Here is a 57,142-nt window from a genome sequence, read left to right on the forward strand (position 1 = left end):
TATTGCAAGCTGTTGAAACAGCTCTTGATGCGCGGCCCCGCAAAGCATTAAAAGTGCTGGATATGGGCTGCGGCGACGGCATTATCAGTGCGTGGCTGGCAGCGCGTGGGCATCAGGTCACGGCTGTAGATGTCAGCGCTTTTGCGGTAGACGCCTGCCGCCGAACGCTAGCGGCGAATCAGCTTGATGGTCAGGTGTTGGAGAGTAATGTTTACACGGCGCTTGAAGGGCAGCATTTTGACCTGATTGTGAGCAACCCACCGTTTCACCAAGAGCGCGACGTTAGCTATGGCCCTAGTGCCCGATTAATCGAAGAGGCACCAAGCCATTTAACCGACAAAGGGCAGTTAATGTTAGTGGCCAATACGTTTTTACCTTACCCCGGCCTGCTTGAGCGCACCTTCGGTAGTTTCGAGACGCTAGCGGATAACCGACGTTTTCGAGTTTACCACGCCCAGTTAGAAGCTCAGCCACAAGAGAGTCGCAAACATGGCCGTCAGGCATCTAGTAAAAGACGTTAAACGGCCGCTACGCTTTTCCCGCGTAGCGAATGGCGGTAATGGTATAGAGCGTCTCTCCGTTGGGCGTCAGCACCGTGACGTCATCATCCACTTCTTTGCCTAGCAGCGCTTTGGCCATGGGGGCATCGATACTAATCCAGCGTTTTTGAGTATCGATTTCATCGTGGCCAACAATCCGAATAGAGAGCGCTTCGCCTTTCTCATCTTCCAGATCGACAAAGGCACCGAAAAAGACTTTATCGGTGTTGGCCGGTAACCTATCGACCACTTGCAGTTCGTCCAAGCGAAGCGTCAGGTAGCGGATGCGTGCAATAACGCGGTTTAGCTCTTTCTTGTTATAGGTGTAATCCGCGTTCTCGCTGCGATCACCTTGGGCTGCGGCTTCGCCAACTTTTGCCGAAATCTCCGGCCGCTTAACCCTAGTGAGGTGGTCCAAAATATTGCGCAGCCGGGCAGCGCCTTCGGCGGTAATCAGGTTGCTTTTGGGTGCTTGGCGCGGGTCTTTGGCTGGGTCGCGCCAGCGCGTCATATTGCGGCCTTTCATCGGTTTTTTTCGCCTTGAACAAAATAACAAGCTTACGCTAAGGGCGGCCACTATCACATAGCCGATGATTGACTGGCGAATCATTCAAACGTTCGTTACATTGTGAGAGGGCAATTCTAGTCAACCGCTGTATAAAAATAATCTAGGAGCATTTTCATGCATACACTCTCTTTTTCTCGCTTATTGTTAGCCGCTGCCCTGGGCAGTACCTTGGCGCTGGCACCCTTAACCGCGTTGGCTTATGAAGGTGATGTGTTTTCCCTGAAAAATCGTTGGGAAAATACCGTGACCGAGATGCCCCAAAATCAACGTGAAAACACCTTAAAAGCGTTGGCAAGCGAAGCCGAAGCGTTAGCTGAGCAGTATCCGAATGAAGCAGAAGTGCTTATTTGGCAAGGCATTGTGCTGGCCTCTTATGCCCGCGAGCGCGGTGGCCTTGGCGCATTAGGCATTGCGGGCGATGCCCGTGATGCGTTAGAGCGAGCCATCGAGATTGATCCTCAGGGTGGCAACGGCTCGGCGTATGTAACGCTTGGCGCCCTGTATGATCGTGCGCCAGGTCGTCCGCTGGGGTTTGGTAATAGTAGTACTGCTGAGCATATGTTTCAGCGGGCGTTGGAAATTCGCCCTGACGGTATTGACGTTAACTACTACTATGCGGCGTTCTTAAAAGAAGAAGGCAATACTCAAGCTGCCCGCGAGCATGCTGAACGCGCTGTCAATGGGGACGCCCGTGACAATCGCCAGGCGTCTGATGAAGCGCTGCGTCAAGATGCCCAGACTCTGCTACAAACGTTATAGTCGCCTCAATTCGGTCGCTTGAGACAATGGGTGGCTGAATTGGCATTCCCGGTGCCGAGCATTGATAATAGATCGATTGCTATCATCGGGAGTGTTTCATGGCGTCTAGCCCCAACCCTTCAGCAGCACCCAAGCTTGGTCGAAATGATGTTGAGCTTCTTAAGCGCGACACCTTGTACCAAGGTTTCTTCCGTCTGGAAGCGCTAGAGCTGCGCCATCGTCTGTTTGAAGGCGGCTGGAGCGGCACCATGCGCCGTGAAGTGCATAATCGCCATGATGCGGTAGGCGTTCTGCTGTACGATCCCGTTAAAGATGCCCTGGTGTTGGTAGAGCAGTTCCGTGCGGGCGCTATTGACGACCCGTACTCCCCCTGGAAGTTAGAGCTGGTGGCTGGGCTTGCGGATAAAGACGAGCCGCTTGACGAGGTCGCCCGTCGAGAAGCGCTGGAAGAAGCGGGGTGCCATGTTGGCCCGCTTACTCAGCTGCACACGTATTACCCTAGCCCTGGCGCCTGTAACGAGCGAGTGACGCTCTTTTGCGGGCTGGTCGATAGTCAAGGGCTGGGCGGTATTCACGGATTGGATGAAGAGCACGAAGATATTCGTGTTCATGTCGTTAATTATCCCGCTGTATGGGAACTCCTGGAGCAGGGAAGGCTCGACAACGCCATGTGTTTGATTGCGCTTTACTGGTTAGCGGGGCAGCGCGCGTCGCTGCGCGCGGCCTCTCATCGCGCTGTATTGTCAAACACAGATGCCAAGCGAACCTGATTAAGGAGTGAGCATGGCCAGAGCTGCCTATGTCACCGATTTAAAATCTCTGCAGGGTGAGTGTAGCGCTAACTACTTGCGCTTGATTCGCCTAGTGGGGGATATGGAGTGTGGCCAGCAACGCGATATTGCGCTGCACGGCGACGACCAGCACTTTGGCGATTTACATCTGACCATTGTGCAGCAGGCTCCTTACACCACCATGGTTGAGGTGTCTCAGAGTGGCCCTCTGGATGCGGTGATTGAAGGGCCACGAATGCGCGTTCACCTCTACCATGATGTACGCATGGCCGAGGTGACAGACTTTCAGCGCGAGCGTCATTTTAGCGGCCGCTACCGTTACCCCAATGCCAGAATGCACCAACCCGATGAAAAACTGCAGCTCAACCGTTTTTTGGGTGAGTGGTTAGCCCACGGTTTGGCCTATGGTCACGCCTATGATGTGCCGGAGACACCTTAAATGCGGTTGGTACAAATTACCGATGCTCACTTACATGCCGATAAAGAAGCTCGCTCTAGGGCCGGTGTGCCTTGGCGACAATTTCAGCAGGTGCTGGAGCGCGTCATCGCCGAACGGCCCGACATCGTCGTGTTCACCGGTGATGTCAGCCAGGATGAAACTTCTGCCTCTTACTCGCTAGCCTGCCAGGCACTGGCGACGCTGCCGTGCCCATGGTTCTGGATTCCGGGCAATCACGATCAGCCAGAGCTGATGCTGGCGGAACATCCGCTACTTGAAGAAGTGGATTTAGAGCAGTGGCGCCTACTGCTTCTGAATACTCAAGTTGAGGGGCAGCCCTACGGTAGGCTAGGCAGCGAGCAGCTCTCTACCCTTGCGGAACAGCTTGAAGCCGACGACCGGCCGACGCTGATTGCTATGCACCACCCGCCGGTCGCAGTGGGGGCCGCGTGGATGGATGCCATTGGCTTGCAAGACCGTGACGCCTTTTGGCAAGTGCTAAGTGCTTACCCCCAGGTGAAGATTGTGCTGTTTGGTCATGCCCATCAGGCCTATGCACAGAAGCATTGCGTGGCGGGAGCGGAAATCGGCGTGTATGGCTGCCCAGCTATGGCAGACCAGTTTATGCCTAATGCTGAAAGCTTCACGATTGATGAAGCCTCTCGGCCGGGTTATCGCGTTATCGACCTGCACGGCGCCGAGTGGCAGACCTGGATTGAGCGAGTGGCGGTATAGCGATTTCTGTACGCGCAGCAATCACCTTGATAAAACAAGCCTTAATAAATTTCGATAGTCGATAAAGATATAAAAAGATAGTTATTAATTCTTTTGGGTTATTATCGGCGCAGCGTTACCCTACTCATCATTCGCCACCTCTGGGTAATACCCGGTGTGACGGCAAACAGTGTTTGCACATGCAAGCTTCGTTTTGTGAGGGAGTAGGTAATGAACCAGTTTTCTACGCCGTCGGCGGCGCAGCAAGAGGTGCCCGGCGCGCCTGACGCTGCAAGGTTGACCCATTTAAAGCAGCTAGAAGCTGAATCGATCCACATTATCCGTGAAGTTGCCGCCGAGTTTAGCAATCCGGTGATGATGTACTCTATCGGTAAAGACTCCTCGGTGATGCTTCACTTAGCTCGCAAAGCGTTCTACCCCGGCACGCCGCCGTTTCCGCTGATGCATGTCGACACCACCTGGAAATTTCGGGAAATGATCGCGTTTCGCAACCGCATGGCAGAAGAGGCGGGGATGGAACTGATTGTGCATACCAACGAAGAGGGGCGGGCAGCCAATATCAACCCCTTCGATCATGGTAGCGCCAAGTACACCGACATTATGAAGACTCAGGCGCTGAAACAAGCCCTGGATAAGTACGGCTTTGATGCGGCCTTCGGCGGCGCCCGCCGCGATGAAGAGGCGTCTCGCGCCAAAGAGCGTGTTTACTCCTTCCGCGATAAATACCACCGCTGGGACCCCAAAAATCAGCGCCCTGAGCTCTGGAATGTGTACAACGCCAAGGTCAACAAAGGCGAGTCTATCCGCGTGTTCCCGCTCTCTAACTGGACCGAGCTGGATATCTGGCAGTACATCTACCTTGAGTCGATTCCTATCGTGCCACTCTACTACGCCGCCAAACGCCCGGTGGTGGAGCGTGACGGTATGCAAGTGATGGTCGATGATGACCGCCTGCCCCTAGCGCCAGATGAAGTGCCGGAAGAGAAGTTTGTTCGGTTCAGGACATTGGGTTGCTACCCGCTGACCGGTGCGGTGGAGTCTGAAGCAGCTACCTTGCCGGAAATTATTCAAGAGATGTTGTTGACCAAAACCAGCGAACGCAGCGGCCGGGCCATTGATCGTGATCAGGTAGGCTCGATGGAGAAGAAAAAACGTGAGGGGTACTTTTAATGGCTCACCAGTCCAATTTAATCGCGGATAATATCGAGCAGTACCTGCACGAGCATGAAAACAAAGACTTGCTGCGTTTTATTACCTGCGGCAGCGTTGATGATGGCAAGTCCACGTTGATTGGTCGATTGCTCCACGATTCGAAAATGATCTTTGAAGACCAGCTGGCGGCGATCACTCAAGCGTCTAAAACCAGCGGCACCACCGGCGATACGGTGGACTTGGCGCTATTGGTAGATGGCCTGCAGTCCGAGCGTGAGCAGGGCATTACCATTGATGTCGCCTACCGTTTTTTCTCGACGGATAAGCGTAAGTTCATTATTGCCGATACCCCAGGGCATGAGCAGTACACGCGCAATATGGCCACTGGGGCTTCTACCGCTAGCCTGGCGATTATTTTGATCGACGCCCGTTATGGCGTGCAGACCCAAACTCGCAGACATAGCTTTATTGCCGATTTGCTGGGTATTCAGCACCTAGTGATTGCGGTCAATAAGATGGATTTGGTGGGCTTTTCTGAAGAGCGCTTTAATGAAATTGTTGCCGAGTACCGCGAGTTCGCTACTAACTTAAGCGCGCCGGACATCCGCTTTGTGCCGATGTCGGCACTCAACGGCGATAACGTGGTAAATCAAAGCGAACAAACGCCTTGGTATTTTGATGCGAGTGCTGATGAACGCTACGAAGGCAAAACGCTCATCGAGATGCTGGAGAGCGTGGAAATCAGTCGTGATCAAAACCTCACCGACTTGCGCCTGCCGGTGCAGTACGTAAACCGCCCAAACCTGGATTTTCGCGGTTATTGCGGCACCTTGGCGGCGGGCGTCGTGCGCCCTGGGCAGTTAGTGAAGGTGCTGCCATCGGGTAAAACATCCCGGGTAGCCCGTGTGGTGACCTTTGATGGTGACCTAGAGGCTGCCTATCCAGGCCAGGCGATCACCGTCACCCTAGAGGATGAAATTGATATTTCCCGTGGGGATTGGATTGTCAGCGCTGACGCCGAGCTGCCGCTTTCCAATGCGTTCAACGCTGATATTGTCTGGATGCATGAAGAGGCGCTCACCCCTGGCAAGCTGTATGACTTTAAGCTAGCCACCCGTGATCTTTCGGGTCAGGTAAGCGCGATTGAGTACCAGATTGATGTTAATACGCTGGAAAAGCACACTACCGATGCGCTGGGCTTAAATGCCATTGCCCGCTGTGAGGTTGAGCTTACCGCTGCCATCCCGGTCGATAACTATCGCACCAGTCCTGGTACGGGTAGCTTCATTATCATTGATCGGCTGAGTAACGTGACCGTCGGCGCAGGCATGATTCGCGGCGCGGCCAATGCCCGTGAGCAAGCTAATGCTACCGATTGGGTCGCTTTTGAGAGGGATTTAAATGCCCTGGTGCGCAAGCACTTTCCCCATTGGGAAGCGAAGGATATCCGCGACCTACTTCGTTAGCGCGTTGCCGTAAAGCAATAAAAAGCAGCAACAAAAAGCCGCCTTGATCACTGCGATCAAGGCGGTTTTTGCGTAATGTAGGAAGCGTTACTCCGCGTTCGGGAAGAACAGCTGCTGACCACCAACGGTAAAGTCTGCGATGGCCTGTTGTCCTTCGTCAGACACCAACCATTCGTGCCACTGAGCGGTCAACTCATGCTTGAGGTGCGGATGTTGCTCCTCGGACAGCAGCAGGCTCCCGTACTGATTGAACAGCGCCTCGTCGCCTTCGAACAGCAGCGTGAGGTCTTGTGGGTTTTCAAACGCGACCCACGTGGCGCGGTCGGTGAAGGTATAGGCATTCATACCTGCTGCGGTGTTCAGCGTCGGCCCCATGCCGCTGCCTAGCTCCCGGTACCACTCGCCTTGGGGCGTCACGCCCGCCTCTTCCCATAGGCGCAGCTCAGCACGGTTTGTGCCGCTGTCATCACCGCGAGAAGCAAACGGTGACTCGCTCTCAGCAATGCGGGCAAACGCGTCGGCTACGCTCTCGCTCTCGCTGATGCCCGCCGGGTCGTCGCTCGGGCCTACGATAACGAAGTCGTTATACATGACGTCCAAACGCTCAGTGGCGTACCCATCTGCCACGAACTGCTCTTCACCCGCCGTGTCATGAACCAGCAGGCTGTCGGCATCGCCACGACGGGCAATTTCAAACGCCTGCCCGGTGCCGACGGCTACGACCCTCACGTCGATGCCGGTGGCCTCGGTGAACGTGGGAATGATGGCGTCGAACAGGCCTGAATTCTCGGTAGAGGTCGTAGAGGCGAGCGTAATGAAGTCGTCATCCGCGAGTAGCGAAGCGCTCCAGGCCAAGACGGTCGTGCATAGGCTGGCGGTAATAAGCGTCGTCGTTTTATCCACTGTCTGCTCCTTTGGTTATTGTTTAGCGCTGGGTGGGGCTTACCAAACCAGTTCACCCCGGATAAACGCCCTGGCCTGAGAAGAGGCTGGGGCGTTGAAAAAACGTTCGGCAGGGGTGTGCTCGAGTACCTGCCCGCTGTACATAAACAGCACGTCATCCGCCAAGCGCTTGGCTTGATGCAGGTCGTGGGTCGTCATCACAATGCGCGTACCGTTTTGGTGGAACTCATTCACTGCGTCTTCCACGGCTTTGATAGCCGCCGGATCGAGAGCCGAGGTAGGTTCATCTAAAAACAGTACGGCGGGTTTTAAAAGCCATGCTCGGGCCAGCGTTAGGCGCTGCTGCTCGCCGCCGGAAAGTACTCGCGCAGGGCGTCTGGCCAGAGCGGCTAAACCGAACTTCTCCAGCGCCTGCATTGCGAGTGGTTTGCGTTGGCGCCTGGACACACCTTGTACCGCCAGGGCGTAGGTGAGGTTGTCGATGGCCGAGCGGCGTAGTAACACCGGCCGCTGAAATACCATCGCCTGAACCGGGGCTGCGCCTCCCCAGCTTATCTGGCCGCCGCTGGGGCACAAAAGCCCGTGGGCCAAACGCATGAACAGGCTTTTGCCCGCCCCGTTAGGCCCCATAATGAGGGTGCGATAGCAGCCGGATAGCGTAAGCGTTGTGGGGGCTAACAAACGGTGGCCGCGATGCTCAAAATGAGCCTGCTGAAAGTGCAAAGCGGGCACTACAGACGAAGGCATGTGACTTACTTGTGAGGGCGTTAGCAGCGGTGCGTTCATCCTAGCCGCCTTTTTGCTGCTTCACTGACGCTGTGAGCCAACGCATTAATCAGTGTTACCAGGGTCAGCAGTACAATGCCTAATCCCAGCGCTAGGGGCAGGTTGCCCTTGCTGGTTTCCAGTACGATGCTGGTGGTCATCACGCGCGTCACGCCGTCGATATTGCCGCCGACAATCATGACCGCGCCCACTTCGGCGCTGGCGCGACCAAAGCCCGCCAGTACCACCGTAAGCAGGCCAAAGCGAGCATCCCACAGCAGGGTGGGCATCATACGCAGTTGGGTAAGCCCCAAGGAGCGTAACTGTTCGGCATACTCGTGATGCAGTGCTTCAACCTGCTGACGGGTTAGCGCGGCGATGATGGGAAAGACCAAAATGACCTGCGCAATCACCATGGCGGTGGGGGTAAACAACAGTCCGAACTGGCCCAGCGGCCCCGCCCGAGAGAGCAGCAGATAAACACATAGCCCGGCGACCACTGGTGGCAATCCCATTAATGCATTGAGCAGCACGATTAGCGTGTTGCGGCCAGGAAAACGCCATAACGCCAGCGCTGCGCCTACTGGTAGGGCTAATGCGCTGGCGATTAACACGGCAATCAGCGACACCTGCAATGAGAGCGTCACAATGTTGATCAAGGCTGAATCCATGCCCAGAATTAGCGCGAGCGCCGTATAGAATGGGTTATCACTTGCTGACATAAGTACCTGATGTGGGAGCGTCTGGTCGCGGAAAAGCCAGTGCGATGGCCGCAGGGCAACGGGTTAGCTAAACGTATTTACTATGCTGCATAGTGTACGTTTACTTGATGTTATGCATCAGCTACTGAAATATATGCAGCTTTATACAGTAATTTGCAGGTTGAGCGATGTCCAACAGCTATTTAACCACTGCTGAAGTGGCCGATTATTTGCGCTTAAAAGAGCGCAAGGTGTATGACTTGGTGCGCCAAGGCCATCTTCCCTGCAGCCGCGCTACTGGAAAGCTGCTATTTCCTCGTCAGCACATTGACATCTGGGTGCTTAGTCACTTGGAAGGCGACCAAGCGCAGCGACAGGCGCCTCCGGCGGTATTAGCCGGCAGCCAAGACCCGCTGTTGGAGTGGGCCGTGCGCGAGAGCGGCAGTGATCTGGCCTCGTTGTGTCATGGCAGCGGCGACGGCGTGCGTCGCTTGCTAGAGGGCAAGGCAATGCTGGCGGGCATTCATCTGCTCGATGCCTCTTCCGGGCGCTATAACGAACCCGCTGCGCTGGGGTTAGGCGGGGTGCGCGATCTGATTGTGCTGCACTGGGCATCGCGTCGCCAGGGGCTGCTACTGGCGCCGGGTAATCCGCTGAACCTTCGGTCGGTAGGCGACATTGCTAAACAAGGAGCGATGCTTGCTCATCGTCAGCCGGGAGCGGGGGCCGCTCAGCTATTGAACTGCTTGTTGCAACAGGCGGACGTCGCGCCCGAAGCGCTGAGATGGACAGCGCACCCCGCGCTTAGCGAAGATGATCTGGCGTTGGTCATTGCCCAAGGTGACGCCGATGTGGGATTAGGCATGGAGGCTGCTGCACAGCGTCAGCAGCTAGATTTCATCCCGTTGGTGAAGGAGTCTTTCGATGTGGTGATGCATCGGAGAAGCTACTTTGAACCAGCCGTTCAGGCACTTTTTGCGTTTGCCCGCACGTCCCGATTTGCCCAACGGGCCAATACAATCAACGGTTACGATGTGAGCCAACTGGGCCGCGTATTGTACAACGCTTAAGCGCGCCCCACCTGGACGGATTCGCTATCTACGCTTGACGATTGTACAAGATGCACCACACTGGAGAGGCGTTGTAGACATAACCTCATCACGAAAAGGAGAGCATGATGAATCAAGCATTGAATGGTAAACGTGCTGCTATTTTAGCGTCTGACGGTTTTGAAGAGTCCGAGCTTAGCGTGCCCCGTGCAGCGCTCCAAAAAGAAGGAGTTGAGGTGCATGTCGTCTCGCCGGAGGGCAAAAACATCCGCGCTTGGGCCGAAACCGACTGGGGGGATACGTACGACGCTGACAAGGCGTTGGCAGATGCTAAAGAATCAGATTACCACGCCCTGGTGCTGCCCGGTGGCCTGTTCAATCCGGACGAGCTGCGTTTGAACGACGACGCACTGAGCTTCGTCAAAGCGTTCTTTCAAGCGGGTAAGCCCGTTGCCGCCATCTGCCACGCGCCGTGGATTCTGATTAATGCCGGCGTAGTAGAAGGGCGCACAATGACCTCCGTGCCGAGCGTAGCCCAAGACCTGCGTAACGCCGGTGTGAACTGGGTGGATGAGCCGGTTGTCGTAGATAGTGGCTTGGTCACCAGTCGCACCCCTAAAGACTTAGACGCCTTTAACGCCAAACTGTTGGAAGAGTTGCAGGAAGGTCGCCACTCAGGTCAGCACGCTTAATGGCGTGGTACCACCAGTGGGCAAGCTTTGCCAAAAGACTTGCCCACGTTGTTGCAAAACCGATGAAGCGGGACAGTGGTCGCAGTGGGATGATGGTGCATCCCTACCGCGGTTATGGTTCCCAGCGGGAAATATTTGTTATGGGCCGAGTGTTTCGTCAGGCGGCCCTGGGTCGTGCGATACCTCGCCGAGGAATGCTGCGGGACACCGCCGATGTGGCCCGGCGTATCTTTCGGCGTGGTTTACCTGATGCCCAGATCGAGATCCAGGTTGGCGACAATCAGCTATGCATGACCACTGACCGCGACGGCTACTTTGATGCCCACTTGCCGATCAGTACACCGCTACCGGTTGACGTCTCTTGGCACCGTGCCGATATATTGGTGCACGCTGAGGGGCACCCGCCTATCCGTACCAGTGTTGAAGTCTATGTGCCCCCTCCTGAGGCGGATCTGCTGGTGATTAGCGATATTGACGATACGGTCATGTTTACCGGGGTAGCGGAAAAGCTCAAAATGCTTTATCGGCTTTTTGTGCGCAAACCTCACCGCCGTACAGCGTTTCCAGGGGTCGCGTCGCTCTATCAAGCGCTTTATCGTGGGCAGACCGAAAAGGCTGAGCGGCCGATTCTTTATGTTTCCCGTGGCCCTTGGGCCATTTATGAAATGTTGGAAGCCTTCTTCCAAATAAACCGGATTCCAGTAGGCCCGATTCTATTTTTGCGAGAGTGGGGAATCTCCTGGCGCAAGCCTTGGCCGCGTCGAGCGGAAGCCCACAAACGAGATCTCATTGATCGCATGCTAGCGCTGTACGCTGACATGCCCTGCATTTTGATTGGCGACAGCGGCCAACATGATCCTGAGGTGTATACCGAGGTCGTCAAAGCCTATCCTGGTCGGATTAAAGCAATCTATATTCGTCGGGTGGATAAAGACCCAAAACGTGAAGCGGCCATACAGCGACTGCGGGATGAATTAGCCCATGCAGAGTGTGAGTTGGTGCTGGCGGCAGACAGTGTTTTGATTGCTGAGCACGCCCACGCCCAAGGCGATATTTCTGCCAGGGGGCTGCAGGCAGTGCAGCGGGATGTTGAAGCACATCGGAACGCCCCTGATTAAATTGCGGATTAGCCCTGGCGTATGCACCACTGCCGCGAACGTGATAAAACTAAATGCCTATAAACGGGTCATTTAGTTAGACCTTTCATCAGGGGTGAATATCATGTTCGCGGCGTTTTTAGGCTCGGTGCTTTTATGTACATCGTATTAATTGTGCTGGCGCTGGCTATCTTTGTGCTGCCCAATCTCTGGGCGAAATGGGTGCTAAAGCGCCATACCCGTGGGCGTGATGATTACCCTGGCACCGGGGCGGAGCTAGCCGACCATCTATTACGCCGTTTAGGGGTAGAAGGCGTCAAAGTTGAGCGCACGGAGTATGGCGACCACTATGACCCCGAAGCGAGGTGCGTGCGCCTTTCTCCCGACCATTACGATGGCCGCTCACTTACCGCCGTCACCGTGGCTGCCCATGAAGTGGGGCATGCCATCCAGCACCATGAAGGCTATACGCCTTTGCTAGCGCGCAGCCGTTTAGTACAAGTGGCTCAGAAAGCCGAAAAGCTGGGCGCTATTTTAATGATGGCGGCGCCTTTTCTGTTTGTACTTACCCGGCTGCCAGGCGGGTTAGCCGTGGTGATTGCTATGGCGGTGATTAGCTTTGGCACCGCCGCGCTCGTTCATCTGGTAACGCTACCGGTGGAGTTTGATGCCAGTTTTAACCGCGCACTGCCACTGCTCAAAGAGTACGTTCCTCCTTACGATATGCCGGGCGCCCGCCACGTACTCACCGCTTGCGCGTTTACCTACGTGGCCGCGTCACTGGCCAGCGTGATGAACTTAGGCCGCTGGCTGGTGATTTTGAGGCGCTAGGTTATGTTTCAGCGGATAGGCCCGGCTTATTCGCTAAAATCACCGCCCGTCGTGGGGCTGGGTAGCCTTCAATCGTGCGGGTGCGGTCATCGGGATCGAGAAAATCCGCCAGTGATTGATAGGTCATCCATTCGGTTGAGCGTTGCTCGTCAAGCGTTGTGACTGCTTCATCCACCACACGCACGTTGGTAAATCCACACCGTTCTAGCCAGTGGCAAAGCGCTTTGGAGGAGGGCAGAAAATAGACGTTGGGCATTGCAGCGTAGCGCTCGCCAGGCACAAACACCGTTTGTTCATCACCTTCCACCACCAGCGTCTCTAATACCAGTTCGCCGCCGGGGGCTAGCGCATCTTTCAGCTGCTGTAAGTGCTCAAGAGGTGAAGGGCGGTGGTAGAGCACGCCCATGGAAAAGACCGTATCAAAAAAGCCCAGCTTTTCCGGTACGTCTTCTATGCCCACCGGCAGAAACTGCGTACGGCCTTCATCAGCGTTGCCGACAAAGTGGCGCACCGCCTGAAACTGCCAGTAAAAGCGCGGCGAAGGGTCGATCACTAGCACAAACGCCGCGCCTTCACCGGCCATGCGCCAAGCGTGGTAGCCACTGCCGCCGCCCACATCCAGTACCTTGCGGTACTTTAACGGGGCGAGGTGCGGGGCGACGCGTTGCCACTTCCAGTCAGAGCGCCACTCGGTGTCGATATCAATACCACCAAGCCGAAAGGGGCCTTTGCGCCAGGGGGCGAGTTTACGCAGCAGGTTAAAGCACTGGCGCTGCTGGCTATCAGTCAAGGCCACGTCGACCTTCAGCGTATCGCTGGTTAGATCGACGTGGCGCTCTTCTGGCAGAGCGGGCAGTTTAGCAACGGCTTTTTCCCAGGCCGAAAGGTCGCCGTGGCGCTGGCGGTCCAGCCCATTGGCGAGCTGCTCTGGCAGCTTGGCTAGCCAAGGGGTTAACGTGGCGTCTTGCGTTGCCTGGTCTAAAAACGCTTGATAGAGCACGCGATGATCGTCGGGCAGTAGCGGCACGTCACCCCTCCTTAAAGGCGATTAGCGAGGTGAAGTTCAGGTACTGGAACCAGGTCAGTGAGCGAGGGAAACCCGCCTGGGCTAAGCGGCCATGCAGGGCGTCTAAGGTGTCAGGGATCAGTACGTTTTCCAGCGCGGTGCGCTTTTGGCTGATTTCCATATCGCTGTAGCCGTTGGCGCGTTTGAAGTCGTGGTAGCGCTCCACCCGCCAGGCGTTATCCCGCTCATCGGCATCGATGGTTTTTTCCGACAAAATAAGCACGCCGCCGGGTTCTAGTGCGTTGTAAAGCCGCTTCAGCAGCGCATCGCGATCAGCGGGGGGCAGAAACTGCAGCGTAAAGTTGAGAATGATCATGCCGGAAGGCGCATACTCAAGCGTACGTATATCGGCTTCTTCCACCTGCATGGCGTGATCAGGGCACTCGTCTTGAAACGTTTGCTTGGCTCTAGCCGCCATGGCAGGTGAAAGGTCTACCCCGGTGTAGCGAAATGCATCGGCAGGCAGCGCGCCCGCCAGCGCCAAGCCTGATGCCCCCAGCGAGCAGCCTAGGTCGTAAACATGCGCGCCGTGGCGCAGGTGGCGTTGGGCAATTAAGCTCAACATGCCAAGAATTTGCCCATAGCCGGGCACCGAACGGCGGATCATATCAGGGAAGCACGCGACCACCTGTTCGTCGAAGGAGAACCTTGCCACCTTATCAAGGGGTGTTGAAAAGATAGCGTCGCGGTAAGATGCATCACTCATGGGCTAGCCAGGTTTGTTAATGAGGCTGCGTAGTTTACGCGGCCTTGGTTAACCAGAACAGACCTGCCCATCACAGATTCCTGCCACATGGAATGACGCCACAGGAGAGGGCACATGGCATCAGCAACACGCGCAACCCCAGATACGCTACCCGCATGGCAAACGCTGACGCAGCATGCTCAGTCGCTGCAACGCGTTCATTTGAAAAACCTATTTGGTGACGATGCCAGTCGATGGACCAACTTTACGCGTCAAGTGGCGGGGCTCACCCTGGACCTTTCCAAGCAGCGTTGGGACGACGATACCTTAGAGCACCTGTTAGCACTTGCCCATGAAGCAGGCGTGCCAGGGGCGATTGACGCCCTGTTGAGCGGTAAGCGGGTAAATGTCAGCGAAAATCGTCCAGCGCTGCACACCGCTCTTCGGCTACCTGCCGATGCCGTGCTTAACGTGGAAGGCCACAACGTGGTCCGCGACGTGCATGAGAGTCTTGCCCAGATGGAGCGCCTAGTGCAGCGGCTGCACGCGGGGCAGTGGCGGGGGGCGACCGGCAAACCGATCCGTCATGTGGTGAACCTGGGGGTGGGCGGCTCGGACTTAGGGCCGCTAATGGTTACTCATGCGTTAGCGGATTATCGCCCAAAGGATATTCACCCGGTAGAGGTGCATTTTGCCTCCACCATGGATGGCTCCCAATTAGCGGATTATTTGAGCCGCTTTAATCCAGAAACGACTATTTTTGTGCTCTCGTCCAAGTCATTCACCACCATCGACACGCTTTCCAATGCCAACACAGCCCGAGACTGGCTGCTAGGGCGGCTTTCCAAGCATAGCGATGTGTTGGACAGCGGCCAGCAAACCCGTACCCATGCCAACCCCGTCAGCGCGGAGCTGGTCATTCGTCAGCACTTTATCGGCGTTTCCGCTAGCCCCGACAAAATGAGCGAGTGGGGGATTGCGCCAGATCACCAGCTGATGTTCTGGGAGTGGGTAGGCGGACGCTACTCGCTGTGGGGCACCATTGGCCTGCCCATTGCGCTGGTGGTTGGCATGGAAAACTTCCGCGAACTGCTGGCAGGCGCCCATGCGATGGATACCCATTTTCGCCATGCGCCGTGGGAGGATAATCTGCCGGTGCTGCTGGGCTTGGCAGGTATTTGGAATGTCAATTTTCTAGATATTCGCGCCCATTCGATTCTGCCTTACGATGGACGATTGGAGTACTTTGCCGCCTACCTTGAACAGCTGGAGATGGAGTCCAACGGCAAGTCAGTCACTAGTCAGGGTAAGGCGGTGAACTACTCAACCTGCCCGGTGCTATGGGGGCAGCTTGGCCCCAACGCGCAGCACGCGTTTTATCAGTTGCTTCACCAAGGCACTCAGCCGGTGGTGTGCGATTTTATTGCCCCGCTGAAGCGCTATGACGAAGTGGAAGACCCGGACACCCGTCGGCACTTGAAAGCCCAGCACCGGTTAGCATTGGCGAACTGCTTTGCTCAATCACGGGTGCTCATGCTGGGGGATGACGCCCTCGACGATGACGGTCCCCGCCCAGAGCATAAGCGCTACCGAGGCAATCAGCCCTCTTCTACAGTGCTGTTAGATAAGTTAACACCATCTACTCTGGGTGCCTTAATCGCTCTATACGAGCACAAAGTCTTTGTGCAAGCAGTGATCTGGGATATCAATCCGTTTGACCAGTGGGGTGTGGAGCTAGGCAAGCAAATTGCCACCGACACCCAATCGATCATCGACGGCGAAGGCGATATTTCCCGTATGGATGCTTCTAGCCGAGGGCTAATAGAAGCATTTTGGACTGCAGAGCAGGAGCACGGGAATCAGTAAGGGCGCTTAGTGGCATCCGCCGAAGGGCATCTTTTAGTCCGCTGCGGACAATAAGCATGGCTAGATATACAGCTTTTTGGTTTTCCGCTATCCTGTGCCCTTTTGTCAGCTGTCACGCGTGGCGGCTGGCAATGCTTTTTTCAGGAACCGTTATTTTTCAGGAACCGACGCTACATGACCCAGTTTGATGCCTCCCAGTATGGCGCGAGCTCTATTGAAGTCCTGTCCGGTCTCGAACCGGTGCGTAAGCGTCCCGGTATGTACACCGATACCTCGCGGCCCAATCACCTTGCTCAAGAAGTCATTGACAATAGTGTCGACGAGGCACTTGCCGGGCATGCAACGGCCATCAGCGTAATACTTCATCCGGATGGCGCCATTGAAGTTCAGGACAACGGTCGCGGTATGCCCATCGACCTGCACCCTGAACACGGCGTCTCAGGCGTTGAACTGATATTTACCAAGCTGCACTCTGGGGGCAAGTTTTCCTCTTCTAGCTACCGTTTTTCGGGGGGCTTACACGGGGTGGGCGTGTCGGTGGTTAACGCCCTGTCGCGCAGGCTAGACGTTGAAGTTACCCGTAATGGCGCACGCCATGCCATGGCATTTGAATTTGGTGAAAAAGTTGAAGAGCTGCACGAAATTGGCAAGGCAGCAAAAAAAGCGACGGGCACGCTCGTTCGATTCTGGCCGGACGAGAGCTACTTCGACAGCCCAAAACTTGCGCTCTCTAGGCTAAAGCACCTGCTGCGGGCAAAGGCTGTGTTATGCCCTGGGCTTGCTGTTACCTTGGTAGAGCCCGACGGCACTAAAACCGAGTGGGCCTATGCCGATGGTCTGCGCGACTACCTTGCCGAAGCCACGGATGGCTATGAAGTGCTTCCTAAAGAGCCCTTCGTGGGCCATTTTATGGATGATGAGAACGGTGTGGATTGGGCAATTCAATGGCTACCTGAAGGCGGCGAAGCGCTGCTGGAAAGCTACGTCAACCTGATCCCAACGCCCCAAGGTGGCACTCACGTTAACGGCTTTCGCTCTGGCCTTTTAGACGCCCTGCGGGAGTTCTGTGAATACCGCAGCCTGCTGCCCCGAGGCATCAAGCTTACCGCCGACGACCTGTGGGAGCGCGCCTCGTTCGTGCTCTCAGTGAAGATGCTCGACCCCCAGTTTGCTGGGCAAACCAAAGAGCGGCTCTCATCGCGCACCATTGCTGGCTTTGTTTCTGGCGTCGTAAAAGACGCCTTCTCACTATGGCTTAACCATCACGTTGAGCAGGCTGAGCAGCTGGCCGACATGGTGATTAGTGCCGCCCAGCAGCGTCAGAAAAAGTCTAAAAAAGTAGCGCGGAAAAAGATCACGTCTGGCCCCGCATTGCCTGGCAAACTCGCCGACTGCTCTGGCCAAGACCCCGCCCAAAGCGAGCTTTTTTTAGTAGAGGGTGACTCCGCTGGCGGTAGTGCTAAGCAGGCGCGTAATCGCGAAACCCAAGCGATTCTCCCTCTGCGCGGAAAAATCCTGAATACCTGGGAAGTAGAGACCCACGATATTTACGGCTCTCAGGAAGTGCACGATATCGCCGTGGCGATTGGTGCCGACCCAGGCAGTGCGGATCTGGAGAAATTGCGCTACCACAAGGTGTGCATTCTCGCGGATGCCGACTCCGACGGCCTGCATATTGCAACGCTGCTATGCGCGCTCTTTGTTCGCCATTTCCCGAGTCTGGTCGATGCCGGCCACGTTTATGTAGCGATGCCACCGCTTTACCGCATCGATTTAGGTAAAGAGGTTCACTACGCCCTGGATGAGAGCGAAAAAGCCGCCATTCTCAAGCAGCTGGCTACAAAGCGAGGCACCCCCAATGTTCAGCGCTTTAAAGGCTTGGGTGAAATGAGCCCGCTTCAGCTACGCGAAACCACTATGGCCGTGGAAACCCGCCGTTTAGTCCAGCTCACCCTAGAAGAGGGCGACGGTACCCTGGAAATGATGGATATGCTGCTGGCCAAAAAGCGCGCCAGCGACCGCAAGAAGTGGCTGGAAGATTACGGCAACCTCGCAGACATTGAGGTATAACCCCCGATGACCATGGATATTCAAGTAGCGGAGGGTGATGTCGAACGACTCTCCCTGCGCGACTACACCGAAAAAGCGTACCTCGACTACTCGATGTACGTCATTTTAGACCGCGCGCTGCCCAATATTGGCGATGGCATGAAGCCTGTGCAGCGGCGAATTATTTATGCCATGCGCGAGCTGGCGCTGCATGCCAACGCCAAGTACAAAAAATCGGCGCGTACTGTCGGTGACGTATTGGGTAAATTTCACCCCCACGGTGACAGCGCTTGTTACGAAGCCATGGTGCTGATGGCGCAGTCGTTCAGCTACCGCTACCCGCTGGTGGATGGCCAAGGTAACTGGGGTAGCCCGGATGACCCGAAATCCTTTGCGGCCATGCGCTACACCGAGGCTAAGCTTTCCAAGTTTGCCGAGGTGCTACTTAGCGAACTAGGCCAGGGCACCGTGGAGTGGGCGCCTAACTTCGACGGCACTATGCAAGAGCCTGTCGTATTGCCAGCCCGATTACCCCATGTGTTATTGAACGGGGGCACTGGCATCGCGGTGGGTATGGCGACGGATATACCGCCCCATAACGTGACGGAAGTTGTCGAAGCGACCTGCCATCTGCTGCGCAATCCCAACGCCACGACTGCTGATTTAATGGAGTTCGTCCCTGCGCCAGATTTCCCAACGGATGCAGAAATCATCACGCCGCAAGCGGACCTGCGTAAGCTTTATGAGACTGGCCGAGGCTCAGTCAAATTACGCGCCCGCTATATTCGCGAAGAAGCCAACATTGTTATCACGTCGGTGCCGTATCAAGTGAGCGGTGCCAAAGTGTTAGAGCAAATCGCCGCGCAAATGCAGGCCAAAAAGCTGCCTATGGTGGCTGATCTGCGTGATGAATCGACCCACGAAGAGCCGACCCGTCTGGTGATTGAGCCACGCTCGAGCCGAGTCGATGTCGAATCGCTGATGGCCCACCTGTTTGCCACCACGGATCTAGAGAAGAACGTGCGGGTGAACATGAATGTCATCGGCCTGGATGGCCGTCCCCGCGTCATGCCGCTTCCCGATATGCTGGGTGAGTGGCTGCGCTTTCGCCGTGCAACGGTGCGTCGCCGGTTAGAGCACCGCCTAGGCAAGGTCGAAGATCGGCTGCATATTCTGGAAGGCCTGCTGATCGCCTATCTAGACCTTGACGAAGTGATCCGTATTATTCGTGAAGAGGACGACCCCAAAGCCTCGCTGATGGCTGCTTTTAGTCTCTCTGAGCGTCAGGCTGAAGCCATTTTAGAGCTGCGCTTGCGTCATCTTGCCAAGCTGGAAGAGATGAAAATTCGCGGCGAGCAGGATGAGCTAGAGAAGGAGCGCAAGACCCTGCAAGGGCTGCTAGGCAGTGAAGCCAAGCTAACTACGCTGATCGAAAAAGAGATCCGCGCCGCCGGTAAAGAGCACGGCGACGAACGCCGTTCTCCGTTGGTTGAACGCGCTGAATCAAAAGCGCTTTCTGAGGTCGAGCTTTTAGGCGCCGACCCAATAACCGTGGTGCTGTCGGATAAAGGTTGGATTCGCGCCGCGAAAGGCCACGATATTGACCCTGGAGGACTCTCCTATAAAGCGGGTGACAGTTTCCGTCTCGCAGCCCGGGGTAAAACTAACCAGCCGCTGGTGTTGCTGGACGAGACAGGGCGCGCTTATACGCTGGCGGCGCACAATTTGCCCAGTGCACGCGGGCAGGGTGAACCGGTGACAGGCCGCGTAAATGTGGCGGCAGGGGCGCAAATGGCCGGTCTAATGCTGGCACCGCCCACCCAGCGTTATCTTCTGGCCAGCGATGGCGGCTATGGTTTCGTGGCTCAGCTTGAGGCGCTCACTGGCAAAAACAAAGCAGGTAAGGCCGTGCTGAGCGTGCCGAAAGGCTGCAGCGTGATGCCCCCGATTGAAGTCCCAGCAGGCGAGGCGCTTTGGGTAGCCTCGGTCTCTAATGAAGGCCGCCTGCTGCTGTTCCCACTGGATCAATTGCCCGAGATGTCTAAAGGCAAGGGTAATAAAATGCTCGATATTCCTGGCCCACGGGCAGCACGGCGCGAGGAATTTGTACGCGATATTACCGTTGTGGCGGATGATAAAGAGCTGATTATCCATGCGGGTAAGCGCAAGCTGACGCTAAAAGCCGACGATCTCGCGTATTATCGCGGTGAACGCGGCAGGCGGGGCAGCAAGCTGCCGCGTGGTTTCCAAAAAGTTGATCGTTTAGAAGCTGGGGAGTAACGGATGGCACGCGGGAATATTCTGGTCACACTGTTAGCGCCGCGCCTGACGGCCACGATAGAGTCAGCGGTGGCGGCGTTCATAGCGCAGTTTGGCCTGCAGGAAGAGCGTCGCCAAACGTTGGCAGAGACGGCTCACGGCAGCGCTATGGATTGCCTAGCGCTTCATTTATACGGTGCGCCCGAGGGGTTAACGTCATTACGTCAGGCAGCGCTAGAGCTGAGTGCCGCGCACGGTGTGGATCTAGTGTTGCAGCCCTCCCGAAACCAGGCCACGCCGCGGTTGGTCTGCTTCGATATGGACTCCACGCTGATTAAAGCGGAAGTGATCGATGAACTGGCACGCCGTCATGGCGTGGGTCAAGAAGTGGCGGAAGTTACTGAGCGTGCCATGCGCGGCGAACTGGATTTTAAAGCTAGCTTTCGCGAGCGTATGAGCAAACTGGAAGGCTTGGAAGAGTCAGTGCTGGCCAGCATTGCCGCTGAGCTGCCGCTGATGGATGGCGTTGAGCGCTTGATGGTGAACTTGAAGCGCTTGGGCTATCGAACAGTGATTCTATCAGGCGGCTTTACCTACTTTGCCCGCTACCTGCAGGAGCGGCTTGGATTTGACGAAATTCATGCCAATGAGCTGGTTATTGAGGATGGTAAAGTCACCGGTGCGGTACAGGAGCCGATCGTCGATGCTGAGCGTAAAGCGGCACTGTTAACGCACATTGCCGAACGGGAAGGGGTGCCATTGGCGCAAACCGTCGCCGTCGGCGATGGCGCGAACGACCTAAAAATGCTGGCGGCTGCAGGCTTAGGCGTAGCATTTCGCGCCAAACCAGTGGTGCGTGCCGAAGCGCGTCAAGCGATCTCGGTGGCGGGGCTAGACGGCGTGCTTTACTTGCTGGGCTACAGCGACGCGGATCTACTCTAAGACGACGCGCTTCCAGCCTAAAACGGCGGTGCTGATAAGCGCCGCCGTTTAGTTAGATGAGCGATTCGTCCCTCAGCTGTCCGTGGTCTGGGTGCTCATGCCATACTCGGTGCGAAGCGTCTCAAGCCGTGCGGACTCGCTCTCGGTCAGCGGTGGTGAATTCCACATCGGCTTGCCGTCAGCGTCGTTAACCCCACTTAGCGTCAGTGACAGCTCGACCCCGGTAGGAATTTGCTCGTTGCCCCAAGGGCCAAACCGATTGGGGGCTAGGCTCCACGTGTTGGTTTCTCCAGGCGCTAAGCCGCCGGCAATCACGTAGTAGAAGGTTTCATCTACCCAGGTGATGTCGCGCTCCGGGCTTTCCAATAGACCGTGCAGCATTAGTTCTGAAACAGCTTGCTCAGAGCGGTTTGTCACCGTTAGCTCGATTACCGGTTCCAGCGCACCATAAGGGCTTGTGCTGAGATAGTAACGGGCGCTATCAATGCTGACTTGCGCGAGGTTTTCCCGCGCGCGCTGGGCGCTGGCTTGTTTGGCTTCTAGGCGGTTAAGCGTTTGTAGCGCCTGCTCCCGCTCCCGAGCACGCCGTTGGCGCAGCATTTCATCGGCGCGCTCGATGATTTCGTCACCGGTGAGCCCATGCATATAGGCATTGGCTGATTCGGCAATTTCCGCTGCATTCATGCGCTGGGGATTAAAGAGGTCGATGTCGCTAAACGAAGACATGGCAATAATTTTTAGTGCGGTATCAAACTCATCGCGCTTGTAAGTCGGCAGCGAATCGCGCACTTTTTCAACGGAGACAACCGCTGCGGGCATTGAACTCGTGTCTATTTTGGGGTCTGAACAACCCGCTACCACTAGCAGTGTTAGCGATAGGGCAGGCAGCCTAAGCAGGCTCCACATATACTCACCTCAAACTAGGCCGTTAAACCGGGAGGAGCTTACCGTAAAGTCATATCGACCACTAGCAGATACGCTCAAATCAAAGCGCATCGGCCCCTGTGGATCGGTGGATAGTTTGGTATAAAGTGTGCCGATTACACCCTTAGAGACGTCTTGTTCCATGAGTGAACCCTTCAATACCTGGCAAGCCCGCTTCGAAAAGCTGCGCAGTAACAAGCTTTTTGAGGGGCTGGTAATCTCCATTATCGTTATCTCCGCGCTAGTCATTGGCGCGAAAACTTACGAAGAAACCTCCCGTGTAGAGCAGTGGTTGCTCTATCTTGATGTAGCGGTCACGGTATTCTTCCTGGTCGAAATTTTGATCAGAATGGCGGCCGAGCGCAACTTAGTCAGCTTCTTTAAGAAGGGCTGGAACGTTTTCGATTTCTTGATCGTCACCGCCAGCCTAATTCCTATGGATGATTCAGAGATGGTACTGCTGGCGCGGCTGCTGCGGATTTTCCGCGTGCTGCGTCTGGTTTCGATGATTCCAGAACTACAGATGCTGCTTAGTGCCTTAGTGAAGTCGATTCCACGGATGGGCTATGTCGTACTATTGATGTTTATCATCTTCTACATCTACGGCGCCATCGGCAGTTTTCTGTTCCACAATGTAGACGAAGGCCTTTGGGGGAATATTTCCCTGGCGATGCTAACGCTTTTTCAAGTGGCGACGTTTGAGAGTTGGGCCACCGCCGTGCTGTATCCGACGATGGAGGTTTACCCCTACGCTTGGATCTATTTCCTAACCTTCATCTTTTTGAATGCTTTCATCTTTCTCAATATGATGATTGGCATTGTGCTGGATGTTATGCAGAAAGAGAGCGCGATACTCGATTTAGATAACGAAGACGGCGATGTGGCTCAGATGCAGGGGCTACGCAATGATGTGCGCGATTTGCGTGCCCAGCTTGATCGCATGGAAACGGCGTTAGCGGAGCGGAGTGCGTCTTCTTCCCACCGTCCTTCGGATTCCCCTACAACAGATTAACGACTGGAGCGCCGCTATGATGCTGTCCGACCCTTCTAAAAAGTATCACCCCTTCGTGGCCGTAGATCTGCCTGATCGTCAGTGGCCGAGCCAGCGTATTGAAACGCCGCCTATCTGGTGCAGTGTCGACCTGCGGGACGGCAACCAGTCGCTGATTGATCCCATGGATCATGAGCGCAAGCAGCGCCTGTTCGACATGCTGTTGAAAATCGGCTTTAAAGAGATCGAGGTGGGTTTTCCCTCTGCCTCTCAAACTGATTTTGACTTTGTTCGCTCGTTGATCGAGCAAGATAAAATCCCGGAGGACGTGACTATTCAAGTGTTGACGCAGGCGCGTCCGCACCTGATTGAGCGCACCTTTGAAGCATTGAAAGGCGCCAAAAACGCCATTGTTCACGTCTATAATGCCACCGACCCGATGTTTCGCCGGGTGGTGTTTAATGTGGATAAAACTGAGTGCATCCAAATCGCCGTGGATGCCACCGCGCAAATTCGCGATTTGATGGCGTCCAACCCGGAAACCAACTGGACGTTCCAATACTCGCCGGAGCTATTTACCACCACGGAGATGGATTTTGCGGTGGAGATTGTGGAAGCGGTGATGGACACCTTTGGCCCCAGTGTTGATAACAGAATGATTGTTAATCTGCCCGCCACGGTCGAAGTGGCCACGCCCAATAACTACGCTGATCAGATTGAGTGGTTCTGCCGCCATGTGAAAAAGCGCGATACCCTGATTGTGAGCGTACATCCTCATAATGATCGCGGTACCGGCGTGGCCGCTGCCGAGCTGACGCTAATGGCGGGCGCGGATCGCGTGGAAGGGACGCTGTTTGGTAACGGTGAGCGCACTGGTAACGTGGATATCGTCACCTTGGCGATGAATATGTACACCCAAGGGGTGAATCCCCTGCTCGATTTCTCCAATATCACCCCGATCATGCGCGAGGTGGAGTATTGTAATCAGCTGCCTGTTCATCCGCGCCACCCCTATGTTGGCGATTTAGTCTTTACCGCGTTCTCAGGCTCCCACCAAGATGCTATTAAAAAGGGCATGACCGACCGTCGCGCGCACCCAGAAGCGCCGTGGGATGTTCCCTATTTGCCCATTGATCCGCTGGATGTTGGTCGCAGCTACGAGGCGGTCATCCGCGTGAATAGTCAGTCTGGGAAGGGCGGTATCTCCTACCTGCTGGAGCAGGAGCACGGTATTGAGCTGCCGCGCAGGCTCTCCATCGAGTTCAGCCAAGTCGTCCAGGAAGTGGCGGACCGCACGGGTAAAGAGATCACCTCCCAAATGATCTACCAAGCCTTTGCCGATGAGTATTTAGAGCAGCGCTCACCGCTGTGGTTGGTAAACCACCGCCTCTCTTCTGAACCGGATAGCCCCAAAGTGGTGCTAGAAACCATGATGGAGAACAGCGGTCAGCGGCAAACGCTGACCGGTGAAGGCAATGGCCCGCTGGCGGCCTTTATCAAAGCGCTGGCAGCGAGCGGTCAGGATGTCGAAATTATCGACTACCACGAGCACTCTCGTGGCCAAGGGGCGGATGCTGAGGCCATTGCTTATGTGGAAGTGCGCATTGATGGCAAGGCGGTGTTCGGCGTGGGTACCGATGAAAGCATCACCAGTGCCTCTATGAAAGGCGTACTTAGCGCCATCAATCGCCATCACTCGACTCAGCCTGCGGCGGCGAATGTCACGGCGGAGTCGTTGGGGTAGAGCACTTTTTCACGCTTATGTACAGGAGGCGCTTGGGCCTCCTAGTGCGTGCTAAAGGGGCGTCTTACTAGCCTTGCCAGGGACTTCTCTGACGAGCCTCGGCATTAGGAAACCGGGTAAGTGCTCCAACAGCTGTGTTACCAGTGCTTTTGCCTCCTGATCAGGCACATCAAAATGGGCAGCCCCTTGTACAGGATCAAATACATGCAGGTAGTATGGCAGTATGCCCGCTTCAAATAGCCGTTCCGAGAGAGCTGCGAGGGCGGGCACGCTGTCATTAATGCCCCGCAATAGAACGCTCTGGTTCAACAGCGTGACGCCTGCCTGTTTTAATCGCGTGCAGGCATCCACCACGGCCTGGTCAATTTCATTGGCGTGATTGATATGTAGGACAACGACTTTTTGTAAGCGGGTGCTGCTCAGCCAACCAAGCAGGGCCTCGTTCACACGGTCAGGAATAACCACGGGCAAGCGGGTATGTATACGCAGCCGTTTCAAGTGGGAGATGCTTTCCAACTGTTCGACCAGCCAGGCAAGCTGTCGGTCGCTTGCGGCGAGTGGGTCGCCACCGGAGAGTATCGCCTCGTGAATTGAGGTGTCGGCACGCAGGTAATCCAGCGCTTCTTGCCATTGGACACGAGAAGGCGAGTTTTCGCTGTAGGGGAAGTGGCGGCGAAAGCAGTAGCGGCAGTTAATGGCACAGGTAGGGCTGGCGATCAGCAGCACCCGATTAGCGTACTTATGGATCAGCCCTTTTGCAGGGCGGTGGTCGGCCTCTTCTAACGGATCCGTCACATACCCAGGCGTTGCGTCTGCTTCATCTCCGGTAGGGAGTACTTGAAGGAGCAGAGGGTCGTTAGGCTCGTTAGGCACAATACGCGCTAAATACGCCTCAGGGACGCAGATCTCAAACAGCTGATGCCCGGCGTGGGCATCAGCCAGCCACGCTTGGCTCAAACCTAGGCGCTCACACAGGGTAGCGGGGTCGCGAATGGCGTGTGAAAGCTGCCGCTGCCAAGCGCTGGGAGACTGGGCAGCGGCCTGATTAGCAGTGATAATGATGTTCTCCTGCAAAAAGCCCTCCTTCGGGTTATCATGCGCGCACTGATGAAGACCGATATAGCGAAGCGAGGCTTCGCGCATTACGCGACTGAAATAAATATTGAGAGGCATTATGGCGAACTATTCTACCAATGAATTCAAAGGCGGTTTGAAAGTAATGGTCGACGGCGACCCTTGTTCAATTGTTGAGAATGAGCTGGTAAAGCCGGGTAAGGGCCAGGCGTTTAACCGCGTGAAGCTGCGTAACCTGATGACTGGCCGTGTAGGTGAGAAGACTTTCAAATCAGGTGATTCGTTGGAAGGCGCTGACGTCATGGATTTGGAAATGGAGTACCTCTACACCGACGGTGATATGTGGCACTTCATGAAGACCGATGGCTCCTTTGAGCAGTACGCCGTAGAAAAGAAAGCGTTGGGCGATACGGTAAAGTGGCTTAAAGAGCAGGTGCCTTACACCATTACGCTGTGGAATGATAAAGCGATTTCCGTCACGCCGCCCAATTTTATCGAGTTGGAAGTGGTGGAAACGGATCCTGGCCTGAAAGGTGATACGGCGCAGGGCGGGTCTAAGCCGGCTACGCTCTCCTCTGGCGCTGTGGTTCGCGTGCCTCTGTTTATCAATCAGGGTGAAGTATTGAAGGTCGATACGCGCTCTGGTGATTACGTGTCTCGGGCGTAAACCGCTTGGGGGCACGGTGGTCAGTTAGCCGTGAAGACATCTGTTTTATAAAGCCACGCGATGAACATGCGTGGCTTTATTATGTAGGGGGGATAGTAAGATGAGGGCTAATTGGCAGCCTACAGCGGCAATTGAAACACTGCGTGAGCGGGCTCGCTTAATAGCTGATGTGCGCGTTTTTTTTGCACAGCGAGGCGTTCTAGAAGTAGAAACGCCCGTGCTAGGGCAGGGGGGTAGCACCGATGTGCACTTAGCTTCGCTTTCCACGTTAGCGCGCACCGATAAGGGCCAGCGCAAGTTGTGGTTGCAAACCTCGCCTGAGTTTCACATGAAGCGTCTTCTGGCCGCGGGAAGTGGACCAATTTTTCAGTTTGCCAAGAGCTTCCGTAATGGGGAAGTGGGCGCACGGCATAATATCGAATTCACTATGCTGGAGTGGTATCGACCTGCATTTACGCTGGCGCAGCTGATTGATGAAACGACCACGCTGATTGCCAATGTGCTGCCACGTTTTACAGGCCCCGTGGTGCATTATCGCTATCGGGAGCTGTTTCATACTTACTTAGCAGTAGACCCGTTCACTACCTCGCTGGAGACATTGCGGGCGTTGGCTGCGGAGCGTGGTCACATGTCCACTCAAACGTTAGCTGAAGAGGGGCGCGACACCTGCCTGGATCTGTTAATGAGCATGGTGATTGAGCCGCATCTTGGACAAAACGAGCTAAGCGTTGTGGTGGATTACCCGGCTAGCCAAGCGGCGCTGGCGCGCCGCCATCAGGATGTCGACGGCGAGTGGGTAGCCTCACGTTTTGAGCTGTACCTAAACGGTATTGAATTGGCCAACGGTTACGATGAGTTGACCGATGCCGATGAGCAGCGCGCCCGCTTTGCTGAAGATAACGCGGGGCGACGCCGTTTAGGTTTGCCGGAAGTGGACGTGGATGAGCACCTGCTGGCCGCACTGAAGCACGGCATGCCAGAAAGCGCGGGGGTGGCACTGGGGATTGACCGTTTGATTCAGTTAGCGCTAGGCAAAGCACGCCTGGAAGACGTGCTCGCGTTTTCAACGCCTAACTGTTAGTGGTCAAGGTGTGCCCAGGCTTTGCCCCATTTCCACCGTGGAGCCTAGCGGGTTATCGTCAAAGGTGACCGGTTTAGCAAAGCACATGACCACCGTGGAACCGAGCTTGAAACGGCCCATCTCGGCGCCTTTTTCCAGCACGATGGGTTCCCCAAACTTCATGCGTTGAGGGTGACCCGAAAGCGGCGTGACCTGACCCGACCAAACGGTTTCAATAGCAGCAACGATCATCGCGCCTACCAACACCATGGCCATAGGGCCGTGTTCAGTGTCAAAAATACATACTAAGCGCTCGTTGCGGGCAAACAAGCCTGGCACGTAGTTGGCAGTGGCCTGATTGACTGAAAAGAGCCGCCCCGGCACATAAATCATTTCCCGCAGCGTACCGGACATCGGCATATGCACGCGGTGGTAGTCGCTAGGTGACAGGTAAACCGTCGCGAAGCTGCCGTTCAAAAACTCATCGGCCAACGCTTTATCGCCGCCCAACAGTGTCTGGGCAGAAAACGTGTGGCCCTTGGCTTGCACCAGTTTGCCCGCTGCGGTAAGGCGACCATACTGAGACAGCGTGCCATCGGCAGGGCTAATCAGGCCATCGCCCAGAGGGCGAGCGTCGGCTTTCAGTGCGCGGGTAAAGAAGTCGTTAAAGGTAGCGTAGGCGGTGGGGTCTGGCTCTAGCGCTTGGCGCATATCTACATTAAAGCGTTTGATAAACGCTTTAATCAGAGTGTTTTTCACCCAGGGGTTATCGCACTGGGCGACCTTACCCGTTAGCCGTGATAGTGCATGGTGCGGCAGTGGGTATTGGAGAAGCGAAAAGGCTTTTTGGGAAAGTGTCACAGTAGTATCTTCATTTCTCGATAGGTGTATCGTCGCGGTTGCCCCACTCGCCCCAGGAACCTGCATAGCCGCGCATGTTAAACCCTAGCGCTTTGCCGACTAACCAGGTAAAACTGCTGCGGTGGTGGCTCTGGCAGTGGGTGGCAACTTCCATCTCCGGGGTTAGGCCCATGGCCTGCAGCTCGGTGATCAGCTCGGCATAATCGCGAATTCGCAGCGCGCGCTTGGAATCCATAGCGTTGACCCAGTCCATGTTGACGGCGCCAGGTATATGGCCCAAGTGCTTATTATTGCCACGCTCGCCGTCGTACTCTGCTTTTGAGCGGGCGTCCCAGATGGCAAACTGTTTATCGTCTAGTTTCTGTTTAATTTCATCGCAGGTGATCAGCGCATGTGGATTCAGAATCTCGGCGTGGTAGTCGCTCGGCGTTGGTGCACTCTGCTCGGTGCTCTCTTCCAGGCCAGCATCGCGCCAGGCATGGATGCCGCCATTTAAGTAGGAGTAGCGGGTATGGCCGATCAGCTCCAGTGTCCAGAGCAATCGAGCTGCCCAACCGCCCCCTTCATCATCGTAAGCCACCACGTGTGTATCGCGGGTTAATCCCAGCGCGCTGAATAGCTTGGAAAGAAACTCCACCGGCGGCACGTCGTTAGGCACTGGGCCTTCGCCGCGCATGAGATAGCGAAAGTCGAGGAAAATAGCGCCAGGCACATGGCCTTGGCGATAGCTATCGCCGTTTGCCGGTACGTCGATAATCAATAGTTGATCGTCGCCCAGCTGCGCTTGCAGTGCCTCCGGCTCCACGATGAGTGGCAATACATTGTGTTCTGATGAGTGGCTGACGGTGCTCATGTGCGGCTCCCTGTCTTTCAACTGAAGGTATTAAAATCTTGGACAATCGTTCTAAACATCAGAGTTACGCGTTTAAACTATCCAGAATGCGGCGGTAGCTGGCAAAGCGCTCGGGATGAATCTTGCCTGCCTCAACGGCGTCAAGTAAAGCGCAGCCCGGCTCATTTCGGTGGCGGCAGTCGCGAAAACGGCAGTGGCCAAGGTAAGGGTGAAACTCGATGAATCCATCGGTCACTTCCTGCTCATTTAAATGAATCAGGCCAAATTCACGAATACCTGGGGAGTCAATCAGCTCGCCGTTACTCACCTCGTCGCTCCGCATGGCATAAAGCCGTGCCGTGGTCGTGGTGTGGGTGCCTTTGCGTGAATCTTCTGACAGTGCGCCAATGCGCAGGGTTTCATCAGGCAGCAGCAGGTCGATAAGCGATGATTTGCCCACGCCGCTTTGCCCGACGAAGACCGACGTGCGTCCCTCTAACTGCTGGCGCAGTGCATTTAACCCCTCGGGATTAGCCGTGGTTGTGCGCACTACTGGATAGCCAAGCGCGCGATAGCGCTCAAGCAGCTGACCCAGTTCGCCACCGTCGTCTGGCAATAAATCGGTTTTGTTGAGCACTAGCACGGGCGCAATACCCGTGGCTTCGGCCGCCACTAAATAGCGATCAATCAGGTTGGGGTGAGGGGCTGGCTCCACGGCAAACACAATCAGCAGCTGATCGATATTGGCCGCCACGGGCTTGAGCTGGCCGCGCGGGTCGGGGCGCTTTAGAATGCTATCGCGCTCTTCACGGGCAACGACCACGCCAGAGCCGTCTTGACCTGCTCGCCAAATAACACGGTCGCCGGTGACCAGGCCGTCAAGGTTGGCGCGCAGGTGACAGCGCACGGGGGTACCGTCGGCGTCGCGAACTTCCAGCGTGCGGCCAAAGTGAGCCATTACGCGGCCCGGCTGTTCAGGGCCGTATTCACCCGCAGAGAGCTTTTCGGCATCCTGCACATCGCGTTTTTCTGCGCGCTGAGCACGTTCGGCTTGGATCTTCTCGACGCGCCACTGCTGCTGGCGACTTAATTTACGTTTGCTCATGACCACCCGATGCTCGGTACAATAGTGGGCATTGTACCCATCTGGGCGGCTTACTGTCCTGTACGGGGTGCGGGTTAGCGCAATATAAGCGACACTTTTATTCAATTCGCCGTTTTTAAGGCGATACTGGTCAAGGAATACATGTAATGAGCGAGCAAAGCGGTGCACCGCGTAGCGATCTGTTGGTATGGATTGATTTAGAAATGACCGGTTTGGAGCCGGACAAAGAGCGCATTATTGAGGTGGCGACGCTCATCACCGATGCGCAGTTGAACGTGGTCGCAGAAGGGCCGGTTATCGCTGTCAAACAGCCTGACAGCCTCCTGGCGGGTATGGATGATTGGAACCAGAAGACTCATGGTGAGTCTGGGTTAGTAGCTCGGGTAAAAGCGAGTACCATCGAAACCCAAGAGGCTGAGCAGCAAACACTCGATTTTTTGCGTCAGTATGTGATAGCGGGCTCATCGCCGATGTGTGGCAACAGCATTCATCAAGACCGACGCTTTTTAGAGCGTGAAATGCCCGATCTGTGGGCCTTCTTCCACTACCGCAATTTAGATGTGTCGACACTGAAAGAGCTGGCCAAGCGCTGGAATCCTGGTGCGCTGGTGGGTTTCAAAAAGCAGAATGCTCACTTGGCGATGGACGATATCAAAGAGTCGATAGCCGAGCTTGCCCACTACCGCAGCACGTTTTTGCGGTTAGAGGACGGCAACGACGAAGAGGAGTAACCCTCAGGTTCGTGTTGCAATTCGGGCATTCCGCTTGTGGCGTTGCTCGTCGAGTGCCCAGGTAACGTGCTCGCGGACAAGCTCGCTTGGGTAGGCCCTGCGCGCCCACAACGCGGCTTCCACGGCTTCGCTCCAGGGCGCGTTGCCCAGTCCAATGGCAACATTACGCAGCCAGCGCTCATAGCCAATACGCCGTATGGGGCTGCCTGCGGTTTTGTCCAAAAACTCCTTTTCGCCCCAGGCAAAAAGGCTGAGTAGCTCGGCACGATCCAGATCGTGGCGTGGCGCAAAGTCAGCCTCCTGGGTGATGCGGGTAAAGCGAGTGAATGGGCAGACCAGCTGGCAATCATCGCAGCCATATATTCGGTTGCCCATGGCGCGGCGAAATTCAAGGGGGATCGCACCGTGCAGTTCAATGGTGAGGTAGGAAATACATTTGCGTGAGTCGACGACTTTATCGTCAACGATGGCACCCGTCGGGCAAGCTGTGCGGCAAGCGCTACAGCTTCCGCAGTGTTCGTGTTCAAACGGTGCATCCACCGGTAGCGGTAAGTCGGTGTAGAGTTCACCTAAAAAAAATAGCGAGCCCGCTTTTGGGTTGAGTAGCATGGCATTTTTGCCAAACCAGCCTAGCCCAGCTTTTTGTGCTAATGCGCGCTCCATCACCGGGGCTGAGTCCACAAAAGCGCGGTAGCCGAAGGTGCCTACCTCTTGCTCTATTTTTTTTGCCAGTTGGGCTAAGCGTTTACGCATTAATTTGTGATAATCGCGGCCCAAGGCGTAGCGGGAAACGTAGGCTCGCTGAGGCTGGCCGAGCACCTTGGCGCTTTCAACCTCGGCGGGTAGGTAGTCCATACGTACGCTGATAACGCGCTGGGTGCCTGGCTCTAGCTCTTCTGGGCGAGTGCGCTTAGTGCCATGTTTCTGCATAAAGCCCATCTCGCCATGATAGCCCTGTTCAAGCCAGCTATTAAGATGGGCTTCATGGTCGGCAAGTTGGGTATCGGTAATGCCGACCTGCTGAAAACCGAGCTCTCGGCCCCAGGTTTTGATCAGGTTGGCAAGACGAAGCAGCTCATCGCTGGATAGTGCAAAGGTGGTGGAGCTTGGCATGGGTAAGGCAACGTTGGCGCGTTAAGCGAGCTATGCTACCGCATTAGACGTCATCGCAAAATGTCGATAAGCATCTATACCATATCACCGTTAATGTGCCGTAAATCGGCTAGTGCCGTTATTAGATTAAGGAGAGATCGTGCCCACGTTAAGTACTTCTTCGCTACGCCCCCTCTATAAAGCGGCTCAAGTGCGTGAGCTCGATCGACGGACGATTGCCGGGGGAATTGAAAGTTTTGCCCTAATGCAGCGCGCGGCTTCAAGTGCGTGGCATAGCTTTCGCTCTCGCTGGCCCCAGGCGCGCAGCGTCACTGTGCTGTGCGGTAGTGGTAATAATGGAGGCGATGGCCACGTGCTGGCGGCTTTAGCCATGCAGGCGGGGTTAAAAGTACAGCGCATCACCCTTAAGCCTCTGCATGAATTAAAAAATGATGCCGCACGGGCGGCAGCGCTTGCGACTGCCGCAGGCGTAGGCTGCGAGGCGTGGCAGGCGGGTACCGCGCTGGTTGGCGATGTGATTGTGGATGCGCTACTGGGGACGGGGCTGACGGGGGATGTAGAAGGTGAGATACGCCGAGCCATTGAGGCAATTAATGCTGCCCAACAGCCAGTGCTGGCGCTGGATATACCGTCGGGGATCGCGGCTGATAGCGGTGCCGTACTGGGCGTGGCGGTTGAAGCGTTCTGCACGGTGACATTTATTGGCGACAAAATTGGTTTGCATACCGGTGACGCGCCTGCCTATGCCGGCGAGATAGACTTTCGCCCGTTAGGGGTGAAGGCTCAGGTGTTTTTTGACATTCCACCAACGGCTTGGCGGTTAGACGACGCACTGCTGCAGTCAGCCTTTACGCCGCGCTCTCGAACCAGTCATAAAGGCAACCTGGGGCATGTGTTGGTGATGGGGGGCGCGCCGGGGTTTGGGGGAGCGGCGTTGCTTGCTTCCCAGGCGGCGGCACGGTTAGGCGCTGGTAAAGTCAGTTTAGCCACTTCGCCGGATCATATAACGGCGAGCTTAGTGCGCTGTCCTGAAGTGATGGCTCATGCCGTGCGTGGCGCTGCTGAGGCAAGTGAACTGCCCTGTCGGGCTGATGTCGTGGTAGTGGGTCCGGGGTTGGGGCAGGGGGCGTGGGGGCAGGCAATGTTACAATGCGCTCTGCAGTCAAAGACACCCCTGGTGGTGGATGCCGACGGGCTTAATCTATTAGTCAGCCATTGGCCGGATCTGCGGCGCGACGATTGGGTGTTAACACCTCATCCCGGCGAAGCTGCACGGCTGTTGGGATGTACGGTGGCTGAGATTCAGTCAGATCGCCCCGCAGCGGCACAGGCGCTGCAGCGCGCACGGGGTGGCGTTGTGTTATTAAAAGGCGCGGGTAGCTTAGTGGCTGGGCCAACCGGCTTAGTGGTATGTCCATACGGTAACCCCGGCATGGCCAGCGGTGGTATGGGGGATGTACTGAGTGGCATGTTGGGCACACTGATGGCCCAGTGTCAAAGTAGTGAGCAAGCTGCCTGGTTAGGCGTGATGGCCCACGCGCTAGCCGGGGACGAAGCGGCAAAAGCAGAGGGCGAGCGTGGTCTGCTGGCAAGTGATCTGGCATCCTATGCACGAGCATTAATTAATCCGTGAAGGCGTCTGACATGCAAGTGCAATTAAAAGATGAAAGGTCTCATGTTGCCTTCGGAGAGGCATTAGGGCTAGCGCTAAGAGGCTCTGGGCGTGTTTATTTAGAGGGCGACTTGGGGGCTGGAAAAACAACGCTAACGCGCGGCGTGTTAAGGGCCTACGGCTACCAAGGGGCGGTGAAAAGCCCAACGTACACGCTAATTGAGCCTTACGAGCTCGTCGAGCAGCGTATTTACCACTTGGATTTGTATCGACTCTCTGACCCTGAAGAGCTTGAATTTATCGGAGGTCGAGATGTGCTGGCTGACGATGCACTCTGTCTTATCGAGTGGCCAAGCCGTGGTGAAGGCTGGCTGCCTGCTCCAGACCTGCGCATCGTACTTAGCGTGGCTGACCAAGGGCGATTGGCGCTGTTGGTAGCAGGCAGTGCCATTGGTGAGCGCGTGCTTAATACCCTTGCCAAGCAAGCTGATGAGATGCAACAGGAGCACGGTGTGACTCAATGGATATGAACAACACGCTCAAGCACCTCACGCGTATGCTAGTGGCGGGGTGCTTAGCCCTTGTAGCGAATATTTCAGCGTTGCAAGCGGCAACGGTTGAAAGTATGCGCTTATGGGCTGCACCTGATCACGCGCGGTTGGTGTTTGATCTTTCGGCAGCGGCGCCGGCCAATGTCTTTTCGCTGGATAACCCGGCGCGTTTGGTTATTGACCTTGAAGAGAGCCGCCTGGATACCGATGTCTCGACGCTACCCCTAGAGGGCAGCGCCATTGATGCTGTCCGTACAGGCAACCGAGACGGCGGTGGCCTGCGGGTTGTTTTAGAACTTAACCGGAATATATCGCCGCGCCATTTTACGCTGCCTCCTAACGATCAGTACGGCCATCGTTTGGTGGTCGACCTTGAATACCCGGGTGAGAGTGCGGTAGAAAACCCCATCGACCCTATTGAGGCGATGATCCGCGATCAAGAGATCATGGCGCAGCGGGCGGGTGTACAGGCAACTGCGCAACTGCCAGAGAGCCAGACAGCTCGACCTGCTGAGCAGCGTCCGGCGGAAGTTCAGCCTGCACAGCCCCATCCGCAGCGCGATATCATTATCGCGGTTGATGCGGGCCACGGGGGAGAAGACCCCGGTGCGATTGGCCCTGCTGGTACAAGAGAAAAAGACGTTGTACTGGAAATATCGCGGCGCTTGGCAGCTGAGATAAATAGTGCCCAAGGGTTTAAGGCGGTGCTAATCCGCGATGGTGATTACTACCTGGGTCTTCGTCAGCGCACGCAGCTTGCTAGAGAGCAGAAAGCCGACTTTTTTGTTTCTATCCATGCCGATGCCTTCACTAGCCCTAGGCCCCAGGGCAGTTCGGTGTATGCGCTCTCTCAGCGGGGGGCCTCGTCTGAAACGGCCCAGTGGCTGGCGGATAGTGAAAACCGTGCAGACTTGATTGGCGGGGTTGATGGCAGCCTTTCTTTGCGTGACAAGGATCAAGTCCTGCGAGGTGTGTTGCTGGATCTCACGATGACCGCAACGTTAAATGATTCGCTCTCCATCGGTGGGCAGGTGCTAGAGCAGCTTGGTCGCATCAATCGTTTGCATAAGTCCAGGGTGGAGCAGGCGGGCTTCATGGTGTTGAAGTCGCCAGACATCCCTTCGTTGCTGATTGAGTTAGGGTTTATCTCCAACCCAGATGAAGAGCGGCGCCTTCGCGACCCTGTGCATCAGCAGGGGTTAGCGACGGCGATTTTCAGAGGGATGCGCGAACATTTCGAGCGTAATCCGCCACCCGCGAGCCTGTTAGCTTGGCAGCGTGACAACCAGCGCCGGCCAAGCGGTAATGAGTACCGAATCCAATCAGGAGATACACTGTCAGCGATTGCGGTACGCCACGGTGTGCCAGTGAATCAGCTCAAACAGGCCAATGACCTGAATGGCGATGTTATTCGGGTTGGCCAAGTGTTACGTATTCCTAGTTCATGATAATGACTCTTTGAGGTGCCGGTTGACTGAACTGATCGCTACGCCAATGCGTATCCATGTGCTTGACCCCAGGCTGGCTAACCAAATAGCCGCGGGAGAGGTCGTTGAGCGACCGTCTTCGGTGACTAAAGAGCTCATTGAGAACGCTATAGATGCAGGTAGCCAACGCATTGAGGTGGAGATCGAGCAGGGTGGAGCCCGGCTCATTAAGGTGCGCGATGATGGTATTGGCATTAGCGAGCAAGACTTGCCGCTGGCGCTTGCGCGACACGCGACGAGTAAGATCAGCAGTCTCGAAGATCTCGAAGGGGTGAGTTCGCTAGGTTTTCGCGGGGAGGCGCTTGCCTCTATCAGTTCCGTCTCGCGCTTGGAGTTAACCTCCAATGCGGACGAAGACCCCCGCCAGGGCTGGCGGGTAGTGGCAGAGGGGCGGGGTATGGAGGCGAAGGTTATGCCAGCGCCGCACCCCCGTGGCACGAGCGTCGCCGTGCGCGATCTGTTTTTCAACACCCCAGCACGGCGCAAATTTTTGCGCACCGAAAAGACCGAGTTTGCCCATGTGGAAGAAGCCTTCCGTCGCCAAGCGCTATCTCGCTACGATATTGCCTGGGTGCTGCGCCATAACCAGAAAGTGGTTCACCAGCTTCCGCAGGGCAATACGCCTGCTGCTCGCGAGCGGCGTATTGCCTCGCTGCTGGGTAAAAACTTTATCGAGCATGCCCGCTATATTGAGCGCGAAGCGGGCGGTCTGCGGCTCAGTGGCTGGGTCGGTTTGCCAACCCACTCTCGCTCGCAAGCCGACCAGCAGTATTTCTTTGTTAATGGGCGCGTCGTGCGTGACCGCTTAGTGGCTCATGCGGTGCGCCAAGCTTATCGCGATGTGCTGTATAACGGGCGCCATCCCGTGTTTGTCCTCTATTTGGAGCTAGACTCGGATGTAGTGGACGTCAACGTTCACCCCACCAAGCATGAGGTGCGCTTCCGTGATGGACGCATCGTGCACGACTTCCTTTACTCTAGCTTGCACCACTGTTTGGCGGCTTCCAAACCCTCCGAGGAGCAGTCGGCGTCAGACGCTCAGGCGTTAGAAGCGCCAGAATCCGACACGCCCAGCCAAGTAGAACAGCCAGCCCCACGCTGGCAGCAGCAGGGCATGCCGCTATCAGAAGGTCAGGGGCGGCACCCTGGTGCTGAGCGCGTGCGCCGCTTTATGCAAGGGTATCAAGCGCTGCATCCGGACCATGAAGAGACGCTGCTCACCCCCCAGTCGAGTCCGCCCGGCCAGCAACCGGCCGCCACGGCAGTGCGAGAAGTGCCGCAGGTGATGCCTGCCTATGATGCCACCGAGGCACCACCGCTGGGCTTTGCATTAGGCCAGCTGCACGGGGTATATATTTTGGCGCAAAATACTCAGGGTTTAGTGCTGGTGGATATGCACGCGGCCCATGAACGCATCGTTTATGAGCGTATGAAAAACCAGCTGGCAGCTGCCAAAGGCGTTGATGCGCAGCCACTTTTGGTGCCGGTTTCGCTGGCAGCGAGCCGTAGTGAAGTTGCCACCGCCGAGAGCGAGCGCGATGCCATCATTCAGCTAGGCGTGGAGCTAGACGTAGCAGGGCCAGAAACACTACTGGTGCGGCAATTACCTGCGCTACTGGCTCAGGCTGATCCGGAAGCGTTGGTGCGTGAAATGCTTGAGGAGCTTTCGCGCTTTGGCCGCACGCACCAAGTGGAAGCACGTATTCATGAGCTGCTTTCTACTATGGCGTGTCATGGCAGCGTGCGCGCTAATCGGCGTTTAACGCTTGATGAAATGAACGCGTTGCTGCGGGATATGGAGCGCACAGAGCGTAGTGATCAGTGTAATCATGGCCGCCCGACCTGGACGCAAATGAGTATGAAAGCACTCGACCGGCTGTTTCTGCGCGGTCAATAAAAAGGCGATAGATATGGAGGGCTGTGAGCTAATGGCGGATAAACGCCCCTTGGCTATTTTTTTAATGGGTCCTACGGCGGCAGGGAAAACAGATACCGCCATCGCGCTACATGAACGACTAGGGCACGAAATAATTAGCGTTGACTCTGCCATGGTCTATCGTGGAATGGATATCGGCAGCGCCAAGCCCAGCGACGAAGAGCTTCTACGTGCCCCGCATCGGCTGATTGATATACGTGACCCCGCCGACCCGTATTCAGCGGCAGATTTTCGCGAAGATGCGCTGCAAGAGATGCGGCAAATCACCGCGGCAGGCAAGGTTCCTCTTTTGGTGGGCGGTACCATGCTCTATTACAAACGTTTGGTGGAAGGGGTGGCGAATTTACCCGCTGCCGACTACGCCATTCGTCAACGCTTAGAGACACAGCGCCAAGCGGAGGGACTTGAGGGCTTGCATCGTTTGCTTATCGAGGTTGATCCTGTCTCTGCGGCGCGCATACACCCTAATGATCCGCAGCGTTTAATGCGTGCATTAGAGGTGTATTACGCCAGCGGTCGGCCAATGAGCACCTTATGGGCGGAACAGACGCCGGAAACCTTTCCTTGGCGGGTGCTGTCCATAGCGCTAGCACCTAGTGATCGCTTAGTGCTTCACGAACGTATCGCCCAGCGTTTCAAAACAATGTTGGATGAGGGCTTGATAGATGAGGTGGCTGCCCTCAAAAAGCGTAATGACCTTCACCTGGGGCTGCCTGCTATGAAAAGCGTAGGCTACCGACAAGTGTGGGAGTATTTAAATGGTGAGTATGACAAGGCGGCACTATTAGAGCGCGGCATTATTGCGACTCGTCAGCTTGCCAAGCGGCAATTAACGTGGTTAAGACGCTGGCCCTCGCTGACATGGATAGATTCGCAGCAGCCAGATGCTTTGGATAAGGTGCTGAAATTCGTGCGTGAAAGCGGTGCTTAGCGTAAGATAGTGAGTTCGTAAGTGAGTGTTTTCGAGCGGCCGGTTGGCTCTAGTGACAACACCCAGCCTTTCGGGCAATAAGATTGCGGCGTAGCACCAGTTAGGGCACGCCATTAATAACCAACCCCAACGACAGTTTAGGGAGAGCAACATGTCCAAAGGGCAGTCCCTTCAAGATCCGTACCTGAATATTTTGCGCAAGGAGCGCATTCCGGTCTCTATCTTCCTGGTAAACGGCATTAAGCTGCAAGGCCAGATTGAATCGTTTGACCAGTTTGTCATCTTGTTGCGTAACACAGTCAGTCAGATGGTTTACAAACACGCTATTTCCACGGTCGTGCCCTCGCGCAATGTGCGCCTGCCAGCACAAGATCCCGCCGCGCCTGACGCGGACATCTAATCCCGCTGGATAGCAAGAGAGCCGAATGAGGTATTGATTGTTTTTTGAACGCCCAGACGCCGGTGAAACGGCAGTTCTTGTTCACGTTGATTTCCATGATGAACAAGCACGTGAAGACCCGGGTGAGTTCTTGGAACTCGTGCGATCTGCTGGTGCAGAGCCTGCGACATTGCTCACAGCTAGCCGCCAACGACCTGACTCCAGAACGTTTATAGGGACAGGTAAGTTGGAAGAGCTGCGGGCAATGCTCGCAGCTCACGAGGCCGAACTGGTGATCTTCAACCACTCGTTAAAACCTTCCCAAGAGCGCAATCTTGAGCATGAGCTCAAGTGTCGTGTGCTTGACCGTACCGGCTTGATACTTGATATATTTGCACAACGGGCAAGAACACACGAAGGTAAGCTGCAAGTAGAGCTTGCCCAGCTTGAATATATGTCCACGCGCCTTATTCGTGGGTGGACTCACCTAGAGCGCCAGAAAGGCGGTATTGGTCTGCGTGGCCCGGGTGAAACCCAGCTCGAAACTGACCGCCGTCTTTTAAGAGTGCGCATCAAGTCTATTCATAGGCGGCTTGATAAAGTGCGCAGTCAGCGTGAACAGAATCGGCGCGCTCGTTCTCGGGCAGAGATTCACAGCGTATCGCTGGTAGGCTATACCAATGCGGGAAAGTCAACGCTGTTTAATGCATTAACGAACGCTGAGGTGTACGCTGCTGACCAGCTCTTCGCAACGCTGGACCCAACGCTTAGGCGCCTTGAAATTGAGGATGTTGGCCCCGTTGTATTAGCGGATACAGTGGGCTTTATTCGTCATCTCCCTCATAAGTTGGTCGAGGCGTTTCGTGCCACTTTGCAAGAAGCTGCTGAAGCAACGCTGCTAGTGCACGTTATTGATGCGGCTGACCCTGATAGAGACTTGAACGTAGAGCAAGTGAATCGCGTTCTTGAAGAGATCGGCGCTGATAGTGTGCCGGTTCTTAAGGTCATGAATAAAATTGACAGGTTGGACAGCGCGCCGCGTATTGAGCGCGATGGACAGGGTACGCCGGAAGTGGTTTGGCTATCTGCCCAGCAAGGGCAGGGCCTAGAGCTGCTGCATGAAGCACTCACTGAGCGCTTGGCAAACGATGTTATTGGCTTCTCGCTGACGCTCTCGCCTGAGCAGGGCAAATTAAGAGCGGGTCTTCACGAGTTAAATGCCGTGAGGGAAGAGACGTTTGACGAGCAAGGCCACTCCGTATTGGATGTGCGCTTGCCACGACGTGACTTTAACCAGCTAATGGCTCAGTTGGGTGAGCGTGCTAATACCTATTTACCTGAAACGCTGCGCGAAACCGACGAGTGGTAGCGGCTGCCGCCGAACTGGCAGGCACTCACAACATTTCCGCTGTCAGTTTTTGTCTACTTATTTGTAGAAAAATGGTACAAGATTGATACAGTAATAATATTAAAAAGCACGGCGACCCCAGCAACAGCGGAGGTCGCGTGCAGGTGAACACCTTAGTGGAGACGAAGTATGGCCTGGAACGAGCCTGGTGGTGGTAACCAGCACGACCCCTGGAGCAGCGGTGGCCGACGCGGTAATAACGGCGGCGATCGTGGCGGTAATGGTGGCAATAATGGAGGTGACAACGGCGGCAATAACGGCGGCAACAATCAAGGTCCACCTGACCTTGACGAAGCGCTGAAGAAATTCCAAGACAAGCTTAACGGTATGTTAGGCGGTGGCAAGAAAGGTGGCGGTGGCGGTAAAGGCACGGGCGGTGGTAAAGGTGATGGCGGCAAACCCCGCAATACCTTAGCCCTGCCTGGCCTACTGGTAGTGGTTGCCCTGGCTATCTGGGCGGCGTCTGGCTTTTATCTGGTTGACCAATCCGAGCGCGGTGTTGTGCTTCGTTTTGGTGAATACCAAGGCATCGTTGATCCTGGCTTGCAGTGGAACCCGCCATTGATTGATGACGTGCGAATGGTCAACGTGACGCGAGTTCGCTCCGTCTCGCAAACCCAGTCTATGCTTACTCGCGATGAAAACATCGTCGAAGTCGAAATATCTGCGCAGTACCAAGTCGCCAACCCGCGTGATTTTGTGCTCAACGTTCGTGATCCGGGGCTTTCCATTGAGAACGCACTGGATTCGGCGCTGCGTCACGTGGTGGGCGGTACGGATATGATTGAGATTTTAACCTCAGGTCGTGAAATTCTGGGTAGCTCGGTCGCAAGCCGCTTGCAAACCTACCTAGACGCTTATGGGGCAGGTATTCGTCTGCAAACCATTAACATTGAGTCGACCTCAGCGCCCGCACCGGTGATTGATGCGTTCGATGATGTTATCCGTGCCCGCGAAGATCGCCAGCGTACCATTAACGAAGGTATGGCTTATGCCAATGCGATCATCCCGGCTGCACAAGGTCAGGCGCAGCGCGTGGTTGAGCAAGGCCAAGGTTACCGCGAGTCAGTGGTTGCTGAAGCGCAGGGTCAGGCTAATCGCTTTAATGCGCTGTTAACCGAGTACCGTAATTCGCCCGCCATTATGCGCGAGCGCATGTACCTAGATGCGATCGAAGAAGTGTTTGGTAATACGCCGAAAGTGTTGTTGGATATTAGCGAAAACGCGCCATTAATGTACCTGCCTTTAGATCAAATGAGAGGCGGTTCAGGCAGCAGTAGTGCTAGTAGCAATAACAGCAGCAGTAATAGCAGCGAGACGGTTGATCCGCGTGTCCTGGATTCCCTACGCACTGGTCAGGGCAGTTCGTCGTCGAGTAATAGCTCCATTCGCAGGGAGGGCCGCTAAATGATTAATAATCGATCCCTGCTAATCGTAGGTGGCCTTGCGGCCGTGGCTTGGTTGGCCAGCAACAGCCTGTATGTGGTGGATGAAACCGAACGTGCTGTTAAACTGCGTTTTGGTGAGGTAATTGAAGAAAACATCCAGCCTGGGCTGCATGTTAAAATCCCGATTGCTCAGACCATTCGTAAGTTTGACACCCGCTTACTGACGTTGGATACCGATACCAGCCGTTACCTTACCCTTGAGCAGAAGGCGGTAATTGTTGATTCCTACGTTAAGTGGCAGGTCATCAATCCGACGCGTTACTACGAGGCTACAGCCGGTGACGAGTTGATGGCGATTCGCCTGATTCAGCCGCGTGTTGACGAAAGTCTGCGTAACGAGTTTGGTCGTCTTAACTTGCAAGAGATCATTGCAGAGCGTCGCGATGACCTGATGACTGGGCCTACCTCTGAGCTTGATGCGCTGATGCGCGACGAGCTAGGTGTGGCGATTCGTGATATTCGAATCAAGCGCATCGATCTACCGCAAGATGTTTCAGCCGCCGTCTTTGAGCGGATGCGCTCTGAGCGTGAGCGTGAAGCCCGTGAGTGGCGTGCTCAGGGTCAGGAGGAAGCTGAGCGGATTCGTGCTAATGCGGATCGTCGTCGCCAAGTGCTACTCGCCCAGGCTAACGAGCGTTCTGAAACGCTGCGTGGTGAGGGTGATGCAGAAGCAGCCGCGATTTTCTCTCAGGCGTACAGTCAAGACGAAGAGTTTTTCGCTTTTTGGCGTAGTCTGAACGCTTATCGAGAAAGTTTCGCTGGCGATAACAACTTGCTGGTACTTGAGCCAGACAGTGATTTCTTCCGCTATCTGCGCAGTGCTGCTCCCAGTAACGGCGAGTAAGTTTGCAAGCTAAAGCCCCGCCTAAATGTGCGGGGTTCATCTGGCCCGCAAACGTGATAGACTTTATTAACCGGGCGTCGCCCGGTTTTTTTGTGGCCCTCGTTTCGTGAACGTTTACCTGCAGCGCCCGGTGAGGCTGTTGGTAGCGTCGTTAGAAAGGGTCTTCATCGTCTCGCAGGATTGTTCACATGACCATCGCTGACCGCTGGCTACTGCCCGACGGCATGGATGAGGTGCTGCCGCCTCAGGCAAGCCGCATGGAAGAGCTGCGCCGTGCGCTGCTTGATCTTTACCATTGCTGGGGCTACGACCAAGTAATGCCGCCACCGGTAGAGTTTTTGGACTCTTTGCTCACCGGTGCCGGTACTGATTTAGATCTTCAAACGTTTAAGCTGACGGATCAACTAACGGGCCGCATGATGGGGGCATCTGCCGATGTTACCCCGCAGGTAGCGCGGATGGACGCTCATTCGCTGAAGCGCCAAGGGCCGGTTCGTCTGTGTTACTGCACCAACGTCCTGCGTGCCAAGGCGGATCAGCACCAGGGTGGGCGTAGTCCGGTTCAGGTAGGCGTTGAGCTGTTTGGCCATGCAGGTCTAGAAGCTGACAGCGAAATTATTCACTTAGCGCTGTCTAGCTTGAAAGCCGCCGGCGCTGAAGAAGTGCATTTGGCGTTGGGCCATATTGGTATCTACCGAAGTTTGGTGGAAGCAGCCGCGTTGAATGATGAGCAAGAGCGTGGGCTGTTTGCAGCGCTAGCGTTAAAGTCACCTGGCCAGTTGGCTGAGCAAGTTAACGCCAGTGTGAGAGACCCAGCATTAGCCGATATGTTAATAGCGCTGGGTGAGCTGCATGGTGATGCCGGTGTACTCAGCGAGGCCCGCGAGCGTTTTGCCGGTGCGCCTGCGCCAGTGTCTGCAGCGCTTGATCAATTAGAGGCGCTCTATAAAAGCGTGCTGGCACGTTTTGACGTATCGCTCTATTTTGACCTAGCGGAGCTGCGTGGCTACCAATACCATACCGGTATGATATTTGCGGCTTATGTGCCCGGTTACGGTCATGCGCTAGCCAAAGGCGGGCGCTATGATGATACTGGGCGTGCGTTTGGCCGTGCACGGCCAGCAACGGGTTTTTCCATGGACTTGAAACAGCTTGCATCGCTGGCGCTTGCATCACCCAGCCGGGGCGCAATTTGGGCTCCTGCCCAAGAAGAAGAGTCGCTTAACGCTGCCATTGCCGCGCTGCGTGAGCAGGGTGAACGCGTAATTCAAGCGCTGCCAGGGCAGCGTACAGGGCCGGCGGAGCACAGCTGTGACCGCCGTCTTGAGTTTATTGATGGCCGTTGGCAGACAGCGGCCCTGACACAAGAGACGAGTGCATAATGGGTAAGAATGTCGTAGTCCTGGGTACCCAGTGGGGCGATGAAGGTAAGGGTAAAATTGTCGACCTACTGACTGAGTCAGCCTCTGCGGTTGTTCGCTTCCAAGGTGGGCATAATGCAGGTCATACGCTGGTAATCGATGGTGAGAAAACCGTTCTGCACCTGATTCCTTCGGGCGTTCTGCGTCCGGGGAAAACGTGTGTGATTGGTAACGGTGTGGTGCTGTCGCCGGAAGCATTGATCAAAGAGATCCGCGAGCTGGAAGCGAAGGGCGTACCCGTTCGCGAGCGCTTGCGCCTCTCCCCTGCGTGCCCGCTTATCTTGCCTTACCACGTGCGTCTAGACCAAGCGCGTGAAAAAGCGCGTGGCGTTGCAAAAATTGGTACCACTGGTCGTGGTATTGGCCCTGCCTATGAAGACAAAGTGGCACGTCGTGGCCTGCGTTTGGGCGATATGCTTCACCGCGAGCGTTTCGCATCCAAGCTTGGCGAAGTGCTGGATTACCACAACTTTGTACTGGTGAATTACCACGGTGAACCAGCGGTAGATTTCCAGGAAGTGCTGGATAGCGCGATGCAAATGGCCGAAGAGCTGCGCCCAATGGTGGCGGATACGGTCAGCATGGTACATGACCTGCGTAAAGCCGGTGAGAACATCCTGTTTGAAGGCGCTCAAGGCTCGCTACTGGATATTGATCACGGTACTTACCCCTACGTTACCAGCTCTAACACTACCGCGGGTGGTACGGCCACTGGTTCAGGCGTTGGGCCGCTATATCTGGATTACGTGCTAGGTATCACTAAGGCGTACACGACGCGCGTTGGCTCTGGCCCGTTCCCCACCGAGCTATTTGACGTTGACGGACGCCACCTGGCCGAGCGTGGCCATGAGTTTGGTGCCACTACTGGCCGTCCGCGTCGCTGTGGCTGGTTTGATGCCGTCGCGTTGCGCCACGCGGTGCAAATCAACTCGGTATCTGGCATCTGCTTAACCAAGCTTGATGTACTGGACGGCCTGGAAAATATCCGTGTATGTATTGGCTATCGCAGCAAAGATGGTGAAGTGCTGGATAATCCGGTTGATTCAGAAGGCTACGAGGCTATTGAGCCGCTGTACCAAGATTTACCCGGCTGGAAAGAGTCTACACTAGGCGCTAAGCGAGTAGAGGATTTGCCTGCTAACGCTCGCGCGTATATCAGCTTCTTAGAAGAGCAGGTAGGCACTAGTATTGATATTATTTCCACGGGGCCTGACCGTGTCGAAACCATCGTGCTGCGTAACCCATTTCATGACTAAGTGAGTCTTCATATTGTTAGTATGAATAGGTAAGCGAAGTCACAGAAATAGAGAGTTGCGAGAGAGAGGAGCGATATAATCGCTCCTCTCTTGTTTTTAGGGGGTTAGCTATTACTTGTTAGTTCTTGTGTCTCAGCGCCCCAACGTCCTAAAAATCGATACCCCGTCGAGCCTGTAAGCCGTTATTAAACGCATGACGTACTTCCTGCATTTCAGTCACTGTGTCTGCCATGCCGACGAGATCACGGTGGGCGTTGCGGCCAGTAATAATCACGGTTTGCTCTTTGGGCCGATTGATGAGCGCCTGCTTAACCGTGGCAATATCTAAATATCCAAACTTCAGCATGTAGGTAATTTCATCCAGCACGACTAAGTAGGTGTCCGGATCGGCGAGCATTTTTTCCGCTTCTTGCCAAACGGCTTGGCAAGCCCGTGTATCGGCCTCTCTATCCTGGGTGTCCCAGGTAAAACCAGTCGCCATAATTTCAACGCTTAGATTTGGATCTTCTTCCAAACGGTCGCGCTCGCCGCACTCCCATTGGCCTTTAATGAACTGCACGACCGCCACCTTATAGCCGTACCCCAACGCCCGAGTAACGGTGCCCCAAGCTGCCGTTGTTTTCCCTTTCCCATTGCCTGTATTTACAAGTAGTAGGCCGCGCTGCTCAGTCGCATTGGCCACTTTTTCATCAACGCGGGCTTTCAGTTTTTCCATGGACGCCTTATGGCGTGTATCACGATCACTCATAGGGGCTCCTGGGAGTTTGATTAACTTAGCGGTGGTTAGGTTAAGCGATTTTTAAGCAATTAACACTAATGCGCATAGGTTTTGTATAAAAAAATATGTGCTGCTGCGTCGATGATTTCCTGCCTAAAATCTGTTTGTTCAGGAAGAGGATTGGCCGCGTGGGTGCTTGCTGCTCTAGAATAGTGGGTCATATCTTGTTAGGAATAATGCCATGCCATCATTTGATATTGTGTCCGAGTTTGATCAACACGAAGCGTCCAATGCTGTCGATCAAGCAAATCGCGAAGTTCAAACCCGGTTTGATTTTAAGGGAGTCGATGCCAGCTTTGCTTTGGAGGGCGAGAAAGTCCAGCTAGAGGCCGAAGTCGATTTTCAACTTAAGCAAATGATCGAAGTGCTGCGTAACCGTTTGATTGCTCGTGGTATTGATGCTCGCTGCATGGATATTCAGGATGCTGTGCTCTCAGGTGTTAAAGCACGCCAGGAGGTGGTACTTAAGCAAGGGCTAGACCAAGCGGAAGCCAAAGATGTGGTAAAACGCATCAAAGGTAGCAAACTGAAAGTGCAGGCCCAAATCCAGGGGGAAAAAGTACGCGTTACGGGTAAAAAACGCGACGATTTACAAAGTGTTATGGCGCTGCTTCGTGGCGAAGAAGGGCCCGAGTTGCCGCTGCAGTTTGATAATTTTCGCGATTAATTCGTGCCTCACTCAATTGTTGCGATAGCGCCCGGAACGGCGCTATCCACCGACTCAAAACTTAAAGGAGTTTCGCACTATGTCTGATCCGCAGCCGGTTTATTTAAGCGACTATCAGCCGCCCGCCTACCACATTACCCATACCGAGCTGACGTTTGATCTTGACCCCACTACGACTCGCGTTAAAGCACGATTAATGATTGAGCGCCATGCTGAGGCCGATGCCAACGCCGCGCTGGTGCTTAATGGCGAACACCTGACGCTTCGTTCCCTCGCTATCGACGGCCAGTCGCTGGACGCCGCTGATTACCAGCTATCTGATGAAACGCTAACGATCCTCAGTGTTCCGGCGGCGTTTACGCTGGAGAGTGAAGTAGATATTTCTCCTAGCAGTAACACTGCTTTAGAAGGGCTTTATCAATCTAACGGTATGTACTGCACGCAGTGTGAAGCGGAAGGATTTCGCCGCATCACCTATTATCTGGATCGCCCCGATGTCATGGCAACGTTTAAAGTTACCGTAGTGGGTAATGCTACGAGCGAACCTGTGCTGCTGGCCAACGGCAATCCCGTGGATAAGGGCACCGTAGAAGGTGGTCGCCACTACGTTACTTGGGAAGACCCGCACCCTAAGCCTTGCTATTTATTTGCGCTGGTCGCCGGTGATCTGCGCAAGGTTGAAGAGCACTTTACTACCATGAGTGGGCGTAACGTTACGCTACAGCTTTGGGTGGAGGAAGAGAACCTTGATAAAACCAACCATGCCATGGCCTCACTCAAGCGTGCTATGACCTGGGATGAGCAAACCTATGGCCGTGAGTACGATCTAGATCTATTTATGATTGTGGCCGTGAACGACTTCAATATGGGCGCAATGGAGAATAAAGGGCTTAACATCTTTAACTCCGCCGCGGTATTGACGCATCCCAATACTGCAACAGACGCGGCTTATCAAAATGTTGAGGGTATTGTTGCTCATGAATATTTTCATAATTGGTCGGGCAACCGGGTAACGTGCAGGGATTGGTTCCAGCTATCACTCAAAGAAGGCTTTACGGTTTTTCGCGATCAGTGCTTCTCAGCGGACACCAACTCAGCGCCTGTTAAGCGTATTCAAGACGTCTCTTTTTTCCGTACTGCGCAGTTTGCTGAAGACGCCGGGCCAACAGCACACCCTATCCGCCCCGATCATTTTATTGAAATCACCAACTTCTACACCCTGACCATTTATGAAAAGGGTGCAGAAGTGGTGCGAATGCTGCGTAATTTATTAGGTTGGGAAGATTTTCGTCGTGGCTCGGATCTCTATTTTGAGCGTTTTGATGGTCAGGCGGTCACTATTGAAGATTTTGTTGGCTGCATGGCAGAAGTTTCGGGCGCTGACTTAGAGCAGTTTATGCGTTGGTACTCCCAGGCAGGCACGCCGGAAATTGATGCCCGTGGTGAGTATGATTACGCCCATGGCGAATACCACCTCACGCTTCGCCAGCGAACGCCGGCTACTCCTGGCCAGCTTGATAAATTGCCGCTGCACATTCCTGTTCGAATGGGCTTGGTGGGTACGAAGTCAGGGCAAGATCTTACGCTCACTCTAGATGGTGAAAAGTTAGGAAAAGACGCGGTTATTCACCTTCGTGATGACGAGCAAACCTTCGTGTTTACCGATGTAGCCGAAGCACCGGTACCGTCATTGCTGCGCGACTTTTCGGCACCTGTAAAATTGCACTTTCCTTACTCCCGTGAGGATTTAGCCTTCCTGCTTACTCACGATAGTGATGGCTTTAACCGCTGGGATGCTGGTCAGCGTCTGGCCATGTTAGCACTAGATGATCTAATCGCTGCCCATCGTAACGGTGTCGAAAAAGTCATGGATAGCCGTGTAGTGGAAGCGTTTAGAACGCTACTAACCGGTGAAGTGAGTGATAAAGCCGTGTTGGCGGAAATGCTCACGCTACCCTCAGAAGCTTACATCGCTGAACAGCAGCCCATCATTGACGTGGATGCAATTCATGCTGCCCGCGAGTTCGTGCGCCAGTCGCTGGCGATGGCGCTACGCGATGAGTTTCTAGCGACCTATAATGACAATGTGAGTGATGAGCACTATGCGCCGTCGCCAGAGCAAATTGCTCAGCGGAGCCTTAAAAATGTAGCGCTTACGTATTTAATGTCGATTGAAGATGAGCAGGGGCTAGCATTGTGTGAGGCCCAGTTTGCTGCAGATCACAATATGACCGATGTACGCCATGCATTAACGCTTTTGGTGCATAGCGATCGGGACGACCTTGCCTCACCTGCGCTTAAAACGTTTGGGCAAAAATGGGCGCACGACCCGTTAGTGATGGATCAGTGGTTTACTATTCAGGTATCTCGGCCGCAGCAAGATGTCCTTGAGCGAGTTGAGTACTTAATGCAGCACCCTGCCTTTTCCATCAAAAACCCTAACAAGGTACGCGCTTTAATTGGGGCGTTTGCTCAGAACAGAGTTAACTTCCACCGTTTAGATGGCAAAGGTTACGCGCTGTTGGCAGACGTAGTGATCGAACTTAACCGCTTAAACCCAGAGATAGCGGCACGCTTAATTACACCACTGACACGTTGGCAGCGTTTTGATGAAAAGCGTCAACAGCTGATGCGTGAGCAGCTTGAGCGTATTAAGCGCGAGCCGCTATCATCAAATGTGTTTGAGGTGGTTGAGAAAGCGCTGGCCTGATAGATGGCAGCGAATTAACCATGGAAAGGGAAAACCTAGGTGAACGATTCACAGCAGCGTTATCTACTTATCGTTAATGGTAAGTCTGCCGGTAATCCGGCGCTTCGCGAAGCCGTTGAAGAGCAAAGGAAAGCAGGGACGCATATTACCGTTCGCTCTACCTGGGAGGGAGGCGACGCTGCTGCGTTTGCGGCCCAGTCGGTTGAACTGGGCGCAACGTGCGTGGTGGCTTGCGGCGGCGATGGCACGGTCAATGAGGTGGTGAATGGCTTAATGCAGCTAGCGCAGGATCAGCGTCCTGCGCTAGGTATTGTGCCGCTTGGCAGCGCCAATGATTTTGCGACTTCTGTGGGGCTGCCATTGGAACCAGGTCCTGCCCTAGCCGCAGCGTTGACGCTTTCGCCGTCACCGATTGATGTGCTGCGCGTGTCTGCAGAAGCGAATGATGAGCGTTTTACCAGCTACTACATCAACATGATGACCGGTGGCTTTGGAGCCGAAATCACCTCGTCTACTCCCAAAATGCTAAAGCGCATGCTGGGTGGAGGAGCTTATTCGCTCATGGGTGCGTTCAAAGCGTGGAGACACCGAAGTTATCGTGGCACATTGCACTGGGGGGGCGAGGAGCGTTGTGCTGAGCTATTGCTGTTAGCGTTAGGTAATGGTCGTCAGTCGGGCGGTGGACAAGTTTTAGCGCCCAGCGCTAAGTTGGACGATGGACGTTTGGACGTGCTGGTGGTTAGGGACTTTACCTCTGTTTTACAGCTGCCAACGTTAATAACTGAGTTGCAACAGTTCCCTGAAGAGGGTCGGTATGTGAGTTATTTCACGGTCAGTCAGCTTACTGTCACGACTCAGCAGGATGACCCTCCCTGGCCGTTAACACTGGACGGGGAGGCGCGGCATTACGACCGCTTCTCCGTTGAAATGGTGCCGCTGGCACTGAAAGTCCTGCTGCCTGACAAGTGCCCGCTGTTGGTAGCAAATAACTAAGACTCAATGCGGCTGCCTTTTAACGGCTGCTAGTATTATATCTAAAGCCACCTGAGGAGAATGGTTCGATGGTAAATCGTTTATGGATACCTGCGCTTGCTGCCCTGGCACTACTACTAAGTGCCTGTGGCGACAGTCAGGAAGAGCCTACTGTCGCCCCTGAAGAGAGTGCGTCATCCGTCTCGGATGATGAGGTGGTTCAAAATGAAGAGGCGCCTGCTGCAGCGGAGAACGCTGCTGACATGCCTGAGCCTGAAGAAATTGAGGATAGTGTCGAAGCGCGTCAAGCGGCAGAGGAACTCGAGCAAGCCGAAGCGCTTCGAGCGGACGATAACGACACGTTGACGGAACAGCCCCAAGAAGCAGAAGAGATACAGGCGGGTGAGGATACGTTAGCTACCGACCCTGACGATGCGCTAGATGAAACAAGTGCCATGCCGGGGGAAACCACGCGCTCGGATGTAGATGACATCATCGCCGAAACCGAACGCCGTTTTGAAGAGGCTCAGCAGCGGCTAGAGCAGCAGTTTCAGGAAGTAGAGCAGCAATCCACGACGTTGGAGCCGATGGAGAGCGAAGATCTTCCAACAAGTTGGGAAACGGACAGCAGTTTGCCTGAAAGTACACGTTTAGAGGACGACCTGGAATCGACGGATGTCGATGCATTGATCGAAGATACTGAGCGTCGTTTTGAAGAAGCCCAGCAGCGCTTAAACGAGCAGTTTGAAGAGATCGAGCAGGAGCGTGTTAATGGTGAAGTTGGTGATAGTTTAGAGCCCTATGGCTCCGAAGCGGATAGCTTAGAGTCTGCAAATAGCCAAGAAGAAGGTGCTGAAGACGCGCGTGCAGAATAAAATGCAAACGCTACCAACGCCAATAGTACAGGTGCCGAGCTAGAGAGCCTAAATGTGATCCAGTAAATACTCACCCTTAAGAAAGGCCCGTACCACGGGCCTGCTGACCTTCCTTGTTGAGCTTACATGATGCTACAAACCACCCTGATTGACGGGCAGTTCGTGCCTTTTTTGCTTGCGATCACGCTTCTTTCGATAAGCCCAGGGGTAGATACACTGCTTGTAATACGAAACACCGCTCGCGGTGGCGTTCGCGATGGAGTAGTAACAAGCGTTGCGATTTGCTGCGGGCTGTTTGTGCATGCCACTATTTCGGCGCTGGGGATCTCTTTCATTCTGCTCCAATCGGCGTGGGCTTTTCATCTGCTTAAGCTTGCCGGAGCGGCCTATTTGATTTGGTTAGGCGTGTCGAGCCTGTTGGCAGCTCGCCGTGGGACGGCGTTACCCGTTAAAAGCGTTCTACAATCGGCATCGCCAGTGCCCATCTGGCAGCCGGTAAAAGAGGGGCTGCTCTCTAATGTGCTGAACCCTAAAACGGTGGTGTTCTATATGGCGTTTTTGCCCCAGTTTATCGCGCCAACCGACCCTGCATTGTTGAAGTCGTTATGGCTAGCCGGTGTTCACTTTGTGATTGCCAATATTTGGCAAATTAGCGTGGTGCTCATGGTCGGAGGGGCGAGCAAATGGTTGGCCAGCGCCCGGTTTGCGCAAACGCTCAATGCCGCCACAGGTGCTGTACTGATCATGTTTGGTGTGCGCTTAGCGTTAGAGCAGCGCCCGGTTTAACCGGGCGCTGGTAGCGGCCATTAAAGTAGCTAAATGATTAACGCCGAGTAAGTGATTAACGACGAACGAGTAGTGCCCGATCATAGCGCACGTCCTGCTCGTTCTCGCTGAGCAGCGATACACCTTCACTATTGCCGCCATTGGCTAAGCTTTCGAAAATTACGCGATAAGTCAGGACGGCTTGCACATAGTTGCGAGTTTCCCGAAACGGGATGCTCTCAACGAATAAATCGAACGACTCAACACCGTTACCCAACCATTGATCTACCCGCCCAGGCCCAGCATTGTACGCGGCTGCAGCGGCTAGGCGGTTACCCTGGTAGCGTTCGATCTTGTCGCGCAGGTAAGTACTTCCTAGACGGATATTAAGCTCTGGTTCTAAGACACCGTAGGGGCCGGGGTCGTTAAGGCCCAGCTGGCGACTGACCTGGCTGGCGGTACCGGGCATCAACTGCATTAGGCCGCGCGCACCTGCGGGAGAGAGAGCGACTGGGTTATAGGCGCTTTCGCGGCGAGTAATCGCCATTAATAAATATGGATCGACACCGGTTAAACGTCCCCAGTGTAAGAAATTATCTCGATAAGCGGGGGGAAAGCGCCAGTCGAGGGCATCCCACATTTCAGCAGCAATGGTGGTTTGCACGAGACGGGCATGCCACTGCTGGTGTGCAGCATAATCAGCAAGCGCACGTGCCTGTTGAGACGAGGCATTGCGGACAGCGTGCAGCCACTCGCTGTTGGCAAGCCCCTCTTCGCCAATGCGCAGTAATGCCTCAGTGCGCTGAACGGCGGGTAACTGAGCCGTTAGCGCTCGGGAGGCCTCATCAAAGTGGTTGCGCTCTAAGTTGAGCTGATAGGGTTGGTTTAGCCGTTCGGCGGCGGCAAACCCATAAAAGCTGCGATCTGTAGCTGCCTGACGATAGCGTGCATCGGCAGCATCATGGTTGCCAAGTGCTTGGTTCGCCCTTGCAAGCCAATATTGCCAGCGGCTGCCCTCTTCCTGACTGGCGGGCATTGCTGCAATCCAGTGCATGACGTCTGCCCATTGGCGTTCGGCCAGGGCGCGGCGAACCCGCAGCTCCAGTACACGTTCACTTTCCAAGCTCGGCAAGACGCTGTCGACCCAATTTAGGGTGCCCGGCACATCGCGTACCAAAACATAAAAGGCAAGTTCTTCTTCAATTGCCTGTTGGTCGGCGGCTGCTAAGTTCAAGCGTGGCCTAATATCCTGCCAAGCGGCAAAGGCGCCTGGAGTGTTTTCTCGCGTGTAGCGTTGCATGGCTGCTTTGTAAAAAGCAGCGGTGGCTGCACACTCAGGACCCAGACACGCCGGTGCTGTGATGAGCGCCTGACTATTGCTGTCGACTAAGGCAGCTGTGTTGCGGGCCGTCTGCCACTGACCGCTTAACAGCCCGCCTAAGTAACTGCTCAAGCGCTCCTCGCCTGACTGCCACGCCAGCATTTTGCGCTCCCAAATGGCGGTAGCGTCGATGGTTCCATCAGCCCTAAGGCGGTTGAACAGAGCGTTACAGGCATCCGGCTGCGAGCTGCCCACCCGCCAAAGAGCAAGGCCTGCTTCTTTCGCTAGCTGAGGCTCTCTATCCAGCAGAGCCGTGTAGTAATAGCACTGGCGGGCGGTGCCTGCTGGCTCTCCATCAGCGACTGTCAGCAGGTCGCCAAAGCGGCCTGCGTGACCGTATTTAGCGACCGCCTGACCCCGCATCCACTCGGACAGGGGAGAGTCGGCGTACTGGTCTATGAAGCGCTGGATTTGGCTAGACGAAACATTCGGCAATTGACCGCGTAAGCGGTGATACTCAACGTAGCCCCTCAGGACATGCCCCTCAATCGCATGCTCATCCACCTGCTGCCACTGCTGCTGACGCGCTGCTTCCAGTGCATCGCGCATCGCAGCGTCAGAGGATGCCCAAGAAGCAACCGGTAACCCTATCAATACAGCCGTACACAGGCTGCGAAGGGTGGAACGTATAGGCAAAGCCTGCATGGCAAGTCCTCTTGCTGGCTGGCGGCTAAACAGCCGCTACAGTGAACTTAAAGCGTGAACAATGTTCTGACAATCGTGACACTTAGAGGATTCAATTACGATGGCACGATTATCCACTTGTTGGCTGTTTCGTCGACTAAAAACGCGCGCTTGGGCAATGAAACGGATCTTGCGTGCGCTAAAGCTTTTTTTACCGATGACGCGTGATGTACTGCGGGGAGACTTTAGGCCCACTCCCTGGGCGGCGTTTGGCACTATGGCATTGGCGCTCGCCTACTTGGTGATGCCTTTCGATTTAATACCCGATTTCCTGATACTGTTGGGTATTATCGATGATGTCTTGATCGTGGGCTGGCTGTTGAACCGTGTTGATGCACAGCTGGCCAATTATCGCGCATGGAAATTTGCCGGCGAAGCCGCGACGGCTTCTTCGCGCACACCTTCTTGAAATATCTTTGCTTATCCCCATATTGAGTTCACCACCTTTTCCGCTCCTGCTGAAAGGCATGAGCGCTAAGCAACACGTGATCAATGAGGGCTAAGCGCATGACAACGGCGACCCACGAAGAAACTCTTGGCTTTCAAACGGAAGTTAAGCAGCTCCTAAACTTGATGATTCACTCCCTGTACTCTAACAGGGAGATTTTCTTACGCGAGTTGATTTCCAACGCCGCAGACGCCTGCGACAAGTTACGCTATGCCGCGCTCGATAATGACGCGCTGTATGAAGGCGATAGCGAGCTGCGTATCGAAATCGAGCACGACCGCGACGCCAACACGATTACCCTGCGCGATAACGGCATAGGTATGAACCGTGAAGACGTGATCGCCAACTTGGGTACTATCGCGCGCTCGGGGACGGCAGAGTTCCTTAAGCAGCTCTCCGGTGAGCAGCAGAAGGATGCCAAGCTGATCGGTCAGTTTGGTGTCGGTTTCTACTCAGGCTTTATTGTGGCCGATGAAGTTGCGGTTCGCACCCGTAAGGCAGGCGCGGCGGCGTCTGAAGGCGTCGAGTGGCGCTCCAAAGGCGAGGGCGAGTTCACCGTTGCCGATATTGAGCGCGAGGTTCACGGCACCGAAATTACTCTGCACCTAAAAGAGGATGCTAAAGAGTTCGCCGACGACTACCGCCTGCAAAGCCTAGTGCGCAAGTACTCAGATCATATCGAAGTGCCGGTACGCATGCCGAAAACTGAAACGGCAAAAGACGACGAAGGCAACGAGATCGAAGGTAGTGAAGTGACTACCTGGGAAACTGTCAACGAAGCCACCGCGCTGTGGGCACGCCCCAAGAGCGAGGTGTCCGATGATGAGTACAAAGCATTTTACAAGCACGTCGCCCACGACTTCAGCGATCCGCTTACCTGGAGTCACAACAAGGTCGAGGGCAAGCTAGAGTACACCAGCTTGCTGTATGTGCCGGGTCGTGCGCCGTTTGATATGTTTGACCGTGACGGTTCACGTGGCGTGAAGCTCTATGTTCAGCGCGTCTTTATCATGGATGACGCCGAACAGTTCCTGCCGCTCTACCTACGCTTTATCAAAGGCGTGCTAGATACCCGGGATCTATCGTTGAACGTCTCTCGTGAGCTGCTCCAGCAGGACCCCAAGGTCGACAAGATCAAAGGTGCGCTGACCAAGCGTGCGCTGGATATGCTCAAAAAGCTCTCCAAGGATAAAGAGCAGTATCAAACCTTCTGGAACACCTTTGGCAGTGTGCTAAAAGAGGGCCCAGGCGAAGACTTTACCAACCGCGAGAAAGTCGCTGGACTGCTGCGTTTTGCTTCCACGCATACCGATACGGCTGCCCAAGAGCACTCCCTAGCGGATTACGTCGAGCGCATGAAAGAGGGCCAGAAGAAGATCTACTACGTGGTGGCGGATAGCTTTAACGCAGCGAAAAACAGCCCGCACCTGGAGATTTTCCGCAAGAAAGGCATTGAGGTATTGCTGCTTTCTGACCGCATTGATGAGTGGCTGATGAGCCACCTAACGGAGTTTGACGGCAAGTCGTTCGCTGATGTGGCCAAAGGCGAGCTTGATCTAGGCGACGTCGAGGACGAAGCCGAGAAAAAAGCCCAGGAAGAGACCGCCAAGGCGAAAGAGGATCTAGTGAAGCGTGTTAAAGAAGCGCTGAACGACGGTGTCCAAGAGGTAAAAATCACTCACCGTTTGACTGATTCGCCTGCCTGTGTGGTGCTGCCGGAGCATGAAATGGGCTATCAGATGCGCCGGATTATGGAAGCCGCTGGTCAAAAGCTGCCCGACGTGAAGCCTATTCTTGAGCTAAATCCCAGCCACGCTCTGGTCGCGCGTTTGGAAAATGCTGAGGGTGACCTGTTTGTTCAGTTAGCCCATATTCTGCTTGACCAAGCGATTATCGCTGAAGGCGGGCAGCTGGATGATCCAGCGGCCTACGTCAAACGACTTAACACGGTATTAACTGCTTGATGAACAGCTAATGCTGCCACGGCCCGCTTGAAACCCAAGCGGGCCGTTTAGTTTGCTAAGGTATGCAACCTACGAGTGACCTACTATTAGGATATCCTTATGGCTGAGCAGCGGATCAATGTCGCGGTACTGGGAGGCGGTAGTTTTGGAACTGCATTGGCCAGTATTG

53 protein-coding genes (2 of these 53 only partly in view) are annotated in these 57,142 nt (G+C 55.0%); 39 read left to right on the top strand and 14 right to left on the bottom strand.

The window, feature by feature from the left end; genetic code table 11:
* A protein-coding gene (locus LOS15_RS03640) for a methyltransferase (protein WP_263068183.1) crosses the window boundary here: on the top strand, positions 1-521 show its final stretch. The gene continues 535 nt to the left of window position 1, outside the view; the window shows 521 of its 1,056 coding nt (coding positions 536-1,056); the start codon falls outside the window, past its left edge; the stop codon is at positions 519-521.
* 7 nt (positions 522-528) lie between these two features.
* Here LOS15_RS03640 and greB read toward each other — a convergent pair whose 3' ends face one another.
* A complete protein-coding gene (gene greB / locus LOS15_RS03645; RefSeq protein ID WP_263068184.1) occupies positions 529-1,065 on the bottom strand; it encodes a transcription elongation factor GreB in 537 nt (178 codons plus the stop codon).
* A 156-nt stretch (positions 1,066-1,221) separates the two neighbouring features.
* Between greB and LOS15_RS03650 the strand changes: the two genes are divergently transcribed.
* The 6 genes from LOS15_RS03650 (at position 1,222) to cysN (ending at position 6,449) form a co-directional block, all read left to right on the top strand.
* Positions 1,222-1,866: a hypothetical protein gene (locus LOS15_RS03650; RefSeq protein WP_263068186.1), complete on the top strand. Its 645-nt coding sequence runs from the start codon at positions 1,222-1,224 to the stop codon at positions 1,864-1,866.
* Positions 1,867-1,964: 98 nt separating this feature from the next.
* Positions 1,965-2,636: an NUDIX domain-containing protein gene (locus tag LOS15_RS03655; RefSeq protein WP_263068188.1), complete on the top strand. Its 672-nt coding sequence runs from the start codon at positions 1,965-1,967 to the stop codon at positions 2,634-2,636.
* A gap of 13 nt (positions 2,637-2,649) precedes the next feature.
* Positions 2,650-3,096 carry a DUF1249 domain-containing protein gene (locus tag LOS15_RS03660; protein ID WP_263068189.1) on the top strand — a complete coding sequence of 149 codons (447 nt, stop codon included), beginning with the start codon at positions 2,650-2,652 and terminating at the stop codon, positions 3,094-3,096.
* Positions 3,097-3,831, top strand: a complete 735-nt coding sequence (locus tag LOS15_RS03665; protein ID WP_263068190.1) for a phosphodiesterase — start codon at positions 3,097-3,099, stop codon at positions 3,829-3,831. It begins immediately after the preceding gene.
* A 210-nt stretch (positions 3,832-4,041) separates the two neighbouring features.
* Positions 4,042-5,001, top strand: coding sequence for a sulfate adenylyltransferase subunit CysD (cysD, locus tag LOS15_RS03670; protein ID WP_263068192.1), 960 nt, complete (start codon positions 4,042-4,044; stop codon positions 4,999-5,001).
* On the top strand, positions 5,001-6,449 hold the full coding sequence (gene cysN, locus LOS15_RS03675) for a sulfate adenylyltransferase subunit CysN (protein WP_263068193.1): 1,449 nt from the start codon (positions 5,001-5,003) through the stop codon (positions 6,447-6,449). The genes cysD and cysN overlap by 1 nt, the downstream gene beginning before the upstream one ends.
* 87 nt (positions 6,450-6,536) lie before the next feature.
* On the opposite strand, the gene LOS15_RS03680 is transcribed toward cysN, so the two are convergent.
* From LOS15_RS03680 to LOS15_RS03690, 3 genes are read right to left on the bottom strand one after another with little or no spacing between them, the layout of a single operon-like run.
* The gene (locus LOS15_RS03680; protein ID WP_263068194.1) at positions 6,537-7,352 is read right to left on the bottom strand and encodes a substrate-binding domain-containing protein; all 816 of its coding nucleotides are present in this window, start codon (positions 7,350-7,352) and stop codon (positions 6,537-6,539) included.
* 39 nt (positions 7,353-7,391) lie between these two features.
* The gene (locus LOS15_RS03685) at positions 7,392-8,138 is read right to left on the bottom strand and encodes an ATP-binding cassette domain-containing protein (protein ID WP_263068195.1); all 747 of its coding nucleotides are present in this window, start codon (positions 8,136-8,138) and stop codon (positions 7,392-7,394) included.
* The gene (locus tag LOS15_RS03690; protein ID WP_263068196.1) at positions 8,135-8,839 is read right to left on the bottom strand and encodes an ABC transporter permease; all 705 of its coding nucleotides are present in this window, start codon (positions 8,837-8,839) and stop codon (positions 8,135-8,137) included. Before LOS15_RS03690 ends, LOS15_RS03685 begins: the two co-directional genes overlap by 4 nt.
* Positions 8,840-9,006: 167 nt before the next feature.
* Between LOS15_RS03690 and LOS15_RS03695 the strand changes: the two genes are divergently transcribed.
* From LOS15_RS03695 to LOS15_RS03710, 4 genes are all read left to right on the top strand, one after another.
* Entirely contained in the window at positions 9,007-9,888 is an 882-nt protein-coding gene (locus LOS15_RS03695) for a helix-turn-helix transcriptional regulator (RefSeq protein WP_263068198.1), read from the top strand.
* 107 nt (positions 9,889-9,995) lie between these two features.
* Entirely contained in the window at positions 9,996-10,559 is a 564-nt protein-coding gene (locus tag LOS15_RS03700) for a type 1 glutamine amidotransferase domain-containing protein (RefSeq protein ID WP_263069610.1), read from the top strand.
* Complete coding sequence (locus tag LOS15_RS03705; protein ID WP_263068199.1) at positions 10,559-11,677, top strand: App1 family protein; 1,119 nt, start codon at positions 10,559-10,561, stop codon at positions 11,675-11,677. Before LOS15_RS03700 ends, LOS15_RS03705 begins: the two co-directional genes overlap by 1 nt.
* Positions 11,678-11,812: 135 nt before the next feature.
* Complete coding sequence (locus tag LOS15_RS03710) at positions 11,813-12,487, top strand: zinc metallopeptidase (protein ID WP_263068200.1); 675 nt, start codon at positions 11,813-11,815, stop codon at positions 12,485-12,487.
* A 1-nt stretch (position 12,488) separates the two neighbouring features.
* Here LOS15_RS03710 and cmoB read toward each other — a convergent pair whose 3' ends face one another.
* Complete coding sequence (cmoB, locus tag LOS15_RS03715) at positions 12,489-13,514, bottom strand: tRNA 5-methoxyuridine(34)/uridine 5-oxyacetic acid(34) synthase CmoB (RefSeq protein WP_263068202.1); 1,026 nt, start codon at positions 13,512-13,514, stop codon at positions 12,489-12,491.
* A gap of 1 nt (position 13,515) precedes the next feature.
* Complete coding sequence (gene cmoA / locus LOS15_RS03720) at positions 13,516-14,259, bottom strand: carboxy-S-adenosyl-L-methionine synthase CmoA (protein ID WP_263068204.1); 744 nt, start codon at positions 14,257-14,259, stop codon at positions 13,516-13,518.
* Positions 14,260-14,373: 114 nt separating this feature from the next.
* On the opposite strand from cmoA, the gene pgi reads away from it, so the two are divergent.
* The 4 genes from pgi (at position 14,374) to serB (ending at position 21,354) form a co-directional block, all read left to right on the top strand.
* Positions 14,374-16,104 carry a glucose-6-phosphate isomerase gene (gene pgi, locus LOS15_RS03725; RefSeq protein ID WP_263068205.1) on the top strand — a complete coding sequence of 577 codons (1,731 nt, stop codon included), beginning with the start codon at positions 14,374-14,376 and terminating at the stop codon, positions 16,102-16,104.
* 174 nt (positions 16,105-16,278) lie between these two features.
* Positions 16,279-18,174 carry a DNA topoisomerase IV subunit B gene (parE, locus tag LOS15_RS03730; RefSeq protein ID WP_263068206.1) on the top strand — a complete coding sequence of 632 codons (1,896 nt, stop codon included), beginning with the start codon at positions 16,279-16,281 and terminating at the stop codon, positions 18,172-18,174.
* Between the two features lie 6 nt (positions 18,175-18,180).
* A complete protein-coding gene (gene parC / locus LOS15_RS03735) occupies positions 18,181-20,433 on the top strand; it encodes a DNA topoisomerase IV subunit A (protein ID WP_263068207.1) in 2,253 nt (750 codons plus the stop codon).
* A 3-nt stretch (positions 20,434-20,436) separates the two neighbouring features.
* The gene (gene serB, locus LOS15_RS03740; RefSeq protein ID WP_263068208.1) at positions 20,437-21,354 is read left to right on the top strand and encodes a phosphoserine phosphatase SerB; all 918 of its coding nucleotides are present in this window, start codon (positions 20,437-20,439) and stop codon (positions 21,352-21,354) included.
* Positions 21,355-21,426: 72 nt separating this feature from the next.
* Here serB and LOS15_RS03745 read toward each other — a convergent pair whose 3' ends face one another.
* A complete protein-coding gene (locus LOS15_RS03745) occupies positions 21,427-22,260 on the bottom strand; it encodes a DUF6694 family lipoprotein (protein WP_317629629.1) in 834 nt (277 codons plus the stop codon).
* Between the two features lie 160 nt (positions 22,261-22,420).
* Here LOS15_RS03745 and LOS15_RS03750 point away from each other — a divergent pair, with 160 nt between their 5' ends.
* Both LOS15_RS03750 and leuA read left to right on the top strand, forming a co-directional pair.
* Positions 22,421-23,290, top strand: coding sequence for an ion transporter (locus LOS15_RS03750; RefSeq protein ID WP_263068209.1), 870 nt, complete (start codon positions 22,421-22,423; stop codon positions 23,288-23,290).
* Positions 23,291-23,306: 16 nt separating this feature from the next.
* Complete coding sequence (gene leuA, locus LOS15_RS03755) at positions 23,307-25,013, top strand: 2-isopropylmalate synthase (RefSeq protein WP_263068210.1); 1,707 nt, start codon at positions 23,307-23,309, stop codon at positions 25,011-25,013.
* Positions 25,014-25,064: 51 nt separating this feature from the next.
* On the opposite strand, the gene epmB is transcribed toward leuA, so the two are convergent.
* On the bottom strand, positions 25,065-26,087 hold the full coding sequence (gene epmB, locus LOS15_RS03760) for an EF-P beta-lysylation protein EpmB (RefSeq protein WP_263069612.1): 1,023 nt from the start codon (positions 26,085-26,087) through the stop codon (positions 25,065-25,067).
* A gap of 100 nt (positions 26,088-26,187) precedes the next feature.
* On the opposite strand from epmB, the gene efp reads away from it, so the two are divergent.
* Positions 26,188-26,754, top strand: a complete 567-nt coding sequence (gene efp, locus LOS15_RS03765) for an elongation factor P (protein WP_263068211.1) — start codon at positions 26,188-26,190, stop codon at positions 26,752-26,754.
* Between the two features lie 100 nt (positions 26,755-26,854).
* On the top strand, positions 26,855-27,835 hold the full coding sequence (epmA, locus tag LOS15_RS03770) for an EF-P lysine aminoacylase EpmA (RefSeq protein ID WP_263068212.1): 981 nt from the start codon (positions 26,855-26,857) through the stop codon (positions 27,833-27,835).
* 3 nt (positions 27,836-27,838) lie between these two features.
* Here epmA and asd read toward each other — a convergent pair whose 3' ends face one another.
* The 3 genes from asd to rsgA form a co-directional block, all read right to left on the bottom strand.
* Positions 27,839-28,675, bottom strand: coding sequence for an archaetidylserine decarboxylase (gene asd / locus LOS15_RS03775; RefSeq protein ID WP_263068213.1), 837 nt, complete (start codon positions 28,673-28,675; stop codon positions 27,839-27,841).
* A gap of 10 nt (positions 28,676-28,685) precedes the next feature.
* Positions 28,686-29,528, bottom strand: a complete 843-nt coding sequence (locus tag LOS15_RS03780) for a sulfurtransferase (RefSeq protein WP_263068215.1) — start codon at positions 29,526-29,528, stop codon at positions 28,686-28,688.
* 64 nt (positions 29,529-29,592) lie between these two features.
* On the bottom strand, positions 29,593-30,612 hold the full coding sequence (rsgA, locus tag LOS15_RS03785; protein WP_263068216.1) for a small ribosomal subunit biogenesis GTPase RsgA: 1,020 nt from the start codon (positions 30,610-30,612) through the stop codon (positions 29,593-29,595).
* Positions 30,613-30,758: 146 nt separating this feature from the next.
* Between rsgA and orn the strand changes: the two genes are divergently transcribed.
* The gene (gene orn, locus LOS15_RS03790) at positions 30,759-31,343 is read left to right on the top strand and encodes an oligoribonuclease (protein ID WP_263068219.1); all 585 of its coding nucleotides are present in this window, start codon (positions 30,759-30,761) and stop codon (positions 31,341-31,343) included.
* 3 nt (positions 31,344-31,346) lie between these two features.
* Here orn and queG read toward each other — a convergent pair whose 3' ends face one another.
* Positions 31,347-32,456, bottom strand: coding sequence for a tRNA epoxyqueuosine(34) reductase QueG (gene queG / locus LOS15_RS03795; RefSeq protein WP_263068220.1), 1,110 nt, complete (start codon positions 32,454-32,456; stop codon positions 31,347-31,349).
* 139 nt (positions 32,457-32,595) lie between these two features.
* Here queG and LOS15_RS03800 point away from each other — a divergent pair, with 139 nt between their 5' ends.
* The 11 genes from LOS15_RS03800 (at position 32,596) to LOS15_RS03850 (ending at position 45,729) form a co-directional block, all read left to right on the top strand.
* Positions 32,596-34,089 carry an NAD(P)H-hydrate dehydratase gene (locus tag LOS15_RS03800; protein WP_263068222.1) on the top strand — a complete coding sequence of 498 codons (1,494 nt, stop codon included), beginning with the start codon at positions 32,596-32,598 and terminating at the stop codon, positions 34,087-34,089.
* 11 nt (positions 34,090-34,100) lie between these two features.
* Positions 34,101-34,598, top strand: coding sequence for a tRNA (adenosine(37)-N6)-threonylcarbamoyltransferase complex ATPase subunit type 1 TsaE (gene tsaE, locus LOS15_RS03805; protein ID WP_263068223.1), 498 nt, complete (start codon positions 34,101-34,103; stop codon positions 34,596-34,598).
* The gene (locus LOS15_RS03810; RefSeq protein WP_263068225.1) at positions 34,589-36,067 is read left to right on the top strand and encodes an N-acetylmuramoyl-L-alanine amidase; all 1,479 of its coding nucleotides are present in this window, start codon (positions 34,589-34,591) and stop codon (positions 36,065-36,067) included. The genes tsaE and LOS15_RS03810 overlap by 10 nt, the downstream gene beginning before the upstream one ends.
* 46 nt (positions 36,068-36,113) lie before the next feature.
* On the top strand, positions 36,114-38,003 hold the full coding sequence (gene mutL, locus LOS15_RS03815; RefSeq protein ID WP_263069613.1) for a DNA mismatch repair endonuclease MutL: 1,890 nt from the start codon (positions 36,114-36,116) through the stop codon (positions 38,001-38,003).
* 31 nt (positions 38,004-38,034) lie between these two features.
* Positions 38,035-38,973, top strand: a complete 939-nt coding sequence (gene miaA / locus LOS15_RS03820) for a tRNA (adenosine(37)-N6)-dimethylallyltransferase MiaA (protein WP_263068226.1) — start codon at positions 38,035-38,037, stop codon at positions 38,971-38,973.
* Between the two features lie 151 nt (positions 38,974-39,124).
* Complete coding sequence (gene hfq, locus LOS15_RS03825; protein ID WP_009099947.1) at positions 39,125-39,373, top strand: RNA chaperone Hfq; 249 nt, start codon at positions 39,125-39,127, stop codon at positions 39,371-39,373.
* Positions 39,374-39,410: 37 nt separating this feature from the next.
* Positions 39,411-40,721, top strand: coding sequence for a ribosome rescue GTPase HflX (hflX, locus tag LOS15_RS03830; RefSeq protein WP_263068229.1), 1,311 nt, complete (start codon positions 39,411-39,413; stop codon positions 40,719-40,721).
* A gap of 168 nt (positions 40,722-40,889) precedes the next feature.
* On the top strand, positions 40,890-42,167 hold the full coding sequence (gene hflK / locus LOS15_RS03835; protein ID WP_263068231.1) for an FtsH protease activity modulator HflK: 1,278 nt from the start codon (positions 40,890-40,892) through the stop codon (positions 42,165-42,167).
* Entirely contained in the window at positions 42,168-43,052 is an 885-nt protein-coding gene (hflC, locus tag LOS15_RS03840) for a protease modulator HflC (RefSeq protein ID WP_263068234.1), read from the top strand. It begins immediately after the preceding gene.
* 188 nt (positions 43,053-43,240) lie between these two features.
* On the top strand, positions 43,241-44,434 hold the full coding sequence (locus LOS15_RS03845) for an ATP phosphoribosyltransferase regulatory subunit (protein ID WP_263068236.1): 1,194 nt from the start codon (positions 43,241-43,243) through the stop codon (positions 44,432-44,434).
* The gene (locus LOS15_RS03850; RefSeq protein ID WP_263068238.1) at positions 44,434-45,729 is read left to right on the top strand and encodes an adenylosuccinate synthase; all 1,296 of its coding nucleotides are present in this window, start codon (positions 44,434-44,436) and stop codon (positions 45,727-45,729) included. Before LOS15_RS03845 ends, LOS15_RS03850 begins: the two co-directional genes overlap by 1 nt.
* Before the next feature lie 148 nt (positions 45,730-45,877).
* Here LOS15_RS03850 and cobO read toward each other — a convergent pair whose 3' ends face one another.
* Positions 45,878-46,477 carry a cob(I)yrinic acid a,c-diamide adenosyltransferase gene (cobO, locus tag LOS15_RS03855; RefSeq protein WP_263068239.1) on the bottom strand — a complete coding sequence of 200 codons (600 nt, stop codon included), beginning with the start codon at positions 46,475-46,477 and terminating at the stop codon, positions 45,878-45,880.
* 211 nt (positions 46,478-46,688) lie between these two features.
* Here cobO and LOS15_RS03860 point away from each other — a divergent pair, with 211 nt between their 5' ends.
* The 5 genes from LOS15_RS03860 to LOS15_RS03880 all read left to right on the top strand — a co-directional run bounded on the left by LOS15_RS03860 (position 46,689) and on the right by LOS15_RS03880 (position 52,517).
* Positions 46,689-47,174, top strand: coding sequence for a YajQ family cyclic di-GMP-binding protein (locus tag LOS15_RS03860; RefSeq protein WP_263068241.1), 486 nt, complete (start codon positions 46,689-46,691; stop codon positions 47,172-47,174).
* Positions 47,175-47,253: 79 nt separating this feature from the next.
* Entirely contained in the window at positions 47,254-49,884 is a 2,631-nt protein-coding gene (gene pepN, locus LOS15_RS03865; RefSeq protein WP_263068243.1) for an aminopeptidase N, read from the top strand.
* Positions 49,885-49,923: 39 nt separating this feature from the next.
* Positions 49,924-50,877 (top strand): lipid kinase YegS, encoded by a 954-nt coding sequence (yegS, locus tag LOS15_RS03870; RefSeq protein ID WP_263068244.1) that lies wholly within the window; start codon positions 49,924-49,926, stop codon positions 50,875-50,877.
* A 68-nt stretch (positions 50,878-50,945) separates the two neighbouring features.
* Entirely contained in the window at positions 50,946-51,731 is a 786-nt protein-coding gene (locus tag LOS15_RS03875) for a hypothetical protein (protein WP_263068245.1), read from the top strand.
* 129 nt (positions 51,732-51,860) lie between these two features.
* Entirely contained in the window at positions 51,861-52,517 is a 657-nt protein-coding gene (locus tag LOS15_RS03880) for a LysE family translocator (RefSeq protein WP_263069614.1), read from the top strand.
* 55 nt (positions 52,518-52,572) lie between these two features.
* Here the strand turns inward: LOS15_RS03880 and LOS15_RS03885 are convergent, their stop codons facing one another.
* The gene (locus LOS15_RS03885; protein WP_263068246.1) at positions 52,573-54,522 is read right to left on the bottom strand and encodes a transglycosylase SLT domain-containing protein; all 1,950 of its coding nucleotides are present in this window, start codon (positions 54,520-54,522) and stop codon (positions 52,573-52,575) included.
* 157 nt (positions 54,523-54,679) lie between these two features.
* On the opposite strand from LOS15_RS03885, the gene LOS15_RS03890 reads away from it, so the two are divergent.
* The 3 genes from LOS15_RS03890 to LOS15_RS03900 all read left to right on the top strand — a co-directional run.
* Entirely contained in the window at positions 54,680-54,970 is a 291-nt protein-coding gene (locus LOS15_RS03890) for a YkvA family protein (RefSeq protein ID WP_411537460.1), read from the top strand.
* Between the two features lie 98 nt (positions 54,971-55,068).
* On the top strand, positions 55,069-56,973 hold the full coding sequence (gene htpG / locus LOS15_RS03895) for a molecular chaperone HtpG (protein WP_263068249.1): 1,905 nt from the start codon (positions 55,069-55,071) through the stop codon (positions 56,971-56,973).
* A 99-nt stretch (positions 56,974-57,072) separates the two neighbouring features.
* Positions 57,073-57,142: the 5' portion of an NAD(P)H-dependent glycerol-3-phosphate dehydrogenase gene (locus LOS15_RS03900; protein WP_263068251.1), read on the top strand. 998 nt of this gene lie beyond the right edge of the window; only the first 70 of its 1,068 coding nucleotides appear in the window; its start codon is at positions 57,073-57,075; the stop codon falls past the right edge of the window.

Source organism: Halomonas sp. 7T (assembly GCF_025643255.1).
Lineage (GTDB): Bacteria > Pseudomonadota > Gammaproteobacteria > Pseudomonadales > Halomonadaceae > Vreelandella.

Excerpts from the sequence above, each read along its gene's own strand:
- greB (WP_263068184.1), bottom strand. The coding sequence starts at position 1,065 with ATGAAAGGCCGCAATATGACGCGCTGGCGCGACCCAGCCAAAGACCCG.
- LOS15_RS03650 (WP_263068186.1), top strand. The coding sequence starts at position 1,222 with ATGCATACACTCTCTTTTTCTCGCTTATTGTTAGCCGCTGCCCTGGGC.
- LOS15_RS03655 (WP_263068188.1), top strand. The coding sequence starts at position 1,965 with ATGGCGTCTAGCCCCAACCCTTCAGCAGCACCCAAGCTTGGTCGAAAT.
- LOS15_RS03660 (WP_263068189.1), top strand. The coding sequence starts at position 2,650 with ATGGCCAGAGCTGCCTATGTCACCGATTTAAAATCTCTGCAGGGTGAG.
- LOS15_RS03665 (WP_263068190.1), top strand. The coding sequence starts at position 3,097 with ATGCGGTTGGTACAAATTACCGATGCTCACTTACATGCCGATAAAGAA.
- cysD (WP_263068192.1), top strand. The coding sequence starts at position 4,042 with ATGAACCAGTTTTCTACGCCGTCGGCGGCGCAGCAAGAGGTGCCCGGC.
- cysN (WP_263068193.1), top strand. The coding sequence starts at position 5,001 with ATGGCTCACCAGTCCAATTTAATCGCGGATAATATCGAGCAGTACCTG.
- LOS15_RS03685 (WP_263068195.1), bottom strand. The coding sequence starts at position 8,138 with ATGAACGCACCGCTGCTAACGCCCTCACAAGTAAGTCACATGCCTTCG.
- LOS15_RS03690 (WP_263068196.1), bottom strand. The coding sequence starts at position 8,839 with ATGTCAGCAAGTGATAACCCATTCTATACGGCGCTCGCGCTAATTCTG.
- LOS15_RS03695 (WP_263068198.1), top strand. The coding sequence starts at position 9,007 with ATGTCCAACAGCTATTTAACCACTGCTGAAGTGGCCGATTATTTGCGC.
- LOS15_RS03700 (WP_263069610.1), top strand. The coding sequence starts at position 9,996 with ATGAATCAAGCATTGAATGGTAAACGTGCTGCTATTTTAGCGTCTGAC.
- LOS15_RS03705 (WP_263068199.1), top strand. The coding sequence starts at position 10,559 with ATGGCGTGGTACCACCAGTGGGCAAGCTTTGCCAAAAGACTTGCCCAC.
- LOS15_RS03710 (WP_263068200.1), top strand. The coding sequence starts at position 11,813 with ATGTACATCGTATTAATTGTGCTGGCGCTGGCTATCTTTGTGCTGCCC.
- cmoA (WP_263068204.1), bottom strand. The coding sequence starts at position 14,259 with ATGAGTGATGCATCTTACCGCGACGCTATCTTTTCAACACCCCTTGAT.
- pgi (WP_263068205.1), top strand. The coding sequence starts at position 14,374 with ATGGCATCAGCAACACGCGCAACCCCAGATACGCTACCCGCATGGCAA.
- parE (WP_263068206.1), top strand. The coding sequence starts at position 16,279 with ATGACCCAGTTTGATGCCTCCCAGTATGGCGCGAGCTCTATTGAAGTC.
- parC (WP_263068207.1), top strand. The coding sequence starts at position 18,181 with ATGACCATGGATATTCAAGTAGCGGAGGGTGATGTCGAACGACTCTCC.
- serB (WP_263068208.1), top strand. The coding sequence starts at position 20,437 with ATGGCACGCGGGAATATTCTGGTCACACTGTTAGCGCCGCGCCTGACG.
- LOS15_RS03745 (WP_317629629.1), bottom strand. The coding sequence starts at position 22,260 with ATGTGGAGCCTGCTTAGGCTGCCTGCCCTATCGCTAACACTGCTAGTG.
- LOS15_RS03750 (WP_263068209.1), top strand. The coding sequence starts at position 22,421 with ATGAGTGAACCCTTCAATACCTGGCAAGCCCGCTTCGAAAAGCTGCGC.
- leuA (WP_263068210.1), top strand. The coding sequence starts at position 23,307 with ATGATGCTGTCCGACCCTTCTAAAAAGTATCACCCCTTCGTGGCCGTA.
- efp (WP_263068211.1), top strand. The coding sequence starts at position 26,188 with ATGGCGAACTATTCTACCAATGAATTCAAAGGCGGTTTGAAAGTAATG.
- epmA (WP_263068212.1), top strand. The coding sequence starts at position 26,855 with ATGAGGGCTAATTGGCAGCCTACAGCGGCAATTGAAACACTGCGTGAG.
- LOS15_RS03780 (WP_263068215.1), bottom strand. The coding sequence starts at position 29,528 with ATGAGCACCGTCAGCCACTCATCAGAACACAATGTATTGCCACTCATC.
- rsgA (WP_263068216.1), bottom strand. The coding sequence starts at position 30,612 with ATGAGCAAACGTAAATTAAGTCGCCAGCAGCAGTGGCGCGTCGAGAAG.
- orn (WP_263068219.1), top strand. The coding sequence starts at position 30,759 with ATGAGCGAGCAAAGCGGTGCACCGCGTAGCGATCTGTTGGTATGGATT.
- queG (WP_263068220.1), bottom strand. The coding sequence starts at position 32,456 with ATGCCAAGCTCCACCACCTTTGCACTATCCAGCGATGAGCTGCTTCGT.
- tsaE (WP_263068223.1), top strand. The coding sequence starts at position 34,101 with ATGCAAGTGCAATTAAAAGATGAAAGGTCTCATGTTGCCTTCGGAGAG.
- LOS15_RS03810 (WP_263068225.1), top strand. The coding sequence starts at position 34,589 with ATGGATATGAACAACACGCTCAAGCACCTCACGCGTATGCTAGTGGCG.
- mutL (WP_263069613.1), top strand. The coding sequence starts at position 36,114 with ATGCGTATCCATGTGCTTGACCCCAGGCTGGCTAACCAAATAGCCGCG.
- miaA (WP_263068226.1), top strand. The coding sequence starts at position 38,035 with ATGGCGGATAAACGCCCCTTGGCTATTTTTTTAATGGGTCCTACGGCG.
- hfq (WP_009099947.1), top strand. The coding sequence starts at position 39,125 with ATGTCCAAAGGGCAGTCCCTTCAAGATCCGTACCTGAATATTTTGCGC.
- hflK (WP_263068231.1), top strand. The coding sequence starts at position 40,890 with ATGGCCTGGAACGAGCCTGGTGGTGGTAACCAGCACGACCCCTGGAGC.
- hflC (WP_263068234.1), top strand. The coding sequence starts at position 42,168 with ATGATTAATAATCGATCCCTGCTAATCGTAGGTGGCCTTGCGGCCGTG.
- LOS15_RS03845 (WP_263068236.1), top strand. The coding sequence starts at position 43,241 with ATGACCATCGCTGACCGCTGGCTACTGCCCGACGGCATGGATGAGGTG.
- LOS15_RS03850 (WP_263068238.1), top strand. The coding sequence starts at position 44,434 with ATGGGTAAGAATGTCGTAGTCCTGGGTACCCAGTGGGGCGATGAAGGT.
- cobO (WP_263068239.1), bottom strand. The coding sequence starts at position 46,477 with ATGAGTGATCGTGATACACGCCATAAGGCGTCCATGGAAAAACTGAAA.
- LOS15_RS03860 (WP_263068241.1), top strand. The coding sequence starts at position 46,689 with ATGCCATCATTTGATATTGTGTCCGAGTTTGATCAACACGAAGCGTCC.
- pepN (WP_263068243.1), top strand. The coding sequence starts at position 47,254 with ATGTCTGATCCGCAGCCGGTTTATTTAAGCGACTATCAGCCGCCCGCC.
- LOS15_RS03875 (WP_263068245.1), top strand. The coding sequence starts at position 50,946 with ATGGTAAATCGTTTATGGATACCTGCGCTTGCTGCCCTGGCACTACTA.
- LOS15_RS03880 (WP_263069614.1), top strand. The coding sequence starts at position 51,861 with ATGCTACAAACCACCCTGATTGACGGGCAGTTCGTGCCTTTTTTGCTT.
- LOS15_RS03885 (WP_263068246.1), bottom strand. The coding sequence starts at position 54,522 with ATGCAGGCTTTGCCTATACGTTCCACCCTTCGCAGCCTGTGTACGGCT.
- LOS15_RS03890 (WP_411537460.1), top strand. The coding sequence starts at position 54,680 with ATGAAACGGATCTTGCGTGCGCTAAAGCTTTTTTTACCGATGACGCGT.
- htpG (WP_263068249.1), top strand. The coding sequence starts at position 55,069 with ATGACAACGGCGACCCACGAAGAAACTCTTGGCTTTCAAACGGAAGTT.